The sequence below is a fragment of the Acidovorax sp. GW821-FHT10A04 genome, assembly GCF_059415825.1.
The window spans coordinates 218199-274490 of the sequence record NZ_JBWKNZ010000010.1; the positions used below are offsets into that span (position 1 = coordinate 218199).

Genomic DNA, 56292 nt, shown 5'->3' on the forward strand with positions numbered 1-56292 from the left:
CCCTGGCTGCGCACCATACCGTCCGTGGCCGCGATGTTGGTAGTGGCGATGGCCAGGCGCCCGCCGCCGGGCAGCATGGCGTCGCGCGCGTTGATGCACAGGTTGAGCAGCGAGTTCTCGAGTTGCGAGGGGTCCACGCGGGTGGTCCACAGGGCCTCGGCCGCCGTGCATTCGACCTGCACGTCCGGCCCGACCGAGCGGCGCACCAGCTCTTCGAGCCCGGCCACCAGGCGGTTCAGGTCGGTGGCCTTGGGGTCCAGTGTCTGGCGCCGGGCAAAGGCCAGGAGTCGCTGGGTCAGCGCCGCTGCGCGCTTGACCGAGTCCTGGCCCATGGCGATGTAGCGCTCTGCCTGGTCGAGCTTGCCCTGGCGCATGCGCACCTTGAGCACCTGCAGGCTGGCACTCACCGCGCCCAGCAGGTTGTTGAAGTCGTGGGCTATGCCGCCCGTGAGCTGGCCCACCGCCTCCATCTTCTGTGACTGGCGCAGTGCCTCTTCCACGGCCATCAGCTCGCCCGTGCGCGCCGCCACGGCGGCTTCGAGATTCTCGTTCACATCGCGCAGCCGTGCTTCGCTGAGTGCCAGGGCGTTGGCACTGCGCACGCGTTCGGAAACCGACCGGATGCGCTCGGCGAACTCGTGCACGAAGTCGACTTCCTCCAGTGTCCACTGGCGCGTGCCGCCGTAGTGCAGCAAGAGGATGGCCACGAGCTGGCCCTGCTCGATCAGCGGCACGCTCAGCAGGGCTCCCACCCCCTGGGTATCTAGCGTTCCCCGGGGGTAGCGGGCGGGGTCGGCTGCGCTGTCGGCCACCACCAGGGGGTCACCGCGCCGCAGCACATCGGAGAAGGAGGCGAGGTCCTTCACGCGCCAGGTGCCAGCCAGCGTGGCCAGGCCATGGCCGCTCCAGTCCTGGTCGATGGTGCACAGCTCGCCCGTGGCGTCGATGCTGCCGTAGCAGGCCCGGTCCACGCGCAGTGCTTCGCCCAGCAGGCGCGCGCCTTCGGCGGCGATGGCCGGCAGCTCGCCCACCTCGCGCAGCCGCTCGGGCAGGCGCGCCAGCAGGTTGCGCCAATGCTCGGCGCGCCGGCGCTGGGTGACGTCGCGCACCACGGCCAGCGAGCCCAGGGGCCGGCCCAGCGGGCCGAGCAGGGGCGAGACCACGGCCTCGACGTCGATCAGCCGGCCATCGTTCACGCGGTGCACGGTGCCCAACGTGGCCAGGGGGGCGCCGGGGGCGCTCACAGCGGCGTCCTCCCCGCCGCTGCCGGGCATCTCGGTGAAGATGAACTGCCGGGGCTGGCCCAGCACGTCGGAGGACTGCACGCCGTAGAGCCGCTCCGCGGCGGTGTTGACGTACATCACCAGCCCGTCCTGGTCGAAGGCGAAGACGGCGTCCTCCATCTGGCCCAGCACGTCCTGGCGCAACTGGTCAGTGGCCGCGTGCGCACTCTCCAGGGTATAGATGGCGTTGTTCACCACAAGCGCATCGACGTCGCCGGTGTGGATGGCGTGCAGCGTTTCCTCCAGCTCCTGCAGCCGCAACCGGAGGGTGGCGTTCTCGGCGGTGAGGTCGCCCTCGCTGCCCAGGCTCGGTTCGAATGCGTCCGCCGTCATGCGGCCCCCGGCGATGGCAGCAGGCCGAAGGCCTTGCGCAAGCGGCCCAGGTCCGACAGGTCACCGATAAAGCGGCGCTGCGGCAGCGGCGCCAGGCGCAGCAGGGTGGGCGACACGATGATCTGGTCGGCCCGCGCCGCATCCACGTTCTCGGCGATGTTCAACACCGTGAGTTGGTGCGCGCCGGGATAGGCCTCCTGCAGGATACGGCGCGCGTTGGCGATGGCACGCAATGATATGGGCGAGGCCATGCTCACATACAGCCGGTAGTCGTTGAGGGGCGAAACCTCGGCTGGCTGATCGCGGTGCGCAACACGGCGGGTTTCGGTCATGGGGTTCAGACGAGGGGCTTCACGTCCAGCCCGACGAGCACGCGCTCCTCGTTCGACAGGTCACCGATGATCTTGCGGATCGGCTCGGGGAACTTGCGCACCAGCGTCGGCACGGCCAGGATCTGGTCGCCGGCCGCCAGCTGCGGGTTGACCAGCAGATCCACTACCTCGATGCTGTAGCGGCCCGCCAGGTGCGTCTCGCACAGGCGCTTGAGGTTCTCCAGCGCGGCGGCGGAGCGGGGCGTGGAGCCGGCCACGTACAGCCTGAGCTGCCATTCGGGCTTGGCGGAAGTGGCGGATGCCTTTTCGCGCAGGGGGGTGATTGTTGCCATGGAAGTCAGCCTTTGCGTGCGGCGGGTTTGCTGGCGGCGCTGCCGCTGGTGCCGCGCCTGGCCGCGATGCTGCGCGCGCGATCCTGCACGCCCTGGGCTTCCAGCTGCTCGCGCTCGATCTCGAACTCCACCTCGCCGGCGCGCTCCAGGGCTTGCGCATTCAGGGCCGCGATCTGCGCATCCAGTGTCTTGCGGCGGTTGGCCAGGTCGCGAAGGCGGCGCGCGTGGTCGCGCCCGCGCAGGTCGTTGGTGGCCAGCAGCTGCGCCTCGTGGGCGATGCGTGCCGTGCCGGTGAGCACCTGGTCGCCAAAGAGGTACACGTCCACCAGGTCTACGCCCTTGTCGGAAAAGACGAACTCGCGCACCTGGTTGGAGTGCGGCATGCCGCGCGACTTGAGCACCTGCAGCGTGCGCGTGCGCTCGCCGTTGACGGCCACGTTGGCCAGCAGCAGCCAGCTGTCCATCAGCGAGGACACGCCGACCTCCGAGGTGGCCAGGGGGGTGTTGGCCGCATCGGCCGTCAGGCTGGTGAACAGCGCCGTGGTGCCCTGGGTCTTGAGGAAGTCGATGAGCCGCATCAGCGTGATCTTGAGCCCGGCGTCATCGCCCTGCGAGGTCAGGTTGCTGATGGGATCCACGACAACCACGCTGGGCGCGAATTCGCGCACCAGGTCGTACATGTGCACCAGGTGCTGCTCCAGGCCCTGAAGGGTGGGGCGCGTGGATTCAATCCTGAGCAGGCCCTTGTCTACCCAACGGCGCAGGTTCAGTCCGATGGACTCCATGTTCCGCAGCAACTGGCTCTCGGATTCCTCGTAGGCGAACAGCACGGCTTTTTCGCCACGTGCGCAGGCGGCATTCGCGAAGCTGGCAGCAATGCTGCTCTTGCCCGTGCCGGGCGCGCCCGAGACCAGCAGGCTGCTGCCCCGATATACCCCTCGGCCACCCAGCATGTCGTCCAGGCCGGCGATGCCGGTGGAGACGCGCTCGCGCGAGGCTTGGTGGTTGAGCGCCAGCGAGGTGATGGGCAGCACCGACAGGCCGGTGCGGCCGATCAGGAAGGGGTACTCGTTGGTGCCATGGGCCGAGCCGCGGTACTTCACCACACGCAGGCGTCGGGTGGAGACCTGTTCTGCGATGCGGTGGTCCAGCAGGATCACGCAGTCGGCCACATACTCCTCCAGTCCATAGCGGGTGAAGGCGCTGTCGCCGCGCTCGGCGGTGATGATGGCCGTGACCCCCTTGTCCTTGAGCCAGCGGAACAGCCGGCGCAGTTCGCTGCGCAGGATGGCATGGTTGGGCACGCCCGCGAACAGGGCCTCCACGGTGTCGAGCACCACGCGCTTGGCACCGATCGAATCGATGGCATAGCCCAGGCGGATGAACAGGCCTTCGAGGTCGTACTCGCCGGTCTCCTCGATCTCGCTGCGCTCCACGCGCACGAAGTCCAGTGCCAGTTTCTTCTGCCGCTGCAGCTTTTCGAGGTCGAAGCCCAGAGAACGCATGTTCTCGGCCAGTTCGTCGGCCGACTCCTCGAACATCATGAACACGCCGGGCTCGCCGTATTCGGTAGCCCCCCGGACCAGGAATTCCGCGGCCAGCATGGTCTTGCCACAGCCCGCTGCGCCGCACACCAAGGTGGGGCGCCCGGCGGGCAGGCCGCCTTCGGTGATTTCATCGAGGCCGGAGATGCCGGTGGGCGACTTGGCAATGCCGGCGGGCGTTGTGGGCGGGGCTTTCTGCTTTTTACGGGTGGCGGCCATCGGTGCGCGATCAGGTGGAGATGGAATGAAGGGCTGGCGATGCTCCGGCCGTGACCGGACGTAAGCATCGTAGGAAATCCCTGACCGCCTCACTGTAGGACACGACCGGATTGCGCTGCGCGGTGGGCACCGGCCCTTGCGCAGAGACGGTTCACGCCGCAAAATTTGCCAAGTCGGTTGCCTGCGCAGCCAACGTACTTTTCAACCCGCCATCCCCGGAGGTTGCCATCTCCCACGCGCCCGGTCAGGACCAGCTGCAGAAAGTGCGCTGCTACACCCTCTATTACCCAGGGGGTAGGGTGTACGCGGGCGATACCGAGGGGCACCTGATCGCGCTGGCCCTGGTCAGCCACCGCAACGGGCGCTACAGCTACACGCTGGAGGGCAACGGCTTTGCAGCCGGTGGGCTGGACACGGCCCACGCCCTGCTGGAGGCCATCGCCAGCCAGCTCACGGCGGAGTACGTCGAGGCGCAGTTCCACCACAGCCCTGACCTGGCGAAGGCAGATGTCTTCGACCTCACGGCCGGGCCGCACCTGAACATCCGGCTGCCGGTCTCCTGAGCCGATTTCGGGCGCTTGGCCGGGAGGCGGAGCGGCTGCTGTCCTACAAGGCTGCCCTTAGGTGGGTGTTACTTTCCAAAGCACCTTCTGGAAAGGAAAACACCATGAGCGACGACAAGGATAAGACCGCACAGGACCGCCATTTCATCAACCTCAGCGAGCACTATGAAGTGCGCGACTGGAGCAACAGCCTGGGCGTGACCGAGGCGCAGTTGCGCGAGGCCGTGGCCGCCGTCGGCCCCTCGGCCGACAAGGTGCGCGAGTACCTGAGCCACGCCCGCTGAAGAGGGCAGCGCAATGGCCCGGGCAACGGAAGACGAAGGCAAGGCACCCACCTCCACGCGCACGATGTGGAAGGGGGCGATCAGCTTTGGTTTGGTGCACATACCCGTCGGCCTGTACTCGGCCACGGTGAGCTCGGGCATCGACTTCGACTGGCTCGACAAGCGCTCCATGGAGCCCGTGGGCTACAAGCGCGTGAACAAGGTCACGGGCAAGGAGATCGCCACGGCCGACATCGTCAAGGGCATCGAGTACGAGGACGGGCACTACGTGGTGCTCACGCCCGAGGAGATTGCCGCGGCCTACCCCAAGATCACGCAGACCATCGAGATCGAGACCTTTCTCGATGCCGACGAGATCCCCTTCGTCTACCTGGAGCGGCCCTATTACACGGCCCCGCTCAAGCGCGGCGAGAAGGTCTATGCGCTGCTGCGCGAGGCCCTGCGCCAGAGCAACAAGGTGGGCGTGGCCAAGGTGGTCATCCAGAGCAAGCAGCACCTGGCGGTGCTGATCCCCTGCGGCCGCGCGCTGATCCTGAACCTGCTGCGCTGGGGCGGCGAGATCCGCTCATTCGAGCAGCTCAACCTGCCGCCGCTGGATGCCAAGGCCGCCGGCATCAAGCCGGCCGAGATGGACATGGCGCTGCAGCTCATCGACGACATGACCCAGCCCTGGGACGCAGACGGTTTTCGCAACTCGTTCGCGCAGGAGATTCACAAGCTGGTGGAGACCAAGGTGGCCTCGGGCGAGACCGCCACGGTGGTCAAGGTCGACAGTGGCAAGGAAAGCGCCCCGGCCGGTGCCGATGTGCTGGACCTGACTGCACTGCTCAAGCGCAGCCTGGAGGGCAAGGGCGGCAAGGCCACGGCCAAAGACGCCAAGGGCAAGGCGGCATCCGTGACGCCGCTGCCCGCCGCGAAGAAAAAGGCGGCGGCCAAGCCCGCTGCCAAGAAAGCTCCAGCCAAGCAGGCAGCCGCCAAGAAAACGGTCGCCAAGAAGGCGCCTGCGCGCCGGGCGGCCTGAGCCATGGCGAAAGACCCGCACATGGCCGACTCGCTCGCTCTCTACAAGCAAAAGCGCAACTTCGCCATCACGCCCGAGCCGGCCGATGGCGGCGAGGCGGGCGGGCCGGCGCTGCAGTACGTGATCCAGAAGCACTGGGCCAGCCGCCTGCACTACGACCTGCGCCTGGAACTCGATGGCACCATGAAGAGCTGGGCCGTGCCCAAGGGCCCGAGCCTGGACCCGGCCGACAAGCGCATGGCCGTGCAGGTGGAGGACCACCCCATCTCGTACAACAGCTTCGAAGGCCAGATCCCTCCCAAACAGTACGGTGCCGGCAAGGTCATCGTCTGGGACCGGGGCTACTGGGTGCCCGTGGGCGATGCGGCCCAGGGCTACCGCAAGGGCAAGCTCAAGTTCGCGCTGCACGGCCACAAGCTCAAGGGCCACTGGACGCTGGTGCGCATGCATGGCAAGGGCAGTGAAAAACAAGCCCCCTGGCTGCTGATCAAGGAGCACGACGATTTCGAGCGGCCTGCCGCCGAGTTCAGCGTGGTCGAAGAAATGCCCGACAGCGTGACGTCGCTCGCGCCCCTGGCTCCGCCACGGCCTGCCGGCGTCGCGCGTGTCGAGGCGCCGCCGGCCCGCACCGCGAAGCTGGCCAAGGTGCCGCTGCCCGACACCCTGGCACCCCAGTTGGCCACCCTGGTGGACAAGCCCCCGGCCGACACCACGGACTGGCTCTGGGAACTCAAGTTCGACGGCTACCGCCTGCTTGCGCGGGTGCACAACCGCTCCGTGCGCCTGTTCACGCGCAACGGCAACGACTGGACGCACCGCATGCCCCAGCTGGTCAAGGCCATCGGTGAGTTGCCGCTGTCCTCGGGCTGGCTCGACGGCGAAGTGGTGGCCATGGACGAACACGGCACACCCGACTTCCAGGCGCTGCAAAACGCCTTCGATGCCAGCGTGGCCAAGGACCTGGTGTACTACCTGTTCGACCTGCCCTATGCCGACGGGCACGACCTACGCGGCCTGCCCGTGGTGGAGCGCCGCGAGCGGCTGCGCGCCCTGGTGGAGCAGGTGGCGACCGACCGCGTGCGCTTCAGCGAGAGCTTCGAGGCCCAGCCTTCGGACCTGGTGTCCTCGGCCTGCCACCTGGGCTTCGAGGGCGTTATCGGCAAGCGCAAGGCGGCGCCCTATGCCTCGCGGCGCAATGCCGACTGGATCAAGCTCAAGTGCAGCCACCGCCAGGAGTTCGTGGTGTGCGGCTACACCGATCCCCAGGGCTCGCGCACCGGCATCGGATCGCTGCTGCTCGGCGTGCATGGCGACGATGGCGCGCTGCGCTATGCGGGCAATGTGGGCACGGGCTTCAGCGAGCGCACCCTGCAGGAACTGGCTACCAGGCTTAGGGCGCTGCACAGCACCAAGATCCCCTTCCCCGAGGGCACGGCGGTTGGCAAGAAGGCCCACTGGGTCAAGCCGCGCCTGCTGGCCGAGGTGTCGTTTGCCGAGTGGACCAAGGAAGGGCGCATCCGCCATTCGGTGTTCCATGGCCTGCGCGCGGACAAGCCCGCCAAAGCCATCGTGCAGGAGAAACCCCAGGCCATGGCCGCCATCGAGAAAAAGAAGAAACCACCGGTCGTACGCAAGGCCACGGCCGCCGCGGCATCCCTCCCGGATGCGCTGCGCATCTCCCACCCCGACCGCGTGATCGATGCCACAACCGGTATCACCAAGATCGAGCTGGTGCGCTACTACGCCACCGTGGCGCCGCTGATGCTGGAACACTTGAAGGGCCGGCCCGTCTCGCTGGTGCGCGCGCCCGACGGCGTGGGCGGCGAGCTGTTCTTCCAGAAGCACCTGGACAAGGGGAGCATGGAAGGCGTGGCGCTGCTCGATCCGGCGCTCGACGCAGGCCATGCGCCGCTGCTCGAAGTGGCCCGGCCCGATGGCCTGCTGTCGGCCGCGCAGATGAACGTGCTGGAGTTCCATACCTGGAACGCGCGCAAGGACCGCATCGAGCGCCCCGACCGCATGACCTTCGACCTGGACCCGGGCGAGGGCGTGTCCTGGGAGCAGGTACAACAGGCGGCCCAGCTGGTGCAGGTGATGCTCAAGGAGCTGCACCTGCCGGCCTTCCTCAAGACCAGCGGCGGCAAGGGCCTGCACGTGGTGGTGCCCATCAAGCGGCTGCAGGGCTGGGACACGGTCAAGGGCTTCTCGCAGGCCGTGGTGCAGCACCTGGCCGAGACCATTCCCGCGCGCTTCGTTGCCAAGAGCGGCCCGCGCAACCGGGTGGGCAAGATCTTCGTGGACTACCTGCGCAACGGGCGTGGGGCCACCACCGTGAGCGCCTGGTCCGCGCGCTCGCGCGAGGGCATGGGCATCTCGGTGCCCGTGGCCTGGAAGGAACTGGACGCGCTCACCAGCGGCGCGCACTGGACGGTGCGCACCGTAGGCGAGCGCCTGCGCCAGGGCAATGCGCCCTGGCAGGGCTACGCGGCGGCCGCCGTCTCGTTGTCGGGCGCCATGCGCCTGCTGGGCTACAGCGCCAAGGACTGAACCGAATTCACCCCATTTCAGCTTTCTCATCAACCATAGAAAAAACCAAAATGATCAAGATCGGCATCGTGGATGACCACAAAATCGTTCGTGCAGGCCTGCGCCAGTTCCTGGCCGACCACGTGGACCTGCGGGTGGAAGGAGAAGCCGGCAACGGGCGCGAAGCCATCGACCTCATCCGCGAGCACGACATCGACGTGCTCGTGATGGACCTGGCCATGCCCGGGCAGAGCGGCCTCGATGCCATGTCCATGCTGCGTGCCAAGGCGCCGGACATGGGCATCCTCATCCTCAGTGGCTACCCCGAGGAGCACTACGCCATCAACCTGATCCGCCAGGGGGCGAGCGGCTACCTCAACAAGGAGTGCAAGCCCTCCGAGATCGTCGAGGCGATCCGCGTCATCGCGCTGGGCAAGCGCTACCTCACGCCCACCGTGGCCGAACTGCTGGCCCAGCAGCTCAACCGCCCCGGTGAGCGGCCCGCGCACGAACATCTGTCCGAGCGCGAGTTCCAGGTGTTCCTCAAGCTCGCCCAGGGCGCCAACGTCGGCGAGATCGCCGAAGACTTGTCGCTGAGCGTCAAGACCGTGAGCACCTACCGCACGCGCCTGATGGAAAAGCTGCACCTCGATTCCAACAGCGACCTGACCTACTACGCACTGAAGAACAACCTGATCCAGTGAGCGGCGGTCGGCGGGGCAGGGGCGTGGCGGCCCCAGCCGCCGCGCCGTCTGCGGGGCCTGCAAGCGCCTTCACGGTGGGGCGCTGCGGCCGGGAATCTTGCTGTCCACGGCCCGCGAGGCCTTGCGGTCGCGTTCGAGTTGCTCGTCCACGAGCTCCTGCTCCACATGGTCCGGTGTGTCCCCCTGTTCCTCTGGTTCGGGCTCCGGGCGGGTGGCGGCGGCTTGGCGTCGGAAATGGTCGGCAGCCGGGAATGGCCAGGAGGAAGGGGATTGGGTGGTATGCGTGGTCATGGCCTGCTCCTACTTGGCGGGTGATGTCCGCCGGATCGGTCCATTCTTTCAGCGCGTCACGGTACCCGGGGTAAGACAACGGCGATGATGCCGGCCAGGGTGTCGCCCGGTCCGGCGCTCGCGAGTTCCGCGCTCAAAGAGGTGATGAACGTCCTGCCCCGATGACCGGGGTTCTGCCACTTCTCCTACAGTGCAGCCTATTGGCCTGGGAACATGATGTGCTCTCGACACCCCTTGGAGGTCACCATGTTCCAGCCACTTCCCCCTGCGGCCAGCGCTGTGTCGTTCATCGGCGCAGGTCTGGCCATGGTCGCCTATGGCGCGTCTGCCGCCGTGGGGTTGGTGGAGGGGGACGAAGCCCCTGCCAAGGTACCTGCCGCAACGGCGGATGTTCCGCAGAGCGAACTCGGGAAATGCCTGGGAAACCGCTTCGAGGCCTACCTGTACCGGGGATGCTGACCACGCCATGGACGAACAACGCATTGCTGCACTGGTCGAGTTGGGCGCCTACCTGCAAGCCCGCAACTACGAATTCACAACGGTCACGCCCTTGACGCACCAGCGGGTACTGCGCAACCGGGGCGACCTGCCCGCGCGCGACCTTCGCGATGCCTTTGGCTGGAACCTGCCCTTCGATGGCGCGCTGCTGCCAGCGCTTTTATCGAAGAAACTGGTGTCAGCACAGCTCATCGCGGAGCTGGAGGGCGGCCTGCACCAAAGCGCGGTGCGGTACAGCAGCCTGGCCGGTGGGTTGTATGCCCACTCGGGGTTTCCCACGCTGCAGGAGGATGCGGTCTTCTTCGGCCCCGATACCTACCGGTTCGCGGCCCTCATCGGCTCCGAACTGGCCGCTCGCCCCCTGGAGGCCGCGAGCCGGTTGCTGGACATGGGCTGCGGCGGTGGGCCGGGTGGAATCGTGGCGGCGCGCGCGGCCGGAAACAGCGTTCAGGAGCTGGTGCTTGCGGACATCAATCCCCAGGCGCTGGTGCTGGCGCAGGCCAATGCCCGCCTCGCGCAGAGCACTTGCTGCACCTTCGCCCAGACAGATCTGTTCCAGGATGTGGTGGGCGATTTCGATTTGATCGTCTCCAACCCGCCCTATCTGGTCGATGCGGACAAGCGCACCTACCGGCACGGTGGTGGCGACTATGGCGAAGGGCTCTCGCAGCGCATCCTTGAACAGTCCATCGCCCACCTGCGCCCTGGTGGCCGGCTCATCCTGTACACCGGCTCCGCCGTGGTGCAGGGCGTGGACCCCTTTTCCGAGTGGGCTGCCGCCACGGCAGCACGCGCAGCTTGCCACTTCACGCGGCGCGAGATCGACCCCGATGTCTTTGGCGAGGAACTCGACCGGCCGGAGTACGCCCCGATGGACCGGATCGCCGCGATCGGGTTGGTGGTGCACAAGCCGGCAGCATGAGGATCCTGGGCATCGGGGCCAGCAACGACCTGGCCGCCATGTACGGCGGCATGCAGGCGCGGGGGCACGAGGTCAGGGTGTTCGTCCGTGATCCGGCCAGCCATGGCGTGTTCGCGGGCATGCTAACGCGCACGCACGACTGGAACAAGGAGCTCGGCTGGGTCCGGCAGGCCGGGCCCGAGGGACTGATCCTCTTCGAGACAGCGGACCAGGGGGAGGTGCAGGACGCCCTGCGGGCGCAAGGCTTCCAGGTCATCGGTGGCAGCGCCCTGGGCGACCGGCTGGAGGCCGAGCGCGAGTATGGCCAGTCCGTGCTCCGGCAGGCTGGCCTGCGCACTGCGGCAAGCCATTCGTTCACCTCCTACCGCCAGGCCGTGGACTTTCTCGCCGCCCGGCGCCAGCGCTTCGTGCTCAAGTTCAACGGCGCCGCCAGCCCGCGCACCAGGAACTACATTGCCCAGAAGGGCGACAGCAGCGACCTGGCCGCGCTGCTGGAGTTCTACACTGCGCACGAAGCACCCGTGCCCTCCCCGGATTTCGTGCTCATGGAATACATCGATGGCATCGAGATTGGCGTGGGCGGGTATTTCAACGGTGCCGAGTTTCTCGAGACGGCATGCATCGACTTCGAGCACAAGCGCTTCTTTCCCGGGGAACTGGGGGAGCTGACGGGCGAGATGGGCACGGTGGTCAGCTACGCTGGCAGCGGCAGGCTGCGTGAGCAGGTACTCAAGCCCCTGGAGGGCCTGCTGCGCGATGGCGGCTACTGCGGCTACATCAACGTGAACCTCATGGCCAACGCGGATGGGCTCTGGCCGCTGGAGTTCACCAGCCGCTTCGGCTACCCCGGCTACGCCATCTGCGAGCGCTTGCACCGGGAGCCCTGGGAGGCCATCTTCCTGAAGATGCTCCACCGCTCGGCCACTGGCTTTGAGACAACGCCGGATTTTGCCGTGGGCGTCGTGCTGACGGTTCCGCCGTTCCCCTACACCCACGGGTACGAGGAAATCTCCAAGGGCATTCCCGTGATCCTGGATGAGGGCCTGTCGACGGGTGAGCGCGCTGCCATCGCCTTTGCCGAGGTGGAGCTGCGCCAGGGCGCCCTCATCACCAGCGGTACCAGCGGTTACGTGGGCGTGGCCACCGGCTGCGCAGCCACCGTGGAGAACGCCCGCCTGCGCGCGCTGGAGCTGGCGCGCAAGGTCTACGTGCCCAACCTGCGCTACCGCAACGACATCGGTGCGCGGGTGTCGGACGAGCACATCGGCCTTCTGCGGCAGTGGGGCTTTCTGTAATTGCGCGAGGGCCGTAGGAGGCCGCTCACGAGGATGGGAGCTTTGTCCCGATAGTGGGAGGAGTAGCGATGGCCCACCCTCAAGACCATACCTACCCATAACACGCCATGTACCTCCATTTGCAGGAACGTCCCCGTTCCGAACCGACCATCGCCTGCCCCGTTTCCATGGCATCCGTCCCAGCCGCGCTCCATGCGCCTCTCTACGACCGTTTGGCTAACCACATTCCGACGCTGCAGGAACGCGGGCAAGCAGCCGACTTCCTGACCCGCACGTTGCAGGAAGTGGCGCTTGACGATGACGATCTACCCGAAAACCCCGACGATCTGACGGCCTGGATGGAGGCCAATATCCAGAAGGTCCATGGCCAGTACCAGGCATATCTGGACGAGCGCAAGGCCGGCGCGCCGCGCCGCTACTTCACGAACCGTGCGCATGCCCTGTACTTTCTGCGCAATGTCGCGCCCACCAAGCTGGTCGATGGCTCCTGGCTGTATGGCCTGTGCGCGCATGCGGACAATTCCCGGCTTTCCGACCTGCTCACCACCTACGTGGAGGAACTGGGTGACGGCCTGGCCGACAAAAACCACGTGAAGCTCTACCGCGCCTTGCTGGCCCAGTATGGACTGGACCCTGTGGACGACCTGCCCGATGCGCTGTACAAGCAAGGGCTGCTTCAAGTGGCCCTGGGCTGGAATGCGCAGGATTTCCTGCCCGAAATCGTGGGCTTCAACCTGGGGTATGAACAACTGCCCCTGCACCTGCTCATCACCGCCTACGAGCTCAATGAGCTGGGCATCGACCCCTACTACTTCACCCTGCACGTCACGGTCGACAACGCTGACACGGGGCATGCCAAGCGCGCCTGCGTGGCGGCGCTGGAAGCCGCACCGCGCATCGACGATGGCGGCGACTACTGGCGCCGGGTGCGTGCTGGCGCCAAGCTGGGCAACCTGGGCGTGGGCACGCTGGATGTGATCGACGGCTTCGACATCGACAGGGAGGTGCTGGCCATCCTGGCGCGCAAGGCGCCGTCAGGCCATGGCGCGCATTCCGACTTCTGCAAGGTGGCCGGCCGCAGCGTGAACGACTGGCTCTCCAGCGCCGACGACCTGCCGGAGTTTCTGGCTGCGCTGGAGCAGGCCCATTGGATCAAGCGCGACCAGCCGGTGACCGACAGCCGCTTCTGGCACCTGCTGCAGGGCGAGCGTGCCGAGATGTTCGGTGTGTTCTCGCCCTACGAATTGCAGGTGATCCACGACTGGATCCGTGGCACGGCAAGTGCCGATGGGGCGCCCTTCGAGACCGGCGCCACCCCGGCCACGGGCAAGCGGCAGATGAGCTTTCGCGTGGCCGAACGGCTCAAGGCCGCCAAGGGGGGGCGCTCCGAGCCTGCGCCAGCGGCCCTGGACACGGACCTCGAGATCTTCGAGCAGCGCTATCCCACGCTGGACGCCGTCGAGCGGCGGGATCTGCTGGTCCAGGCCATGTCGCCGGCGCTGCACTGGACGCCCGTGGGGCTCAAGGCCACACGGATGTTCCTGAACCGGGCGTGAGTTCCTGGCAAGTATCGCAAGGGGCTCGCCCGACATTGGGTGGACAGCGTAAGAACGCTCCGACCCCAACTGGGGGATAAATGGTGCATTGCACCGGCATTTGTGGCCGCACCATGGAGGCCATTCACATCGGAGCCTTCATGCACAGATCGACCTCGCCCATCCGCCGCCCTTCGTATGCGTTGCTTGCGCTGGAACCCGTGCGCGCCGCATTGGAGTTCGCGGGGCACCACGTGATGGGGGAAGCCGCCTTGCCCAGAGGCGAACGGCATGCGGTCGTGGTATTTCCGGGACTGGCCACCAACGCCACCGTGGTACGCCCATTGCATGCATTTTGCGAGCGCCTGGGTTACCGCGCCCTTGATTGGGGGCAGGGGCTCAACACCGGCCCCAAGGGCGAGATCAATGGCTGGCTTGACGCGCTGGCGCAACGCGTTCGGGAGCGCACCGCTGGCCACACCGCCCCCATCAGCCTGGTGGGCTGGAGTCTGGGTGGCATTTATGCGCGTGAGGTTGCCAAGCGGCTGCGCTCGCGCGTGCGGCAGGTGATCACCATCGGAACGCCCTTTGCGGGATCCGCGGAGCACACGAATGCCGGGCTGGTCTACCGCCTTTTGAACGGCAGCATGCCACCATCGCACCCGGCGTTGCTGGAAAGGTTGCGCCAGGCGCCCCCCGTTCCTGCCACGTCGATCTACAGCCGCAGCGATGGCGTGGTGGCATGGCAAGCATGCAGGGACATGAAGCGCACGGGGCGGTCCGAATCCATCGAGATCGAAGGCAGCCATTGCGGGATGCCCTGGAATCCGGCCGTGCTGAGGGTGGTGGCGGACCGCCTTGCCCAGCCGCTGCATGCATGGCGGCCCTATGCCCGCAGCGCGAAGCCCAGTCCCAAGTTCCGCGCGTCCGTGGTTCCCGGATGAAGCCCTCCGAGGCGGGACGCAGCCCGTTGCCTGCGGGCGATCCCCCTGCGGCCCCGCTGTTCGTAGGCACAGCAGGCTGGGGCCTGCCGCGCAGCAGCCAGCACCGTTTTGCCACGGCAGAGCCGCTCGCAACCCACCTGCAGCGCTACGCGCAGCACCTTTCGGCCGTCGAGATCAATTCGTCTTTCTACCGGCCGCACCAGCGCACCACCTACGAGCGCTGGGCCGCAGCCACGCCGCCTGCGTTCCGCTTTTGCGCCAAGCTGCCGCGCAGCATCACGCACACGGCGCGCCTGAAGGACACCGAACCCCTGCTGCAGGCCTTCCTGGGCCAGGCAGCGGGACTGGGTGATCGCCTGGGTTGCCTGCTGGTGCAGCTGCCGCCCAGCCTTGCGCTCGACCGGCCGGTGACCGATGCATTCTTTCGCAGCCTGCGCCACCTGCATGGCGAGGGCGGGGTTGCCGTCGAGCCGCGCCATGCCAGCTGGTTCACGCCCGAAGGCGATGCACTGCTGGCCCACTGGCGCGCGGCCCGGGTGCTGGCCGACCCGGTGCTTCATGACCCGGGGCGGGCGCCCGGCGGCTGGCCTGGCTTGGTGTACTGCCGGCTGCACGGATCGCCACGCGTGTACTACTCGGCCTACGACGGCGCACTCATCGGCGCCCTGGCCGCACGGCTGCAGGCCGCCACCCATGAAGCCGGCAGTGTGTGGTGCATCTTCGACAACACGGCCAGCGGCGCCGCGGCGGACAACGCCCTCGATCTGCACGGGGCGTTGGGGGCCTGAATCCGCGTGCGGCTAGATCATTTGGGTTATGGATTTCGGGAGGCGCTTGCCTCAGCATCCACACCGCGCTCTCGACACCCAGTGGATGGGGCGCGCGGATCGACAGGCTACCTGTTTGGCCGGCAGTCCACCGGCGCCACAAGAACAAGAGGAATGCAGATGGGATTTTTCAGCCGGCTGCTCAGGGTCCGCGAGCAGGTCCGATCCAGCCCGGAAGCGGCATGGAACGCAGATGACAACGCCAGCGAACTCGTGCTCGATGCCGAGTACGCCGACCACCTGGCGATGGAGATGGAGATCGATGCCGGCATTGCCCTGCACGAAACCTGGCGCGCCCGCCTGGAGGACATGGTCCACGGCCGCAGCACCGAGGTGATGCGCCCGGAACGGGTCTGCCAGGACCACCGCTGCCAGCTGGGCCGCTGGCTGCAGGGGGCCGGGCGCGAACGCCTGGGCCAGCACACTGCCTTTGGCATGCTGGTGGCGCGGCACAAGTACTTTCACCAGCAGGCAGCCGCGGTGGTCACCCTGTTCCAGGCAGGCGAGCTGCAGCAGTCGCAGAGGGTGCTCAAGACCAGTTGCCGGCACGCCTCCAACCAGGTGGTGCTGTTGCTCAAGGAGCTCAAGAACAACGCCACGCGCTGAAGGCCTGCCACGCTGCTGGATGGGCTTTGGGCGGGGCGATCCCCTCTTGAAAGGCAAAACTCCCCCAGGCTTGCGCCTGGCGGAGTCTGCACCGTGCATGCATTGCGGCTCTGAACGCAAGGCATGCACGGCAACTGCAATGTACCCAGCCTGGGCGGGCCGAAGAAGCCATCGGCCTGAATTCGGGCGCTTGTCTTACAAGGAGCGCCCATGCGCTCCCGCCAGCGGGTTTGCCGTGGCGGGCGCTGTGCAGCGTAGGACGGCGCACCCCGGGCATTGGGTCGGATGCTGACGGTCCGGGCAAACGTGGACTTCCACAATGGGCATTTCGTTGAGGAACTGCCCATGTCCACCCCCATACGTCCCCTCGCCGTCGTCACCGGGGCCTCCTCCGGCATCGGCTACCACCTGGCGCGCTGCTGTGCCGAGAACGGCTTCGACCTGGTGATCGCGGCCGACCAGGCGCTCGACCAGGCGGCCAGCGACCTGCGCATGCTCGGCGCCACGGTGCAGGTGGTGCAGGCCGAGCTGGCCAGCCGCCAGGGCGTGGACCAGTTGGTGGACGCCATCGCCGGGCGGCCGGTGGATGCACTGCTGGCTAATGCCGGGCATGGCCTGGGCAAGGGCTTCCTAGAGCAGGAGTTCGGCGACATCCAGCATGTGATCGACACCAACATCACCGGCACCCTGTACCTGCTGCATAAACTGGGTCACCCGATGCGCCGCCGCGGCCGGGGGCGCATCCTCATCACCGGGTCCATCGCGGGCTTTCTGCCGGGCAGCTTCCAGGCGGTTTACAACGGCAGCAAGGCCTTCGTCGATTCGTTCGCGGCGGCGCTGCGCAACGAACTCAAGGACTCGGGCGTTACCGTCACCTGCCTGATGCCGGGCGCCACCGACACGGAGTTCTTCGCGCGCGCCGACATGCTCGATACCCAGGTGGGCGCCGACGACGGCAAGGCCGACCCGGCCGATGTGGCCAGGGTGGGCTTTGCCGCCATGATGGACGGCGAGGCCGATGTCGTGCATGGCCTCAAGAACAAGCTGCAGGCCATCATGGCCAAGGTCACGCCCTCGCAGGTGCTGGCCGAGCAGCACCGCAAGCTGGCCGAGCCGGGGTCGGCGGTCAAGAACTGAATGCGGCCGACGGTCATGCGCTGGTTAGGATAGACAGCCCCTGTTGCCACCACGCCTGCACCGATGCCTGCCACTTCCCCCGACGATTTCTCCCCCTCCCAGCACGGCATGGTGCGCGTGCGCGGTGCCCGCGAGCACAACCTCAAGGACGTGGATGTGGACATTCCGCGCGATGCGCTGGTGGTGTTCACGGGGGTGTCGGGCTCGGGCAAGTCGTCCCTGGCCTTCGGCACGCTGTTCGCCGAGGCGCAGCGGCGCTACCTGGAGTCGGTGGCGCCCTATGCGCGCCGGCTCATCGTGCAGGCCGGCGTGCCCAAGGTGGACAGCATCGACGGCCTGCCGCCCGCGGTGGCGCTGCAGCAGCAGCGCGGCACGCCGAGCACGCGCTCGTCGGTGGGCAGCGTCACGGCGATATCGAGTCCGCTGCGCATGCTGTACTCGCGCGCCGGCCATTACCCCGACGGCCAGCCCATGCTGTATGCCGAGGATTTTTCGCCCAACACGCCGCAGGGGGCCTGCCCGCACTGCCATGGCCAGGGCCGGGTGTACGAGGTGACCGAGCAGTCCATGGTGCCCGACGACACGCTGACCATCCGCGAGCGCGCCGTGGCCGCGTGGCCGCTGGCCTGGCAGGGGCAGAACCTGCGCGACATCCTCACCACGCTGGGCCACGACGTGGACGTGCCCTGGCGCAAGCTGCCCAAAAAGCTGCGCGACTGGATCCTCTTCACCGACGAGCAGCCCACTGTGCCGGTGTATGCGGGCTTCAGCGTGGCCGAGGTCAAGGATGCCATCCGGCGCAAGCTCACCCCGAGCTACATGGGCACCTTCACCGGTGCCCGGCGCCATGTGCTGCACACCTTTGCCCACAGCCAGAGCGCGCTCATGAAGAAGCGCGTGGCCCAGTACATGGTGGGGACGCTGTGCCCGGTGTGCCGGGGCAAGCGGCTCAAGCCCGAGGCGCTGACCGTCACCTTCGCCGGGCACGACATCGGCAGCCTGTCGCAGCTGCCGCTCACCGCGCTGGCCGAGCTGCTGCGGCCGGCCGCCGATGGTCGGCTGGGCGAGGGCGACCCCGCCCCCGATGCGCCCGCGGGCCGCGCCCGGCGCAAGCGGCCTGCCGCCCATGCCGCCGCCCCCGACGTGCACCGCACGCCCTGGCTGTCCGAGGAAAAGGTGATCGCCGCCCAGCGCCTGGCCGGCGACCTGCGCAAGCGCGTGCTGGCACTGATCGAACTGGGCCTGGGCTATCTCTCGCTGGACCGCAGCACGCCCACGCTCTCACCGGGCGAGCTGCAGCGGCTGCGCCTGGCCTCGCAGCTCTCGTCGCAGCTGTTCGGCGTGGTCTATGTGCTCGACGAGCCCTCGGCCGGCCTGCACCCGGCAGACGGCGAGGCGCTGCTGGCGGCACTGCAGGGCCTCAAGGCGGCGGGCAACTCGCTCTTCGTGGTGGAGCACGACGTGGCCACCATGCGCCGCGCCGACTGGCTGGTGGACGTGGGGCCGGCCGCCGGCGAGCAGGGCGGCGAGGTGCTCTACAGCGGCCCGCCGGCGGGCCTGGCCCAGGTGCAGCGCTCGCAGACCCGGCACTACCTGTTCGGCGAGGCCGGTGCTGCCTTGCCTGCCCGCGCGCCCCGTACCGCCCAGGGCTGGCTGCGGCTCGAAGGCATCACGCGCAACAACCTGCAGGGGCTCGATGCCGCGTTTCCGCTGGCGTGCATGACGGCAGTGACCGGCGTGTCGGGCTCGGGCAAGTCCAGCCTGGTGAGCCAGGCCCTGCTGGAGCTGGTGTCGGCCCATCTGGGCCGGCCGCTTGCGGTCGACGAGGATGAGGGTGTGGCCGTGCCCGACGATGGCGAGGCCGCTGCGGGCGATGCCTCGCCCCTGGGGGGGCCTGTGGCCGGGCGCATTGCGGCCGGCGGCGAACACATACGGCGCCTGGTGCAGGTGGACCAGAAACCCATCGGCCGCACGCCGCGCTCCAACCTGGCCACCTACACGGGCCTGTTCGACGGGGTGCGCAAGCTGTTTGCCGCCACGCCGGCCGCGCGCAAGCGCCGGTACGACGCGGGGCGCTTTTCCTTCAACGTGGCCAAGGGCCGCTGCGCCACCTGCGAGGGCGAGGGCTTCGTCAGCGTGGAGCTGCTGTTCATGCCCAGCGTGTACGCGCCATGCCCTGCCTGCCACGGCGCGCGCTACAACACCGAGACGCTGGAAATCCGCTGGAACGGCCTGTCGATCGCCGAGGTGCTGGGCCTCACGGTGGATGCGGCCTGCGACGCCTTTGCCCAGGAGCCCCAGGTGCTGCGCCCGCTGGCGGTGCTGCGCGACATCGGCCTGGGTTACCTGCGCCTGGGCCAGCCCGCCACCGAGCTGAGCGGCGGCGAGGCCCAGCGCATCAAGCTCGCCACCGAGCTGCAGCGGCCCACGCAGCGCGGCGGCACCCTCTACGTGCTTGACGAGCCCACCACCGGGCTGCACCCGGCCGACGTGGACCGCCTGCTCGTGCAGCTCGATGGCCTGGTCGCCGCCGGCAACACGGTGGTGGTGGTCGAGCACGAGATGCGCGTTGTGGCTGCCTGCGATTGGGTGATGGACATCGGGCCCGGCGCGGGCGAGGAGGGCGGGCGCATCGTGGCACAGGGAACCCCGGCGCAGGTGGCGCAAAGCCAGGGCAGCCGCACGGCGCCCTACCTGGCCCGCAGCCTGGGCTGAAGGGCCGCAAGCCCGGTACCGACTGGGGAGTGCATTTTTGGTTGATACTTTGGGGGGCCTTGCCGCGGGCCCCAGGACCGGCGGGCTTGCGCCAGCTTTGAAACAACAACGGGCGCGCCTTGCCGGGCGCCACGACATGGGATACCGCAGTGGCTCGTGAAGACAACCAGTCCAAAGCCCAGGCCTCGGTGAAATGGCTGCGCCTGCTGGTCATCCTGAGCGTGGCCGTGCCGCTCTTCATCTACCTGGTGTTCGGTGCGGTGGGCTACGTGGATGCGCGCGGGGAGGCCGAGCTGCGCGTGAGCCGCTCGCTCAGGGTGGCGCACGAGCACGCCTCCAAGGTCATGGCCGCGTCCGAGGCGCTGCAGGACCGGGTGCTGGCCATGGTCAGCGGCCGCAGCCCGCAGGAGCTGCGCATCCATGCCGCGGACCTGCATGCGGCCCTGCTCGCCAGGGTCAAGGATCAGCCGCAGATCCAGTCCATCTGGATCATCGACTCGGAGGGCAAGCCCATCGCCAGCAGCCGGTTTGCGCAGCTGCCGGTCTTCGAGGTGTCGGACCGCGACTATTTCCAGTTCCACCGCCTGCGGCCGCCGGGCCAGCGCTACATTTCGGCGCCGCTGGTCACGCGCACCACCAAGGAGAAGATCGTCGACATCAGCATCGGCTACGAGGACCACAACGGCCACTTCGGCGGGGTCATCAACGTCAGCTTGCTGAGCGCCTATTTCCAGGATTTCTACAGCGACCTGGTGGCCGACGAACCCGGCCTGGCCGTGAACCTGTTCCGCGAGGATGGGGCCATCTACACCCGCTGGCCCCTGGTCGGCAGTGCCCCCGAGCGGCTGGCGCCGGACAGCCCGGTGATGCAGCGGCTGTTCAAGGGCGAGGCCTCGGCGCAGATGCGCGGCATCTCGTCGGTGGACCGGCAGGACCGGATCATTGCCTACCGCAAGGTCGGCGCCTACCCGCTGTACGTGGGCACGGGCATGAACCTGACCTCGCTGCGCAACGAGGTGCTGCGCCAGCTGGGGGCCCTGTTCGCGCTGGGCGCGCTGCCCGTGGCGGCGCTGTTCTTCGCGGCCCGCATGGCGCTGCGCAATGCCCGCACGGCCCTGTCGACCACGGAGAGCCTGGAAAAGGAGATCGCCACGCGCCGCCGCGCCGAGGAAGCCCTGCTGCAGGCGCAGAAACTCGAGGCCCTGGGCCGGCTCACGGGCGGGGTGGCGCACGACTTCAACAACGCGCTGATGGTCATCAGCAACAACCTGCACCTGCTCAAGCGCACCGTGCCCGATGTGGGCACCAAGCAGATCGACTCCATGGCGCGCGCCGTGAAGTCGGCCACCAACCTCACACGCCAGCTGCTGGCCTTCTCGCGCCGCCAGCCCCTGGTGGCCGAGCACGTGGTGCTGCAGGACAAGCTGCCGCCCACCAAGGACCTGATCGCCCCGGTGCTGGGCAGCCAGATCCAGCTGGACGTGCAGGTGGACCCTGCGACCGCCCCCGTGGTGCTCGACCTGGCGGAGCTGGAGCTGGCGCTGTTGAACCTCTCCATCAACGCGCGCGATGCCATGCCCAAGGGCGGCAGCCTGGTGATCCGCGCGCGCAACGCCAGCGAGAGCGAGGCCGGGCAGGGCATGCCCGCCATGGTGCTCATCGAGGTCACCGACACGGGCGGCGGCATACCACCGGAGCTGCTCAGCAAGGTGTTCGAGCCCTTCTTCACCACCAAGGCCGTGGGCGAGGGCACGGGCCTGGGCCTGAGCCAGGTGTACGGCATGTGCCAGCGCGTGGGCGGGCGCGCGGAGATCACCAGCACCCTGGGCACGGGGACCCGCATCCGCCTGTTCTTTCCGGGCGCCGGTCCGCAGGCGGCGCGCGAGGATGCAGCCGGCCCCGCACCGGCCCTGGCCCCGCTGGGCAAGAGCCTGCTGGTGGTGGAGGACAACGACGAGGTGGCGGCCTCGCTGGTGCCCATCCTCGAATCGCTGGGCTGCCGGGTGACGCGCGTGGACCGCGCCGCCAAGGCGCGCACGCTGCTGGAAGAGGGCGCACGGCCCGACCTGGTGCTCTCGGACGTGGTGATGCCCGGCGAGATCGACGGCGTGGGCCTGGCCCGGCACATCCGCCAGACCTGGCCCGCGCAGAAGCTGCTGCTGATGACGGGCTATGCCGAGCAGCTGGACCACATCCACCAGATGGGCTTCGACGTGCTGCCCAAGCCCTGCACACCGCAGATGCTGCACGTGGCCATTGCGCGCATCACGCAGTAGGGCCATCCCCTGCAGGCTCATGCATCCGTATCGTCCTCGCGGTTCTGGTCCAGGTAGTCGAGCAGGGCGCGTACCGCAGGCACCATGCCGCGCCGGCTGGTGAACACGGCCAGCACATCGGCACGCGGTGAGGCCCAGTGCGGCAGCACCTGTTCGAGCCGCCCCTCGCGGACATCGGCCTGGCAGATGCGCCGGGGCAGCAAGGCGACGCCCATGCCGGCGCGGGCCGCCTCGCGCAGCGCGAACATGTCGTCGGTCACCAGGCGCGGCACATGCTGCAGCTCCAGCGTGCGCCCGGCGCTGGCCAGGCTCCAGCCCACGCGCTCGCCCCGGCCGGGCCAGGACAGCGTGGGCAGGCGGGCGATGTCCTCGGGCTCGCGGGGGCGGGGCAGGGAGTCGAACAGGCGGCTGGCGGCCACCAGCACGTCGGTCGACTCGCCGAGCTTGCGCACCACTTGGTCCGAGTCGGGCAGGGGCGGGCGGCGCACGCGGATCACCACGTCCATGCGCTCCTCGATGGGGTCGACGCGGCGGTTGGTGGCCGTCACATGCAGGCGCACCAGCGGGCAGGCCTGCATGAAGCCCGGCAGGATGGGCGTGAGCCACACCTGCGCCAGCGTGATCGGGCAGCTGATGCGCACCTCGCCCTGCGGCGTGGCCGAGGCCTGGCGCGCCAGCTCGTGGGTGGATTCAGCCAGTTCCACCAGCTTGCGGCAGCGCTCGTAGACGCCCTGGCCCGCGCCGGTCAGCGTGATGCGCCGCGGCGAGCGCTGCAGCAGGCGCACGCCCATGCGCTCTTCCAGCGCGGCCATGCGCCGGCTCAGGCGCGACTTGGGCACGCCCAGGCGCCGCCCGGCCTCGCTGAAGCCGCCGTGCTCCACGATCTTGGCAAAGAACATCAGGTCGTTCAGGTCTTCCATGGCGTGTCTCCCGTGCCCATGATCTGCGCCATTGTCGTTCCATTGGAGGAACGATGCGTTGCACCAGACCCCGTTGTTTGGAACGAGGTGCGCGCCGATCATCGGTTTTCCATCGCTCGTGCAAGAAAACCATGACCCCCTTCAACCTCCTCCACCTGGATTCGAGCCTTACCGGCCCGGCCTCCGTCTCGCGCCTGTTGGGCCGTGAAACGGTGGACGCCTGGCGCGCGGCCGATCCCTCCGTGCGCGTCACCTACCGCGACCTGGCGGTGACCGTAGCGCCCCAGCTCACGCCCGAGACCGTGGCTGCGCTGCGCCTGCGCAGCGAACCCGCCAGCGCCCAGGGCCAGGCCGACCTGGCGCACATCAACACCCTGCTCGATGAGTTCCTGGCGGCCGATGCCATCGTGATCGGCGCGCCCATGTACAACTTCGGCGTACCGACCCAGCTCAAGGCCTGGATCGACGCGCTGGCGCAGGCCGGCCGCACCTTCGAGTACACGCCCCAGGGCCCGCGCGGCCTGGCCGGCGGCAAGCGCGTGGTCATCGCTTCGTCGCGCGGCAACATCTACAGCACCCCGCCGCAGATGCAGGACAAGGACTTCCAGGAGCGCTACCTGGTGGCGGCGCTGCAGTTCATGGGTATCACCCGCTTCGACGTGGTGCGTGCCGAGGGCGTGAACCGCGGGCCCGAGGTGCGTGAGGCCGCGCTGGCATCGGCCCGGGCCGCCATCGCCCAGCTCTTCGCCGCGCAAGAGGCGGTGGCACCATGAAGCTCGCCAGTTTCTCTATCGGTGGCCGCGCCAGCTATGGCGTGGTCGAGGGCGGCAGCACGCTGGCCGACCTGGGCGCCATCCCTGGCGCACCTCGGGACCTGATGGCCTTGCTCGCCCTGGGCCCGCCGGGGCTGGACTGGGCCCGCAGCACCGCCGCCAGCGCCCCCCGGCTGGAGCTGGCCGCCGTGCAGTTGCTCGCGCCCATCCCCGCGCCGCGCAAGTACCTGGGCCTGGGCGGCAACTACCCCTCGCACCTGGAAGAGGCGCGCAAGATCAACCTGGTGCGCAACCCCGGCCAGGCCTGGTTCAACAAGCAGGTCAGCTGCGTCAACGGCCCCTACGCGCCGGTGCACCTGCCGCGCGTCTCGCACGAGTTCGACTACGAAGGGGAGCTGGGCGTGGTGATCGGCCGGCGCTGCCGCCATGTGCGCCGCGAAGACGCCATGGACATGGTGGCCGGCTTCGTGGTGGCCAACGATTTGAGCGTGCGCGACTGGCAGATGCGATCGCCCACCCACACCCTGGGCAAGTCCTTCGACACGCACGGCCCCTTCGGCCCCTGGATCGTGACGCGCGACGAGCTGCCCGACCCGCATGCCCTGCGCCTGCGCACCTGGGTCAACGGCGAGCTGCGCCAGGACGGCAACACCCGCGAGATGACCTACCGCGTGGAAGACATGATCGTGGAGCTGACCACCGCCTTCACCCTGGAGCCGGGCGACGTGCTGACCACCGGCAGCCCCGCCGGCGTGGGTGGCCTGATGGACCCGCCGCGCTACCTGCAGGTGGGCGATGTGGTGCGCGTGGAGATCGAGGGCATCGGTGCCATCGAAAACCGTGTGATCGCAGAACCATAAAACCAAAAGCACAGGAGACAAACCCCATGCAAGCCCGCACCCTGCCCGATGCCGCCGCGCATCCCATCCGCCCCGCCAAGCTCGCCCACGTGGTGCTGCGCGTCACCGACCTGCCGCGCGCGCGCGCCTGGTACCTCACGGTGCTGCAGGGTTGGCCCGCGTTCGAGAACGCGATGCTGTGCTTTCTGACCTACGACGACGAGCACCACCGCATCGGCCTGATCGAACGGCCCGAACTCACGCAGGCCAACGATGGCGCGGGCGGGCTGGAGCACCTGGCCTTCACCTACCCGACGCTGGATGCCCTGCTGGCCACGTTTCGCCGGCTCAAGGCCGCAGGCATCCTGCCGTACTGGACCATCAACCACGGCCCCACGGTGTCGATGTACTACAAGGACCCCGATGGCAACCGGGTGGAGCTGCAGTACGACGTGTTCACGGCCAACGCGGACCTCGACGCGTTCTTCGCCTCGGGCGCCTACGAGGAGAACTTCATGGGCATCCTGTTCGATCCCGAGGCGCTGATCGCGCGCTACGAGGCCGGTGAGCCGCTGGCCGCGCTCACGGCACGCCCGCAGTTGCCGGCGGGCAAGACCCCCTGGGACATGCACATCCCCTGAAGTACCCGACTGCACAGCCACCCCATCAATAATCAATATTCGGAGACAAGACATGGATGATGCATTCGACCAACCCGCCGCCATCGATGGCCGCAGGGCCACCTTGGCGGCCTTGGGTGCCGCCGCACTGGCCACCATGCTGCCCGCCCGGGCGCAGGCCAAATGGCCCGACGGCCCGGTCCGCCTGGTCACGCCCACGCCGCCTGGCGTGGGCATCGACCCCATGGCCCGGCTGTACGCCGAGCACCTGGGCAAGCGCATCGGCGCCCCGGTGGTCGTGGAGAACCGGCCCGGCGCGGGCGGCATGCTGGGCACCGACGTGGTGGCCAAGGCCCCCGCCAACGGGCAGACCCTGCTGATGACGGTGGGCGCCACCTTCACCACCACGCCCTTCCTGTTCCCCAAGCTGCCCTACAACCCGCAGAAGGACCTGGTGCCCATCGCGCAGCTGTATGGCGGCGGCTCGTTCCTGCTGGCGCGCCCGGGCTTTGCGGCCGGCTCGCTCAAGGAGCTGATCGCGATGGCCAAGGCCAGGCCGCGCACGCTGAACTACGCCTCGCACGGCCCGGGAAGCACCTCGCACATGTTCACCGAGCAGATGCAGAACGTCGCAGGCATCGAGCTGCAGCATGTGCCCTACAAGGGCAGCTTCATCACCGACCTGCTGGCGGGCGTGGTGGACATCGGCTTCGAGCCACCGAGCTCGGCCATCCCGCACATGCGCGCCGGCAAGGTGCGGGTGCTGGCCTACACCGGGCCCGTGCGCAGCAAGATCGCACCCGAGGTGCCCACGCTGGCCGAGACCCTGCCTGGTCTCGAATTCAGCACCTGGGTGGGCGTGTGGGGGCCCGCCGGCCTGCCCGATGCCCTGGTGGCGCGGCTGCACGGCCTGTTCCGTTCGGTGACGGCCGAGCCGGCGCTGGCCCAGATGCTCTACGACACCAGCACCGAGCCCATCGCCACGCCGCAGGCGCAGATCGCCGCCGTGGTGGACCGCGAGGCCCGGGCCACGGTGCAGCTGATCAAGAGCAACAACATCCGGCTCGACTGAGCTCCATCCGTTTCACCATGACCGAACAGCCCACGCCCCTGTGGCAGCCCGATGCCGCATATGCGGCCACCACCCGCATCGCCCACTACATGGAATGGCTTGCCGAGCGCACGATCCACCCGCCCGGCCCCTACGAAGCGCTGTGGCGGTGGTCGGTGGACGACCTCACGGGCTTCTGGCAGTCCATCGTGGATTACTTCGGCGTGCGCCTGCAGGGCGACCGCTCGGTGGTGCTGGGCGCGCAGGCCATGCCCGGCGCGCAGTGGTTCCCGCATGCGCAACTGAACTACTGCGAGCAGGTGTTCGCGGCCGAAACGGCGGATTCGCCCGCCATCATCGCCTGCCGCGAGGATGGCCGCCAGGAGGTGCTCGAATGGGCCGACCTGCGCCGCCACGTGGCCCTGCTGGCCCAGGTGCTGCGCGAGGCAGGCGTGGGCCCGGGCGACCGCGTGGCCGCCTACCTGCCCAACTGGAGCGAGACGGTGGTGGCCTTTTTGGCCACCGCATCGCTGGGCGCCGTGTGGTCCAGTTGCGCGCCGGACATGGGCGCCGGCGTGGTGGCCGACCGCTTTCGCCAGATCGAGCCCAAGGTGCTGGTCGCCACCGACAGCTACCGCTACGGCGGGCGCCTATTCGACCGCCGCCGCGAGGTGCAGGCCCTGCTGGAGCAAATGCCGTCGGTGCAGCGCGTGCTGCATGTGCCGGGCCCGCACTGCGAGGCGGGCGCGCTCGCGCCCTGGCGCAACACGGTGCTGTGGGCTGATGCGCTGGCCGCCGTGTCCGCCAGCGCGCCGGGGCTTGCGTTCGAGCCCGTGCCCTTTGCCCACCCGCTGTGGGTCGTCTACTCCTCGGGCACCACGGGCCTGCCCAAGGCCATGGTGCACAGCCATGGCGGCATCACCCTCACGCACCTCAAGACCATGGCGTTGCAGCACGACCTGCGGCCGCACGACCGCATGCTGTTCCTGGGCAGCCCGGGCTGGATCGTCTGGAACCTGCTGGTCGGCGGCCTGCTGGCGGAGGGGACCATCGTGCTGTTCGACGGCAACCCGCAGCACCAGGGGCCTGAGGGCCTGTGGCGGCTGCTCGATGGCCTTGCCGTGACCCACCTCGGCTGCGGTGCGGCCTACCTCACGGCGGTGATGAACGCCGGTACCCGGCCGCGCGACTTCGTGCGGCTGGAACGGCTGCGCGCCATCGTCTCCACTGGCTCGCCGCTGCCCGATACCGCCTACCACTGGGTCTACGCGGCGGTGAAGCCCGATGTCTGGCTGGCCTCGGTCAGCGGCGGTACCGACATCGCCTCGGGCTTCGTCGCCTGCTGCCCACTGCTGCCGGTGCATGCCGGCGAGATCCAGTGCCGCGAGCTGGGCGTGGCGGCGCAGGCCTTCGATGAACAGGGCAGGGCGGTGGTCGGCGAGGTGGGCGAACTCGTGGTCACGCGGCCCATGCCGTCGATGCCCGTGTATTTCTGGAACGACCCCGATGGCAGCCGCTACCGCGAGAGCTACTTCGAGACATACCCTGGCGTGTGGCGCCACGGCGACTGGATACGCTTCACCGAGCGCGGCAGCTCGGTGATCTATGGCCGCTCGGACGCCACCATCAACCGCCATGGCATCCGCATGGGCACGGCCGAGATCTACCGCGCGGTGGAGCTGCTGCCCTGGGTGCGCGACAGCCTGGTGGTGGACCTGGAGTACCTGGGCCGCCCGTCCTTTTTGCCGCTGTTCGTGGTGCTGGGCGAGGGCCAGGTGCTGAGCGATGCACAGCGTGACGCCATCCTGCAGCAGGTGCGCACCCTGGCCTCGCCGCGCCATGTGCCCGACGCCGTGCTGCAGGTCGGTGCCGTGCCGCGCACGCTCACCGGCAAGAAGATGGAGGTGCCCATGCGCAAGCTGCTGCTGGGCGCGCCGGTGGAGTCCGTGGCGCGCACGGATGCCATGGCCAACCCCGAGAGCCTGGCCTTCTTCGTGCGCTATGCGCAGGAGCTGGCAGCCGCCCAGGCCGTGCAAACGGGCTGAGCTGTGCATTGTCGGCATTGGCTGACATGCTGCTGTGCAGCAATTTTCGACAATGGCGGCTCCATCGTTAGCGGAGAGCCCATGCCGGATACCCGAGAGCCCAGGCGCCATGCCTTGCCGACGCAGGGTGCGCACCCTGCCGTGCCCGCATGGATGTGATGACCTGGTTCGACCCGACCTCATGGACCCACACCGGCGCAGTGGCCGTGGCCGCCGTGGTGGCCGCGGCCATCGTGCACCGCATCGCAGCCGTGGTGCTGCGGCGTGCCACGGCGCCAGCGCCGGTGCTGCGCGCGGTGTTCGAGGCCTGCGTTCCCGTGGTGCGCCTCCTGCTGCCATTGATCGCACTGCAGGTGGTGTGGCAGGCGGCCAGCGACGACCTGGGCCACATCGCCACCGTGCGGCACTTCAACGGCCTGGCGGTCATCGCCGGTACTTGCTGGCTGCTGATCGCGGCCATCGGCGGGCTGGCCGACGGGGTGATCGCCAAGCACCCGGCCGACGTGGAGGACAACCTCACGGCGCGGCGCATCGCCACGCAGGCGCGCGTGCTCTCGCGCACGGCCATGACGGCGGTGGTGATGGCCGGCCTGGCGATGATGCTCATGACCTTTCCGGGCGCGCGCCAGGTGGGCGCGAGCCTGCTGGCCTCGGCCGGCGTGGTGGGCATCGTTGCCGGCATCGCTGCGCGACCGGTGTTCAGCAACATGATCGCGGGCCTGCAGATCGCGCTGGCCCAGCCCTTTCGCATCGACGACGTGCTCATCATCGAGGGCGAATGGGGCCGGGTGGAAGAGATCACCGGCACCTACGTGGTGCTCAAGATCTGGGACGAACGGCGGCTCATCATCCCGCTGCAGTGGTTCATCGAGCACCCCTTCCAGAACTGGACGCGCACCAGCTCCGAGATCCTGGGCACGGTGTTCCTCCATGCCGACTATGCGCTGCCGCTCGACCCGCTGCGCGAGGAGTTGAAGCGCGTGCTCGCCACCGCGCCCGAGTGGGACAAGCGCGTGAGCGTGCTGCAGCTCACCGAGGCGACGGACCGCACCATCCAGATCCGCGTGCTGGTCTCGGCCCGCTCCTCGGGCCTGGCCTTCGACCTGCGCTGCCGCGTGCGCGAGGCCCTGGTCACCTTCATCCAGCGCGAATACCCCGATTGCCTGCCGCAGGTGCGGGTGCCGCAGCAGCCCACAGGCCCTGCGGCCGCCAGCCTGCAAATGCCACCGCAAGGGATGTAGGCAGGGTGTGTTTGTATCCGCGACCCGCAACGCTGCGCGCCACCCGCGGGCTATGAAACTGGCGCGGCCCAGGCCAGTGCTCCCGTGCAAGGGCCGCCCCACCGCACCGGGAGCGTCCCCCTCCCGACTCGCGCAGCGAGTCGAGAGAGGGGTGAAGGCGCGAAGCGACTCAGGGGGTGTTTCACTTCATCTGCGCGGTATCTCGTGGTTCACGATGAAGTCCTCAGGCACAGCGGGCCCCCAGACATAGAGCGAGTCCTCGGGCGGGTGGTCGGCCGCAGGCCACTGGGTGTGGGGCGCGACGTAGTCGATGTCGAACGAATACTCGGTAAAGCTGCCCCAGGGGTCGCGCACGTAGCGAAAGTAGTTGGAGCCCAGCACGTGGCGCCCCAGGCCCCAGCCATCGGGGTAGCCGGCGACGACCATCTGCTGCGCACCCATGCCCACGGCGTCCAGCGAGGGCACGCACCAGCTGCTGTGGTGCAGGCCCCCGGCGTGGGACTTGGCGAAGGCGATGAGGTGGTGGTCGCTGCCGTGCGGCGTGTGCAGGAAGGCGATGATGCCGGCCGATTCGTCCGAGACCTGCAGCCCGAGCACGCCGGTGTAGAAATCCAGGGCCTCGCGCACATCGGCCGTGAACAGCAGGATGTGCGACAGGTACAGCGGCCGCGTGGCCTGCGCCGTGCTGCGGCTCGGTGCACGGCCGAAGTTGGCGGGTGCGGGCGGCACATCGCGCGGGCCCGGCGCATCGGGTGACACCTTGGCCGCCACGCGCAGCTGGATGGGCAGGGCATCGGGGCCCTGCAGCCACAGGCCCGATGGGTCGGCGCCCTCGGGCGCGGCCACGGTGGGGATGCCGCGCTCACGCAGCAATGCGGCAAAGCGCGCCAGGTCCTGTGCATGGATGCCCAGGCTGAGCCATTCGAGCCGCTTGGGGCCGCCCTGGCCCTGCAGCACGCGCGCCCAGCGGTGCGGGTGGCCATGGGTGTAGAGCGCCAGCGCGCCGCCTTCGTCGCGCACATCCAGGCCGAAGCTGGTGTAGAAGTGGCGCGCCACGGCGAGGTCGGGCACGCTGAACAAGAACTCGTCGACCGAGTGGATGGCGGGGCGGTTCGGGGGCTGTGGATTCGTCACGGTGTGTCTCCTGTCATGGCCGGCATCCCGCTCACTCGGCGGTCACGCCGATTTCCTTGGCCAGACCCTGGTACAGCTGGATCTCCGCCGCATAGAAGCGCTCGAGCTCGCGCAGGCTGTTGCCGCTGGCCAGCTCCATGCCGCTGGTCGTCACATAGGTCTGGAAATCGCTGTCCTTCATCGCCACCGTGAGCGCCTTGTTCAGGCGCTCCACCACGTCGGCGGGGGTCTTGGTGGGCACGAGCAGTGCGATCCAGGTGCCGTAGACGAAGTCCGACAGCGCCTTGTCCGAGCCCGAGATCGTCGCCACGCGGGGCAACTGCGGGTGCACGGCGGCGGCCGAGTTGCCGATGGCCTTGAGCTTGCCCGACTGGATCATCGACAGCGTGGCGCCGCCCAGCGGCAGAAAGCTCAGGTCGATCTGCTCGCCCATGAGGTCCTGGCTGATGGGCGGCACGCCGCGGTAGGAGATCTGGGTGAGCTTGACGCCGTTCTTGCGCGCCCATTGCTCGCCCAGCAGGTGGATCATGGTGCCCGGGCCGATGTCGCCCAGGCTCAGGGGGGTGGGCGACTTCTTCGCCAGTGCGGCCAGCTCCTTGGGGCTGGACGCCGCCAGACCCGGCCGGGCCACCAGGATGTAGGGCAGGCGCGCCACCAGCGCGATGGTGCGGAAATCCTCGGGCTTGTAGCGTGCTGCCTTGATGGTGATGGGCGCGAGGATGGGCTCGGTCTGCGAGGCGATCAGCACCGGCACGGTGCTGGCCTGGCTGTTGAGCACCTTCTGCACGCCGATGGAGCCACCCGCGCCGGGCGCGTTTTCCACGATCACGGTCTGCTCCAGCTCCTTTTGCAAGAGCGGCTGCAGCTTGCGGGCCACGCCGTCGGTGGGGTTGCCGGCAGGCTGCGGCACGATGATGCTGACCGTGCGGCCAGCCAGCTGGGCCTGGGCGGGGGCGCAGGCCAGCAGCGTTGCGGCGGCGATGGCCAGGGGGGCAAGCAAGCGGTTCATGGGGTTGTCTCCTGTCGTTCTGGTGGCTGGGTGTGTGCTCAGGCGGCCACTGCGCCGGCCAGCACTTCGTCGGCAATGGGGTTGCGCAAGGTGCCGATGCCCTCGATGGACACCTCGCACACGTCGCCGTCGCGCATCAGCAGGCGCGGGTTGCGCGCCCAGCCGATGCCGGCCGGCGTGCCGGCCACGATCACGTCGCCCGGGGAAAGGGTGATGGCCTCGCTGATCACGTGCACCAGCGTGGCCACGTCGAACACCATGTCGGTGGTGTTGGCCGACTGCACGGTCTGGCCGTTCAGGCGCGTTTCCAGTTTCAGGCCGCGGGCGCCAGGCGGCAGTTCGTCGGCCGTGACCACGGCCGGGCCGAAGCCGCCCGTGGCGTCGAAGGTCTTGCCCACCGTCCACTGCGGGGTCTTGAACTGGTATTCGCGCACCGAGCCGTCGTTGAACACCGAGTAGCCGAACACATGGTCGAGCGCTTTGTCGAGCGGAATGTGGCGCCCGCCGGTGCCGATCACCACGGCCAGCTCGCCCTCGTAGTCCAGGCTGTCGCTGCAGGCCGGGCGCACGATGGGTGCGTCGTGCGCGCACAGGCTGGTGGTCAGGCGCAGGAACAGCGTGGGGTAGTCGGGCTGGGCGTAGGCGCTTTCCTTGGTGTGGTCGTGGTAGTTCAGGCCCACGCAGATGATCTTGTCGGGTGCCACCACGGGGGGCAGGAACTGCACTTCGGCCAGCGGCACGGGCGCGCCGGCACCGGCAACGAGTTCCTCGCGGCTCGCGCCTGCCGCCAGCTGGCGCACGAAATCGCCGACGTCGCGCGCCACGCCTTCGGGCAGGGGGCGCACCTGCTCGCCATCGAGCAGGCCGAGACGGCGGGAACCTTGGTGGGTGAATGTGCAGAGCTTCATGGGGATGGTCCTGGTTGTGTGAATGGCGGAAATATATATATTTCTATTAAAAGTATATGTTAGTGCAAACCCTATAATTTCCCAAACGCACCCGCCCACCCCGGCGGCACCCCCATGACCACAGTTACCGACACGCTTTCAACCGCGCCCACGACCCGCACCTCCTCGCTGGTGGCGCAACTGCGCATGGACATCATTGGCGGCGTGTTCGCGCCGGGCTCCAAGCTGCTCATCAAGGATCTGTGCACGCGCTACGGCGCCAGCCCGATTCCCATGCGCGAGGCGCTCTCGCGCCTGACCAGCAGCGGCTTCGTGCAGGCCGAGGACCAGCGTGGTTTCAAGGTCGCGAGTGCCTCCGCACAGGACCTGGCGGAGATCTCGGGGGCGCGGATGCTGGTGGAAACCGAAGCGCTGCGCCTGTCGGTGCTGCAGGGCGACGTGGCCTGGGAGTCGCGCGTGGTGGCCGCCCACCACCAGCTCAGCCGCCTGGCTGTGCGCGAGGCCACGGCGCCGGCAGCCCTGTCCGCCCAGTGGGACGAGGCGCACATGGCCTTCCACGATGCATTGCTGTCGGCCTGCGGCTCGCGCGTGCTGCTGGAGCTGGCCGCCAACCTGCGCGAGCGCTTCACGCGCTACCGCTACATCTCGGCCTTGGCCGCTGGTCGCTCGGGTGGGCCGCCCGCGGCCGCCGAACCCGCGCACCGCGATATCCCGGCCGAGCACTCGGCCATCGTCGAGGCTGCGCTGGCACGCGACGTGGCGCGCGCCACGGCCTTGCTGCAGCAGCATTTCCAGCAGACGACGGAGCTGGCGCTGGCCGCGAGCGGCATGCAGGGAACACCAGGGCAGCGCAAGGCCGCCGTCGGATAGGTCGCACGCCAAGGTGCGCGGCAGGCATGCCGCACTGGGGCCGGCGAGGCTCAGCCCTTCAGGTCCGTGCGCGCCACCAGCGACTCGCCGATCGCATAGAACTGCCCACCCGCCACATAGTGCAGGCTGCGCCACTCGGGGCCGGCGTTCTCGAAGTGCCAGTGCCCGCCCGAGAACACGCGGGTATCGGCCCAGGCGCCCACCACCTCGCCGATGAACAGGTCGTAGGCCTGCTGGTTGTGCGGTTCGGGGATGAGCCGGCAGGCCAGCCAGGCCGAGCAACCGGCCACGAAGGGCAGGTCATGGCCGTCGATGCCGAACAGCTCCACGCCGTGGTGCTGCAGCTTGGCCGGGTCCTGGTGCAGGCTGCTGTTGCCCACGTCGTGCGTGAGCTGCATCTGCGCGGCCGTGGGCACCTGGATCACGAAATGGCCGCTGCGCTCGACCAGGTCGCGCGTGCGCGTGGCCTTGTCGAGCACCACCGTGAGCTTGGGCGGCGCAAAGTCCAGCGCGCAGGCCCAGGCGGCGGACATCACGTTGTCCACCCCGCCATGGCGGGCCGAGACCAGCACCGTGGGGCCGTGGTTCAGGAGGCGGTAGGCCTTGGCCAGTTCGACCGGGGCCAGATGGCTGTTCATGGGATTCCTTGAAGGGGTTGCGGGTGCGCCGGCGCGGCGGATATCGCAGCGATGATAGGTGCGCTGCAATGCCCCTGGGCGGCGTGCTGCCGCCCTCAGCGCCGGTAGGCACCAGGCGGGCTGCCCGTCCAGTTCTTGAAGGCCCGCTGGAACGCCGAGCCGTCGTTGAACCCCAGCTCGGCGGCCAGTTCCGCCAGCGAGACGCTGCTGGTGTTGAGCCGCCAGATCGCGGTGTCGCGCCGCAACTCGTCCTTGAGCGCCTGGTAGGCGATGCCTTCGTTGGCCAGGCGCCGCTGCAGCGTGGTCGGCGCCATGTGCAGGGCCTGGGCCATGCCGCCCAGGTCGGGCCAGGCCGGCTGGGTGCGCAGCAGCTGGGCACGCACCCGTGCACCCACCGAATCCTCGGCGCTCCTCGGAACGATGATCTGCGAGTGCGCATCCGTCAGAAAGCTGCGCAGGGCCGCGCCGTCGCGGCGCACCGGCGCCTGCATCAGCGAGTCGTCGAACCACAGGGTGGATGCCCGACAGGCGAAGCGCAGCGGTGCCGGAAAGATCTTGGCGTAGCTGGCGGAATAGGCCGGCTGCTCGAACGCGAAATCGATGCGCGTGATGGGCAACTGGCCCCCCACCAGCCAGGCAAACAGGCGCCAGAGCACGCGCAGCAACAGCTCGTGCAGGAACGTGGGCCGTGCGGCCTGCGGGTTGGTGAAGCACAGGGCCAGGCCCACCTGTGCCCCCTCGCGCACCACGTCCACCACCACGTCGTCCTGCAGCAGGCGGATGGTGTGCGCCGCGCGGCGCACCGCAAGCTCCAGCGTGGGCGCGCTGATGGCCGCCCTCGCCACCAGGGACAGGCAGCCCCGCTTCATCGGGCGGGTGAGCAGCCCCAGGCACTCATCGTCCAGTTGGTCGATGAGCCGCTTGAACAGGCTGGTGTACTGCGCCGCCGTCACGCGCGCACCGGGTTGCCCGAGCAGCGGTGGCGCAATGCCTGCCTCCAGCAGCAGGGGTTCGCAGGGCTCGCCACGCGCGTGCATTCCGGACAGCATGCCCTGGACGAAGGTGATGGGAATCGTGACGGGAGGTCGAAGCATGGGCAGGAGGACGGCGGGGAAGGGCGCCGGGCGCCCCTTCTTGATCTTAGCGATGCGGTGCGCCGCCGGCCCCCGGGACAACACGCATGCAGGCGCTTGGGCGCCACGGCCCGGGCCTGCGCCGGACCTTGCGGCGCTGGAGAGTGGGGTCTTGTGCCATTCGATTGGCGTGATCGTGCCATCGCCACGGCAAGAGCGCGCTTCTAGCATCCGACCACGGTGCAACGGGGGGCATGCAAGACCCCCCGCACCATGCATGAACCAACGACAAGCCACACCCTGGAGACAAGCCATGAACCACCGAAAGACCCGATCGCGGCGCGCATCCGCCGCACTCATCAGCCCCTTGCTGCTGCTGTTGTCCGCATGCGGCAACGGCAGCGATGACACCACCGCGGCCGCAGGCCCTGCGATGACCCCGGCCCAGGCCTGCAGCGCCCTGCAGGGCCGGGCCGTGGACCGCGCCGCCATCGGCCTGGCGACCACGGGAGCAGTGGTCACGGGGGCGGCGCTCGTCCCCGCGGCGGCGCCCCTGGGCGAGTACTGCAAGGTCTCGGGCGAGATCCGCCCGGTCGACGGCCGGGCGCAGTCCATCGGATTTTCCATTGCCATGCCCTCGGAGTGGAACGGCAAGGCCGTGCACTTCGGCGGTGGCGGCCTGAACGGGGTGGTGCCCGATACCACCAGCGCCTTCGTCGATTCCTCGCCGCCGCTGGGCCGCGGCTACGCCGTGTTCGCCAGCGACAGCGGCCACCAGATGGCCGGCGGCGACCCCTTCGATGCGCAGTTCACGCTCAACGACGAGATGCTGCGCAACTACGGGGGCGATGCCGTGAAGAAGACGCGCGACGTGGCCGTGCAACTGCTGCGCGAACGCTATGGCAGCGTGCCCGCCAGGACCTATTTCATCGGCGGATCGAAGGGCGGGCACGAGGGCATGACGGCCATGCAGAAGTGGCCCGAGGACTATGACGGCATGGTCACCCTGTTCCCGGCCTACAGCGTGGTGCCGACCTTGCTGTCCTGGCAATTGCTCAATCGCGCACTGCACCTGGGTGGCGGTGCCGGCTTTCTGGCACCGGCCAAGTTGCAGACCCTGCAGCAGGCGGAACTGGCCGCGTGCGATGCGCTGGATGGCGTGGCGGACGGCATTGTGGGCCACACCGCTGCCTGCCAGTTCGTGCCGTCCAGCCTGCGCTGCGCGGGTGGCGCGGACCTGGGCGATGCCTGCCTGTCGGACGCGCAGGTGGCCACCGCGCAGATGCTGCGCAGCCGCGCCCGCTACCCCTATGCGCTCAAGAACGGCATCACCAGCCAGGCGGGGTTCGATGTCTCCACGGCCTACCTGTCCACCGGTGGCTTTGGTCGGTCGCCCGGCATTTCCAGCCCGCCCGCGGGTGCCAGCCTGGGATCCCTGTCGGGCTTTGCCGATGCCCTGGTGCGGCACCTCATCCTGCGCGACCCGCGCGCCAGCAGCCTGGCCTTCGACCCCCTGGATCCCGGCCCCTACGCGGCGCGCGTGCAGGAGATGTCCAGCCTGCTCGATGCCACCAGCACCGACATCCAGCCCTTCATGAAGAAGGCCAGGTGGATCCTGGTCCACGGGCAGTCGGACAGCATGATTCCCCTGGGCGGCTCGGTCGACTACTACCAGGCCCTGGTCGCCCGCTTCGGGCAGGCCCAGGTGGACGGCTTCATGCGCTTTTACACCATCCCGGGCTACGGCCATGCCGCCGGGCCGTTCAACGCCATGGGCATGACCACCCTGGATGCGCTGGACCGCTGGGCCGAGTCCGGCACGCCGCCCGGGCCCCAGACCGTGGCCGACGCCAATCCGCCGGGGCGCACGCGCCCGCTGTGCCTGTTCCCCACCTGGCCCAGATACCGGGGCACGGGCGACGTGCATGCCGCCGCCAGCTTCGACTGCGCGGCGCAGGGACGCGACTGAGGCGTTTTGCCATCAGAACGGTGCGATGTGCCCTCGCGCACGAGGGGCCCGATTCGTACCATGAACCATCCACAGACAAGCCGGCAAAAAGAGCCGGCACCACGGAGACAAACCCCATGTACCTCACACAATCGCTGCACCGGGCCATGCAGCAGCACCCCGAGCGCATTGCGCTGCGCTGCGGCAGCCGCCAGCGCACTTTCCTCGAGCTGGGCGAGCGCGTGGCGCGCCTGGCGCATGCCCTGCAGAAGCTGGGCATGCAGCCAGGTGACCGGGTCGCCATGCTGTCGCTGAACTCGGACCGCTACCTGGAGTACCAGATGGCCGTGCCCTGGGGCGGCGGCGTGCTCAATCCCTGCAACACGCGCTGGTCGGCCGCCGAGATCGTCTACGCGCTCAACGATTCGGAGTCCACCATCCTGCTTGTGGACGACACGTTCCGCGCCATGGCCGAGGGGTTCCGTGCCCAGGCCACCACGGTGCGCGAAATGGTCTATTGCGGTGACGGCGAGGTGCCCGCGGGCATGCACGGGTACGAAGCGATCCTGGGCGCCGCAGAGCCCGCCCCCGATGCGCTGCGCCGCGGCGATGATCTGGCGGGCATCTTCTACACCGGCGGCACCACCGGCTTCCCCAAGGGCGTGATGCTCAGCCATGCCAACCTGTGCAGCGTGGGGCAGGCTGCGCGGTCCGAAGGCCTGGCCTCGCCGGGCGGCACCTACCTGCACGTGGCGCCCATGTTCCACCTGGCCGACATCGGCATGGGCATGCCGCACTGGATCGAGGGCAACACCCAGACCGTGCTGCCCTCGTTCCAGCCCGAGCAGGTGCTGGCCACGCTGGAGCGCGACCGCGTCACGCACGTGCTGCTCGTGCCCACCATGATCCAGATGCTGGTGGACCACCCGGCGATGCAGCTGCCGCGCGACCTGGGTGCGCTGCGCACCATCGTCTACGGTGCATCGCCGATATCCGAGGCAGTGCTCGAGCGTGCCATGGCCGCCCTGCCGGGCGTGGAGTTCGTGCAGGCCTATGGCATGACCGAGCTGTCGCCGATCGCCACCATCAACCCCGCGTGGTGCCACCAGGCCGAGGGGCGGGCGCGCGGCAAGCTGCGCTCCGCGGGCCGGGCCACCCATTGCGTGGAGGTGCGCATCGTCGACGCCGATGACCAGGAAGTGCCGCGCGGCACCGTCGGCGAGGTCGTGGTGCGCGGCCCCAACGTCATGCAGGGCTACTGGCGCCAGCCCGAGCTGACGGCCCAGGCCATCCGCAATGGCTGGATGCACACGGGCGACGGCGCCACCATGGACGAAGAGGGCTTCATCTTCATCGCCGACCGGCTCAAGGACATGGTCATCACCGGTGGCGAGAACGTCTACTCCATCGAGGTCGAGAACGCGCTGGCCCAGCACCCGGCCGTGCTGACCTGTGCGGTGATCGGCGTGCCCAGCGACGAGTGGGGCGAGTCGGTGCACGCCGTCGTGGTGCTCCGGCCGGGCCAGAGCGTGGCGGTGGCCGATCTCGTCGCGCACTGCAAGGCGCTGATCGCGGGCTACAAGTGCCCGCGCAGCATCGATTTTGCCGAGGCGCTGCCCCTGTCGGGCGCCGGCAAGGTGCTCAAGACCCAGCTGCGCGAGCCGTTCTGGAAGAACCGCCAGCGTGCGGTTGCATAGCGGCAGCTCCACAAACAACACACCACCAGGAAAGAAACCATGAGCCGTGATGTCTATGTCACCGGGGTCGGCATGATCCCCTTCACCAAGCCGGGGGCGAACGCGCCGTACCCGGCGATGGCCGCCGAGGCCACGCGCCGGGCCCTGGCCGATGCCGGCCTGGGGTACGAGCAGGTGCAGCAGGCCTATGTGGGCTACGTCTATGGCGATTCGACCGCCGGGCAGCGCGCCTTGTACGACGTGGGCATGACGGGCATCCCCATCGTCAACGTCAACAACAACTGCTCCACGGGCTCCACCGCGCTGTTCCTGGCGCGCCAGGCCGTGGCCAGCGGCGCGGCGGACTGCGTGCTGGCGCTGGGCTTCGAGCACATGAGTCCGGGCGCTTTGGGCGCCATGTTCAGCGACCGCCCCAGCCCCTTCGAGAACTTCGACAAGGCCACGGACGAGTTGGTCGACCAGCCGGGCATCCCGCTGGCGCTGCGCTACTTCGGTGGCGCGGGCCTGGCCCATATGCAGCAGTACGGTACCGAGTTGTCCACCTTCGCCGAGATCCGCGCCAAGGCCAGCCGCCATGCGGCCAACAACCCGCTGGCGCTGTTCCGCAACGTGGTCACGGCCGATGAGGTGCTGGCCACCCCGGTGATGTGGCCCGGCGTCATGACCCGGCTCATGGCCTGCCCGCCCACCTGCGGCGCGGCGGCCGCCATCGTCTGCTCGGATGCCTTCGCCCAGCGCCATGGCCTCAGCCGCACGGTGCGCATCCGTGCCCAGGCCATGACCACCGACCGGCCCGAGACCTTCGGGGCGCGCGACATGCGCGAGGTGGTGGGCTTCAGCATGGCGCGCGAGGCCGCGCGACAGGTGTACGAGGCGGCCGGCATCGGCCCTGCGGATGTGCAGGTGGTCGAGCTGCACGATTGCTTTGCCCACAACGAACTGCTGAGCTACGAGTCGCTCGGCCTGTGCCCCGAAGGCGGCGCCGAGAAGTTCGTGCGCGATGGCAACAACACCTATGGCGGCAAGGTCGTCACCAACCCGTCTGGCGGCCTCTTGAGCAAGGGGCACCCTCTGGGCGCCACCGGCCTGGCGCAGTGCACCGAACTGGTCCAGCAACTGCGCGGCACGGCCAGGAAGCGCCAGGTCGACGGCGCGCGGCTGGCGCTGCAGCACAACCTGGGCCTGGGTGGCGCCTGCGTCGTGACCCTCTATGAACGTGTGTGACCAAGGAGCCACGATGATCGACAAGAAGTGGATCGGCCACGAGCTGCAGGCCTCGGTCCTGCCCATCGAGCGTACCCGTCTGCGCTTCTTCGCCAAGGCCGTCGGCGAGACGGACCTGGTCTACACCGACACCCAGGCAGCGCGCGACGCGGGGTATGCGGACATCCCCGCCCCGCCGACCTTTCTGTTCGCGGCCGAGCTTGATTCGGGCATGACCGACCGCCTGCTGGCGGACCTCGGAATTCCGTTTTCCAAGCTGCTCCATGGCGAGCAGGGTTTCGAATACCACCGCCCGGCCTGCGCAGGCGACACGGTGACGGTGCGCTCGAAGATCACCGACGTCTACGACAAGAAGAACGGCGCGCTGGAGTTCGTCGTCAAGACCTCGCGCGCCACCAACCAGCAGGGCGAGCTCGTCGCCGAAATGCGCACCGTGCTGGTGTGCCGCCACTGACTGCCCCCATGACCACCCCCACCATCACCTTCGATGCCATCGAGGTGGGCAGCGAGCTGCCCGCGCTGGAGATCGCCCCCGTGGACCGCACCACGCTGTGCCTGTTCGCCGGCGCCTCGGGCGACCACAACGCCATCCACATCGACACCGACTTCGCCCGCAAGTCCGGCATGCCGGACGTGTTTGCCCAGGGCATGCTGGGTATGGCCTGGCTGGGCCGCCTGCTCACGCGCTGGGTACCGCAAAGCCAGTTGCGCCGCTTCGATGTGCGCTTTCAGGGCATCACGCACCTGGGCAACGCCATGCGCTGCACGGCGCGCGTGGTGGAAAAGCTCGAACGCAACGGGGAGCACTGCGTGCGCCTGGAGATCCAGAGCAGCAACCAGTTCGGACAAACCAAGATCGTTGGCGACGCGCTCATCGCGCTGCCATAAGTACCTGACAGGACAACCCAGAATGACACCCAAACTCGAAGGCAAGGTCGCCCTCATCACCGGCTCGGGCCGCGGCATCGGCCGCGCCATCGCGCTCAAGCTCGCATCCGAAGGTGCACGCATCGTCGTCAACGACCTGGACACCGAACCCGCGCAGGAGACGGTCGACGCCATCCGCCAGGCGGGCGGCACGGCCACGGCCTGTGTGGGCAACGTGACGGCGCCCGATTTTGCCGAGCGCTTCGTCGGCACGGCCGTGCAGGAGTACCAGGGCCTGGACATCCTCATCAACAACGCCGGCTACACCTGGGACAGCGTGGTGCAGAAGATGACCGACGAGCAGTGGTACGCCATGATCGACTGCCACCTCACGGCGCCGTTTCGCATCCTGCGTGCCGCGCAGCCCGTGATCCGCGCGCTCGGCAAGGCCGAGACCGAGGCCGGCCGGCGCGTGGTGCGCAAGGTGGTCAACATCTCGTCGGTGGCCGGGCTGTTCGGCAATGCCGGCCAGACCAACTACGCCACGGCCAAGGCCGGCATCCTGGGCATGACCCAGACCCTGGCCAAGGAGTGGGGGCGCATGAACGTCACCGTGAACTGCGTGGCCTACGGCTTCATCAAGACCCGGCTGACCAGCAGCGCGGCCGACCAGGCCACGGCACACATCGACGGGCGTGACATCAAGGTCGGCATCAACCCCGAGCTGATGGCCATGATGGAGCGCAGCATCCCGCTGGGCCGCGGCGGCACGCCCGAGGAGGCGGCGGGCGCCGTGTACCTGCTGTGCATCCCCGAGTCGGACTATGTCAGCGGCCAGACGCTCATGTGCAGCGGCGGCCTCACGGGGATCTGAGCCATGCTGCCGCAACTCTACCGCCACCGCTGGATGGACGACGAGATCGAGGCCTTTCGCGACCAGGTGCGCCGCTACATCGCTGGCGAGATGGTGCCGCACCTGGACGGCTGGCGCCGCCAAGGCTACATTCCGCGCGAGGTATGGCAGCCCTTTGGCGGCATGGGCTTTCTGCTGCCCGAGCTGGCCGGGGCCTACCAGGGCGCGGGGGCCTCGCTGGCCTACCAGCTGGTGGTGCAGGACGAACTGGCCCGGGCCGAGATGCCTGCGAACACGGCCGTGCATTCCATCGCCGCACACTACCTCATGGACTACGGCACCGAGGCGCAAAAGCAGCGCTGGCTGCCGCGCCTGGCCAGCGGCGAGCTGCTGGCCGGCATCGCGCTCACCGAGCCCGGCTGCGGCTCGGACCTGAAGGCACTGCGCACCCGTGCCCGGCGGGACGGGGATGACTACGTCATCGACGGCGCCAAGACCTTCATCACCAACGGCTTCACGGCCAACCTGCTGGTGGTGGCCGTGCGCACCGGCGAGGCCGGCAGCCGCGGTGTGTCGCTGGTGGTGCTGGAGACCGAGGACCTGCCGGGCTTTCGCGTCGGCCGCCGCCTGGAAAAGCTCGGCCAGCATGCATCCGATACGGCCGAGCTGTTCTTCGACGGCGTGCGCATCCCTGCCGACCAGTTGCTCGGCGCCAGGGAAGGCGGGGGCTTCATCCAGCTCATGAGCCAGCTGCCCTACGAGCGCATGCTGCTGTGCGTACCGGCTGCCGCCGTGATCGAGCGCGCGGTGGAGCTCACCGTGGAGTACACCAAGCAGCGAAAGGCCTTCGGGCAGAGCGTGTTCGACTTTCAGAACACGCGCTTCAAGCTGGCCGAATGTGCCACGCTGGCCCACGTGGCGCGCACTTTCGTCAATGACTGCACCCAGCGCATGCTGGACGGCACCCTGGACAACGAGGCTGCCTACATGGCCAAGCTGTGGTGCACCGAGCAGCAGGGCAGGGTGACCGACGAGTGCCTGCAGCTCTTCGGCGGTTACGGCTACATGGTCGAGTACCCGATTGCGCGCATGTACGCCGATGCGCGCATCCAGCGCATCTATGGCGGCACCAGCGAGATCATGAAGGACCTGATCGCGCGAAAGCTTGGCATGTCATGACAGGTTGTCGGGCCGCAATGGGGTCACCAGGGCTGCAGTCCGACAGAACAACGCGGCTTTATCCTACATTTCTTCACGTGGCAATAAATTAATTGCCAGAATTGGCGTACATTGCCAGCATGGGCTGCGTCCGCAGGTGGACTGACATGCCAACCGTGTACCACATCGTTGCTGCCGCCATGGACCCGCTTCTCGTCCGACTTTCCGACTCCGTCGTCCAGGCCAAGACGCTGGAAGAACTGACCCGCCCGCTGCTGGAGATGCTGGAGAAGGTCACGCGGCTCGAGTCCACCTACCTCACCACCATCGATTTCCAGCGCGCGCTGCAGCACGTGCTGTACTCGCGCAATACGCGCAAGATGGAGATCCCCGAAGGCCTGACCGTGCCCTGGGGCGACACCCTGTGCTACCGCGCCCTCAAGGAGGGCCGCATGTTCACGGCCGACGTGCAGGGCTGCTGGGGCGACTCGGAGGCCGCCGCCGCCCTGGGCATCCAGACCTATGTGAGCATGCCGGTGCGGCTGTCCGATGGCGCTATCTATGGCACGCTGTGCGCGGCCAGCGCCGAGCGCGCCGAGCTTCCGCCCGAGACCGAGAAGATGCTGCAGCTGTTCGCCGGCCTGATTGCCCAGCAGGTCGAGCGCGAGCAATTGCTGGAGGAGCTGCAGCGCAAGAACGAGCAGCTCACCGGCATGGCCTTGCTGGACCCGCTCACGGGTGTGCCCAACCGCCGCGCCCTGTTCGAGGAGCTGGAGCGGCTGCAGGCGCGCTCGCGGCGCTCGGGCAGCATGGTGATGGTGGCTTTTCTCGACCTCGACAGCTTCAAACAGGTCAACGACAGCCACGGCCACGAGGCCGGCGATGCCCTGCTGTGCACCATTGCCAACCAGCTGCGAGCTGCGATGCGCGAAAGCGACTTCCTGAGCCGTTTCGGCGGCGATGAGTTCGTGTTCGTCGGCCCGGGACCGCGGCGCGACCAGGACCCTGCCGAGGCCATCCGCAGCCTGCGCCAGCGCCTGCAGCAGGCCACGGTGTGCCGCATTCCGCTGGCCGGCAAGCGGACCCTGGAGTACCCGGGGGCCAGCGTCGGCGTGGTCTGCTCCGACCCCGGGCTGAACACGGCCGATGCGGCCATCCGCCATGCGGACGAGGCCATGTACCAGGCCAAGCACGAGCGCCGCAGCGCGCTGCAGCACTGATACGGATCTGCCTTCAACCGTCCAACGCGGTTGGTTCGCCTTGCCGTGCTACAGCACCGTCTGCGGCTCCCGCCTGGTGAAACGATCGAGGGTGAATCCGCAAGAGACCCGGCAGGGCCTTTCGGCTCAGCGGTCGTCCGCCGCGCAGTCGCCCACCGGGCGCACATTGGTCATGCACTGCGCGAAGGTGCGCGCCTTGGCCCACATCGCCGCATTGACCTCGTGGCCGGCGCCTGGCGCGACGTAGGTATAGAACGCTGCGGGCCTCTTGGTGCCGTCGGGAATGGCCGTCAGGATGCGGGCCCGGGCGCCGGACGCGCCGTAGCCCGAGCTGCCCAGCCCGACAGGCGGGAAAAGCTGGTCGGCGCTGCCCGAGACCGCTGCGACGCGGATGGCGGCGCCGTTGACCCGGAAATCGTTGGGCTGTTCGTAGGTCGTGCCGGTGGCGTTGCAGTCGTAGTCGCAGCCGCCGGCGAGCGCGATGGCGCCTTGCAGCCGGTGCTTGGTGGCCACCGTGAAGATGAGGTTGCTCGAGAACGAGGTGCCGGCCACGACGATGCGGCTGGTGTCGATGGGCAGGTTGCGCTCGGCGACGGCGGCCTTGATCGCCGCCAGGCCCAGCCCGAAGTCCGAACTGGCGATGTCGAAGGTCTCGTTCACGTTGGTGCGGACAATCAGCGGGCTGCTCCAGTTGTCGCACCCGCGGTACTCGAAGGTGGCCGCTGCCATGCCGGCGGCGCTGAACTGGTCCAGCCCGGCCGCGTCCTGCGCCACGGGTGCGGGCGGATTGCCGCTCGGTGCCCAGCCCGCCAGGCTGATCACCAGGGGCACCTTGGCCTGGGCCGTGGCACCGGCCGGGATCTTGAGGGTGATGGCCGCCTGGGGCAGGTTCGAGCAGGTGGCCACGACCCGGCCCTGCGCGGTGTACCAGTACTGGGTGTTCGGCTGGGGCGCATAGGCCAGCTGGAGCGTCTGGGCGTTGCCACCAGCGCCCGGGTTGCCCGCGGGTGGCGTGGCCGCCTCCAGCCCGAAGCGCCCGTCAGCGCCATAGCGCAGCACCACGTTGGTGTAGACGTCGGACCCCACCGTCAGGCTGGGGATGCGCAACGCGCCATCGTTCAGGCTCAGGGTGGCCTGGGCGCTCGCGAGCGGGCTGTAGGCGGTGACCACGGCGGTGACGGCAAGCAGGCAGACATGCTTCATGGGACGACTCCAATGGGAAGAACAGGAAGAGGAGGGTCGGCACGGATGCATGCCGCCGCTCACGCACTGGTTTCCTGGAGTGCCGGCTGGGGCGATGGGTCTAGTCCAGGTGCGCCAAGCTTAGTCCCCGGGCGACCGGGCAACAAGCCTTTTACCGCGCCGGGGTGTTAACTAGTTCTCGGTCCGGGCGGCGAAGTTCAGGCTTTCGGGGCCACCGGCAGGCGCGTTCCCTGCCATTCCCCGCTCGTGCACAGTTCGCGCACCACGTCCCCGATCAGCCGGAAGATCGCCCGCTTGGCATTGGTGGTGGGCAGGTGCACCGACAGGCACAGGCCGAGCGTGCGGTACATGGCGGGCGAGGCGATGCGGTGCGCACGCAGGCGGCCCTCGCTGACCTCGCGCTGGGCCAGGCCCAGCGGCATGATGGTAGGCCCCAGGCCGGCCTCCACCGCGGCCTTCAGGGTGTAGACGGAATTGATCTCTGCGGCCACGCGCGCGGCCGGGTGCCCTGCGCTGCCCAGGGCCGCATCCACCAGCCAGCGCGTGCAGTGGCCGTGCGTGTTGGCGGGCCACACCAGCGGGCGGGCCAGGGCCTGCGCCAGGCTCACCTCGCCCGGCGGCAGTGCCTGCGGGTCCTGGGGCGATTCGAGGAAAACGAATTCCTCTTCGACCAGGGGCGTGAAAGTCGTGTCCTCCGCGGGCATGGTGGGCGAGAAGATCGCCATGTCGACACGGCCGCGCAGCAGCTGGTCGACCATGTTGCCGGTGAGCTCCTCGTTGAGGTGCAGCACCACCTCGGGGTAGCGGCGTGCGGCCGCGCGCATCAGCGGCAGCGCGATCATCGGCGACACGCTCTGCGGCACGGCGGCCACGACGGTGCCGACGACAGAGTCGGCCGCCACGTGCACGGCGGCCTTGGCGTCCTGGACCTGCTTGGTGATGCCCTGGGCATACTCGTAGAACACCTTGCCGGCCTCGGTCATGGCCACGCCATTGCGCCCGCGCAGCAGCAGCTGGGTGCCCAGCTCGCCCTCGAGCTCGGTCATCTGCTTGCTCAGCGCCGACTGCGCCACATAGAGCTGCTGGGCCGCACGCGACAGGCTGCCGCAGTCCACAATGGCCACGAAATACTTGAACTGGCGCAATTCCATCGGCAAATCTCCGGCCGCCTCTCCGTGCAGGCCAGGGGCGGCAGGCCATTGTAGGGAGGGCGTGGCAGGCCGCCACGCCCCGGTGTCACTCCAGCGCGCAGTCGAAGCTGGCTGCCGCATTCACGTCGCCCGTGCCCTTGTAGCGCGGGTAGGCCGGGTGCTTGCACATCGGCCGCGCCATGGTGGTGGCACCCGCGGCGTCGGTCTTGCGCAGCAGCAGCTTCTGCTGCGAGGCGGGCACACCTTGCTCCACCCAGGTGGCCATGGCCTGCAGCAGGTCGACCTTGTCGGGGCCTGCGCCGCCAAAGCAGTGGCCCACGCCCGGCGCCAGGAACAGCTCGACCGCCTCGTCGGCCTTGCGCTGGCCCAGGCTGGAGACCACCTGGTCGTAGTAGCGGACGGTGTCGCGCGCGCTCACCGAGGTGTCGGTCGTGCCGTTCCACAGGATCAGCTTGGCGCCGCGCGCGTGCAGCGGGCCCAGGTTGGGGTCGGTCGCGCCGAACAGGCCGCCGACGATGGCCATGCGGTCCAGCCACTGGTCGGGGTTCCAGGTGGCGGTGTCGAAGGACGCATCGCGCGCGATGAAGGAGCGGATGAACCCGTCCGAGAACAGGCCCTGCGTCGATGCGCCGGCGAGGCTGGCCTGTGGCCAGATGTACTCGCCCCAGCCCTTGGCCGAGTTCTCGCCGCCGAACGGATAACCTGGGTGCGACCAGGCACCATTGCCGGTCGCCACCGGCGAGGTGACGGCCTGCACCGTGGCGATCTGCGCGTCCGACAGGCAGCTGTCGCCGGTGTCGGCGCCGCCCGTGCAGCGCAGTGCCTTGGCGTCGAACTGGCAGGCGGCGGGCCGGGCGATGATGCCGTCGTTCAGGCCGTCGAGCCCGTCGCACTGCGCCAGTACCGCATTGGCCAGCAGGGTCTGCTTGGCGGGGTTGAGCGCGCCGCCGGGGCCCTTGACCTGCCGGGCGATGCGGTTGAACTGCACGAACAGCCCCATCACGTTGCCGGCCGGCGCCCGCGCGACGATGCCGTCGAAGTCCTCGGGAAAGCGCTGGGCCTGCATGAGCGCATCGTGCCCGCCCATGGAGCAGCCTTCGAAGTAGCTGCGCGCGGGCGGCGTGCCGAAGAACTGAGCCATCACCTCCTTGCCGGGCGGCAGGGCGCGGTGCTCGGATTGCTGCGCGAAGTCGAGCAGCTTGGCGGCATCGAGCGCGAACTCGCCCTTGAAGTAGTTCAGGTCGCGCGGCGGCGGGTAGTCGTAGCCGCCGTTGGTGCCGATGGTCGCGTAGCGCTCGGTGAAGATGGATTCGCTGAACTGCGCCGCGGCGGCCGTGGGCATGGCGCCGTCGAAACCGCCGCCGCCCAGGAAGGCGAGCTTGCCGTTCCAGCCCGTGGTGGGCAACCGGGCCTCGAAGCGCAGGGCCGAGTCCTTGAAGCGGGCCGTCACCACGCAGTACTCGGGCTGGGGCGGCGCCGCGGCGGCCAGCTTGGCGTCGTCGATCACCACGCTGCCGTTGGCCAGGGTCTTGCCCTGCAGGGTGGCGCATTTCTCGGCCAGCGGCATGGCAGGCGCGCCGTCTCCGCCGCAGCCGGCCAGGGTGGCGAGTGCGGCCGCAGGCAGCAGCAGCCATTGCATCAGTTTCGTCATGGTGGATCTCCTCAGTGGGTGTGGCGGTCCGGCCCGGCCGCCGCGACGACCTTGCCGGGGTTGAAGATGTTGTGCGGGTCCAGCGCCTGCTTCACGGCGCGCATCAGCGCAACGCCCTGCGCGCCGTGCTCCTCGGCCAGGTAGTGCTGCTTGTGCAGGCCCACGCCGTGCTCGCCGGTGCAGGTGCCGCCATGGCGCAGCGCGCGCTGCACCAGGCGGTGGCTGAAGGCTTCGGCGGCGGCGTTCTCCTCGGCGCTGGCCGGGTCCACCAGCACCAGGCAGTGGAAATTGCCGTCCCCCACGTGGCCGAACACCGGCGCGATCAGGCCGTGCTCGGCCAGGTCGGCCTGGGTCTCTTCCATGCACTGCGCCAGCGCGGACAGGGGCACGCAGGCATCGGTGGTCAGGCTGCGGCTGCCGGGCTTGAGTTGCAGGCAGGCGAAGTAGGCATGGTGGCGCGGCGTCCACAGGCGCGAGCGCTCCTCGGGCAGGTGGGCCCACTCGAAGGCACCGCCGCCATGGCCGGCAGCGATCTCGCGCACGGTGTCCGACTGTTCGGCGATCTGCGCCTGGCTGCCGCAGAACTCCAGGAACAGCGTGGGGTGCTCGCTCAGCGTGGTGCGGCTGTGGGCGTTCACGGCGCGCAGGGTGAGCGCATCGAGCATCTCGGCGCGCGCCAGCGGCACGCCCATCTGGATCGACTCGATCACGCAGTCCACCGCGGCCCGCACGCTGGGGAAGTGCACCACCGCTGCGGCGCAGGCCTCGGGGTGCGGGTGCAGGCGCACCGTGGCCTCGGTGATCAAGCCCAGCGTGCCTTCCGACCCGCAGTACAGCTGCGTGAGGTTGTAGCCCGCCGCGCTCTTGCGTGCGCGTGAGGCGGTGCGCACCACCTCGCCGCTGGCGGTGACCACCGTCAGGCTCACCAGGTTGTCGCGCATGGTGCCGTAGCGCACGGTGTTGGTGCCGGATGCCGCGGTGGCCACCATGCCGCCGATGGAGGCGTCAGCCCCCGGGTCCACCGAAAAGAAGAAGCCGGTGCCCGCCAGCGCGGCATTGAGCTGCCCGCGCGTCACGCCCGCCTGCACCGTGGCCGTGAGATCGCCGGGGCGGATCGCGAGCACCTGGTTCATCTGCGAAAAGTCCACGCAGACGCCGCCCTCGACGGCCAGCAGGTGCCCCTCGACCGAGGAGCCCACGCCGAAGCCGATGATCGGCACGCGCTCCTGCGCGCAGGCCCGCACGACGAAGGCCACCTCCTCGCTGCTGTGCACGTAGACCACGGCGTCGGGCGGCTGCGGCAGGTAGGCCGACTCGTCCGTGCCGTGCTGCAGCAGGACGGCCTGGCTGGTGCAGCAGCGCTCACCGAAGCGCTGGCGCAGGCGCGCGATCAAGTCGGGGGAGGGCGCGCGGCGTTGCGTGCGCGCAGGGGGACTCAGTTCCGCAAGCATGGGAAGTCTCTTTCTGGACAAGGAGAGGGCGCTGCAGGCAGCGCCGGAAATTCAGCGGGTGGGCGAGGGCGCCTGGGGCCTGACGAACAGCACCAGCACTGCGCCCACCACCAGCAGGGCCGCCAGCATGTGCAGGCCCGCGTCGGTGCTCTGGGTCGCGTCCTTGATCACGCCGATCAGGTAGGGCGCGGAAAAGCCCGAGAGGTTGCCGAAGGAATTGATGAAGGCAATGCCCGCCGCAGCCGCCGCACCGCCCAGAAAGGCCGTGGGCATGCCCCAGAAGACGGGCAGGGTGGCCATGATGCCCATGGTGGCCAGCGTGATGCCAGCCATGGCCCACACGGCGTTGCCATGGAAGGCCACGCTCAGTACCAGTCCGAGCGCGCCGACCACGGCGGCGGTGGCGCTGTGCCAGCGGTATTCGAGCCGCCGGTCCGCACTGCGCGCCGCCAGGTACATGGCCACCACGCCGAAGGTCCAGGGGATGGCGCTGACCAGGCCGATATCCAGTGCGCCCTGGACGCCCATGGCCTTGATGATGCTGGGCAGCCAGAACGAGATGCCGTACAGCCCCGAGACGAAGGCGAAGTACACCAGCGCCAGCAGCCAGACGCGGGGATTGGACAGCACGGCCAGGATCTTCGGCTCGGGCTTGCCGGCATCCTCGGCCGCAATCTCGCGGGCGATCAGCGCGCGCTCGGCCGGGGTGAGCCAGCGCGCGTCCTTCACGCGGTCGTCGAGGTAGCGCCACACCACCAGGCCCAGCGCCACGGTGGGCAGACCCTGCAGCAAAAACAGCCACTGCCACCCGGCCCAGCCGTTGGTGCCGCCCATGCCCTGCAGGATCCAGCCCGAGATCGGGCCGCCCAGGATGCCCGCGAACGGGATGGCGGCCAGGAACAGCGAGGTCGCCTTGCCGCGGCGTGCTGCGGGGTACCAGTAGGTGAGGTACAGGATGATGCCGGGAAAGAAACCCGCCTCGGCAGCACCCAGCAGGAAGCGGACCACGTAGAACGAGGTGGGCGAGCTGACGAACATGGTGCCCGCCGACAGCAGGCCCCAGGTGACCATGATGCGCGCGATCCAGCGGCGCGCGCCCACGCGGTGCAGCACCACGTTGCTGGGCACCTCGAAGAGAAAGTAGCCCAGGAAGAAGATGCCCGCGCCCAGGCCGTAGACCGCCTCGCTGAACTGCAGGTCGCCCTGCATCTGCAGCTTGGCGAAGCCCACGTTCACGCGGTCCAGGTAGGCCACGATGTAGCACAGGAAGAGCAGCGGCAGCAGGCGCCAGCCGACCTTGCGGTAGGTTGCGTCGGCTGCATCCGCTGTGTCGTCGAAGCGGCCCTCGTACGGCGGCGTCATTGCGGGGGAACCCATGGCTGTCTCGCTTTCGTTGTTGGTGTGGCGAGATGGTTGCACCGGTGCCGGCCTGCACCGCCGGGGGTTACTACGCAAAATTCATATGGATTGGCGAGCTTCGTATCTCTGAAAGAGATGGTCGCAAGGGCATGCCGGCACAGGGTCAGGCGGCAAACAGGGCCCGGTTCTCACCGAACACATCGAGCAGGTGCTGCACCACGGCGCGGATCGGGGCCGCATGCCGGTCCTGCCCGCGGATCAGCACGAAGATCTCGCGCGCCGGCGGCAGCGGTGCCAGCGGGCAGGGCTGCAGCTCGGGCACCTGCCGGCCGATGTAGTGCGGCAGCAGCGCAATGCCGGCCCCGGCCCGCGCAGCGGTGGCCTGCAGCACCTGGTTCTCGGCCCGGAAGGCAAAGCGCGCGCGGGGGAACCGCTGCACCAGCCAGTTCGACTCCGGCATGCCCGCATGCTGCTCGTCGAAGCTGATGAACACCGGCGGCAGGCCCTGTTCGACGTCCGCGCAGTGCTGGCGTGTGCCATAGAAGCCGAAGGCCATCTTGCCCGCAGGCCTGGCGATCAGATCGCCGTCGCCGGGCCGGCCCAGGCGCACGGCAATGTCGGCTTGGCGCCGGCTCAGGCTGATGGAATGCAGATCCGTCGCCAGGTCGATGTCCAGCCCCGGATGGGCCACGGTGACCTTGGCCAGCTGCGCCGCCAGGAAGGCATGGGCCAGCGCCGGCGGTGCGTTGATGCGCACCAGCCCGCGCAGGTCCTCGCCTTCGCCATGCGCGGCCCGGGTCAGCGTCTGCGCCGCCGCTTCCATGCCGGTGGCCGCCTGCAATGCCACCTCGCCGGCCGGGGTCAGCACATAGCCGTCGGGGCGGCGCTCCACGAGCTTTTCGCCCATGCTGTGCTCCAGCGACTGGATGCGCCGGGCAATGGTCGCGTGGTTCACCTGCAGCGCCCGGGCCGCGGCCGACAGGCTGCGGTAGCGCCCCAACGCCAGGAAGACGCGCACGTCCTGCCAGTCGACCTCTGTGCGTTTTCTATCAGCCATTGCGCGAGGATAACGGCTACCGCTCCATCGGGTGCGTCCCTACTCTACGGAGAGCGTCGGATCTCCCTTCGCAGTCGCTATCGACACCACCCCAAGGAGCCATTCATGAGTGAGAAAAGAGTCGCCATCGTCACCGGCGCATCGCAAGGCATCGGCGCAGCCATCGCCGCCGCCTACCGCCAACACGGCTATGCCGTGGTCGCCACCTCGCGCAGTATCCAACCCTCCACGGACCCGGACGTGCTGGCCTTCGCGGGCGATGTGCGCGATCGATCGGCCGCCGAGCGCCTGGTGGCCGCCGCGCTGGAGCGCTTTGGCCGCATCGACACGCTGGTCAACAATGCCGGCATCTTCCTGGGCAAGCCGTTCACCGATTACACCGCCGAAGAGTTTGAGCGCGTGGTGGACGTGAACCTGGCCGGCTTCTTCCACACCACGCAGCTCGTGCTGCCGCACATGCTGCGCCAGGGCCGCGGCCACATCGTGCAGATCACCACCACGCTGGTGCACCAGGCGATTGCCGGCGCGCCCTCGGGCCTGGCCCTGCTGACCAAGGGCGGGCTGGACGCGGTGACCCGCGGCCTGGCCATCGAGTACGCGCAGACCGGCGTGCGCGTGAACGCGGTCGCCCCCGGCATCATCAAGACGCCCATGCACGACCCGGCGGCGCACGCCGTGCTGGCCGGCATGCACCCCATGGGGCGCATGGGCAAGGTCTCCGAGGTGGCCGATGCCGTGATGTACCTGGAGAACGCCGCCTTCGTCACGGGCGAGACCCTCAACGTCGACGGCGGCCAGCACGCCGGCCGCTGGTGAGAGAGGAGGCGACGACCATGCCCTACGTCAACATCAAGGTCACGCGCGAGGGCACGGCGCCCGGCGCCAGCGCCACCACCGCAGAACAGAAGCGCGCCCTCATCCAGGGCGTCTCCGACCTCCTGTACGAGGTCATGGGCAAGCCGCACGATTCCACCTTCGTGGTCATCGACGAGGTCGATCTCGACAACTGGGGCGTCGGCGGTCTGACCGTGCCCGAATGGCGCGCGCGGTCCAAGGCGCAGCCGGGCTGACTTTGCTTGGCTGACTCGGGGAAGGCGCAGGGCCCCGGAGGTCGCTGCCGGGGCCGGTGCATGCGGCCTGGGCAAAGCCGCGCAACCAAGAAAAAACCCCAAGCGGCGTGAGCCACTTGGGGTTGTATCTTTGGCGGAGAGGGCGGGATTCGAACCCGCGGTGGGGATTAGCCCACACACGCTTTCCAGGCGTGCGACTTAAACCGCTCATCCACCTCTCCGAAGCCTTCGATTATAGCCACAGGTTTGGGCTGTTTTGGGAAGTTGGGGCAGGGCGGGCCAAAAAAACGCTGCATTGCCCATGCGCTCCCTATCGGGTGGGTGCCGTCACACGGTGCGTTGTGTCGTCTGCACCATCTTCATGGCCGAGCCGATCAGGGCTGAGACCTCGGTCATGTTGCTGGGCACGATGAGGGTGGTGGTGGCATCGGCCGCCACCTTGCCGTAGGCTTCCACGGCCTTTTCGGCCACCTTGAGCTGCACGGCCTGCTCGCCGCCGGGCTGGCGGATCGCGGCGGCCACGCGCTCGATGGCCTGGGCGGTGGCTTCGGCCACGGCCATGATGGCTGCGGCCTCGCCCTGGGCGTTGTTGATCTGGGCCTGCTTTTCACCTTCGGAGCGCGCGATATAGGCTTCGCGCTCGCCGGTGGCGATGTTGATCTGCTCCTGGCGGCGGCCTTCGGAGGCGGCGATCAGCGCGCGCTTCTCGCGCTCGGCGGTGATCTGGGCCTGCATGGAACGCAGGATTTCGGCTGGGGGCGTCAGGTCCTTGATCTCATAGCGCAGCACCTTCACGCCCCAGTTCAGGGCCGCCTCGTCGATGGCCTGGACCACCTGGGCGTTGATGATGTCGCGCTCTTCAAAAGTCTTGTCCAGCTCGAGCTTGCCGATCACCGAGCGCAGCGAGGTCTGGGCCAGTTGCGTCACGGCCATGATGTAGTTGGACGAGCCATAGCTGGCGCGCATGGGGTCGGTCACCTGGAAGTACAGGATGCCGTCCACCTGCAGCTGGGTGTTGTCGCGCGTGATGCAGACCTGGCTGGGCACGTCGAGCGGGATTTCCTTCAGGCTGTGCTTGTAGGCCACTTTGTCGATGAAGGGAATGATCAGCTTGAGCCCCGGGGCCAGCGTGCTGTGGTACTTGCCCAGCCGCTCCACCACCCAGGCGTTCTGCTGGGGCACCTGCTTGAAGCTGCGGATGATGAACACCGCCACGATGACGATGATGACGAGCGCGATGTAGGTTTTGTCCATGGACGACTTTCAGTGTTCTTGCACGTACGTTGGGGGTTACATGGGATCGACCAGCAGGCGGTTGCCCACCAGCTCGGCGACCCGGTGCATGCCCGTGGAGGGCGTGACGCCCGGGCGATGGATGGCCGTCCACGTGGCACCGCGGTACTTCACGGTGGTGGTGCCGTCGGCATTCCAGCCCTCGATGAGGATGGTTTCACCGACGTCCAGGTTCACACTGCGGTCGGCGCGTGGCGAGGGGTCGCCCGGGCGCTTGCGCCGGACAAAGTGCCAGGCCACCACGGCCCCGCCGCCGACCAGCGCGGCGACGATGATCTGCAGGGCCGAGGACGCACCCATGTGGGCCGCCAGGGCTGCGGCCACCAGGCCCACCGCCATCATGAGCAGGTAGAACGTGCCCGTGAGCATTTCTGCCACCACCACGATCCCCGCCGCCAGCCACCAGATGGTGGATTCCTCCATACCGACTCCTCCTCATGTTGTTTGTTGTTCGGATCCTAAACAACCTGTGTGTCGGTTGTTCTTAATCCACCACATTCTGGGTCAAAAGACCCCCAGTTCAAAGGCCCGACAAGGTTATTCCTTACACTTCGCGCCTATTTCGTTTTTTGGCCGGCAGGGCACGGTTTCACGGAGGCTGCGCATGAAGTTTCGTTTTCCCATCATCATCATCGACGAGGACTATCGTTCCGAGAACACCTCGGGCCTGGGCATCCGCGCCCTGGCGCAGGCCATCGAGGCCGAGGGTTTCGAGGTGGTGGGCGTCACCAGCTACGGTGATCTGTCGCAGTTCGCGCAGCAGCAAAGCCGCGCCAGCGCGTTCATCCTGTCCATCGACGACGAGGAGTTCACCGTGGGCGAGGGGCTTGACCCCATCGTGCTGAGCCTGCGCAACTTCATCGGCGAGGTGCGTCGCAAGAACACCGAGGTGCCGATCTACGTGCACGGCGAGACCAAGACCAGCCGTCACCTGCCCAACGACATCCTGCGCGAGCTGCACGGCTTCATCCACATGTTCGAGGACACCCCCGAATTCGTGGCGCGCCACATCATCCGCGAGGCCAAGAGCTACCTGGAGAGCGTGCAGCCGCCGTTCTTCAAGGCACTGCTGGACTACGCCGAAGACGGCTCCTACAGCTGGCACTGTCCCGGCCACTCGGGCGGCGTGGCCTTCCTGAAAAGCCCCGTGGGCCAGATGTACCACCAGTTCTACGGCGAGAACATGCTGCGCGCCGACGTCTGCAACGCGGTCGAGGAACTCGGCCAACTGCTGGACCACAACGGCGCCATCGGCGAGAGCGAGCGCAACGCCGCGCGCATCTTCAATGCCGACCACTGCTTCTTCGTGACCAACGGCACCAGCACGTCGAACAAGATGGTCTGGCACCACACCGTGGCCCCGGGCGACGTGGTGGTGGTGGACCGCAACTGCCACAAGTCCATCCTGCACAGCATCATCATGACCGGGGCCATCCCGGTGTTCATGAAGCCCACGCGCAACCACTTCGGCATCATCGGCCCGATCCCGCAAAGCGAGTTCGAGCCCGAGGCCATCCAGGCCAAGATCCGCGCCAACCCGCTGCTCAAGGGCGTGGACGCCAAGAAGGTCAAGCCGCGCGTGCTGACGCTCACGCAATCGACGTACGACGGCGTGCTCTACAACACCGAGACCATCAAGGGCATGCTCGATGGCTACGTGGACAATCTGCACTTCGACGAGGCCTGGCTGCCGCACGCCGCCTTCCACCCGTTCTATGGCACCTATCACGCCATGGGCAAGAAGCGCACGCGCCCCAAGCACTCGGTGACCTATGCCACGCA

Annotated in this window: 52 protein-coding genes and 1 tRNA gene (2 of these 53 running past the window's edge); 33 read left to right on the plus strand and 20 right to left on the minus strand. The window is 68.5% G+C overall.

The features are described from left to right. The 4 genes in view from AC07PF_RS21375 to kaiC are tightly spaced (at most 5 nt apart) and all read right to left on the minus strand, a layout consistent with a single transcriptional unit that may run on beyond the window. A protein-coding gene (locus AC07PF_RS21375) for an ATP-binding protein (RefSeq protein ID WP_494613186.1) crosses the window boundary here: on the minus strand, positions 1-1616 show its 5' portion. The gene continues 685 nt to the left of window position 1, outside the view; only the first 1616 of its 2301 coding nucleotides appear in the window; its start codon is at positions 1614-1616; the stop codon falls past the left edge of the window. Continuing rightward, a complete protein-coding gene (locus AC07PF_RS21380) occupies positions 1613-1948 on the minus strand; it encodes a circadian clock KaiB family protein (protein ID WP_494613187.1) in 336 nt (111 codons plus the stop codon). The genes AC07PF_RS21375 and AC07PF_RS21380 overlap by 4 nt, the downstream gene beginning before the upstream one ends. Positions 1949-1953: 5 nt before the next feature. After that, positions 1954-2280, minus strand: coding sequence for a circadian clock KaiB family protein (locus tag AC07PF_RS21385; protein ID WP_007857158.1), 327 nt, complete (start codon positions 2278-2280; stop codon positions 1954-1956). Between the two features lie 5 nt (positions 2281-2285). Then, positions 2286-4043 carry a circadian clock protein KaiC gene (gene kaiC, locus AC07PF_RS21390; protein ID WP_494613188.1) on the minus strand — a complete coding sequence of 586 codons (1758 nt, stop codon included), beginning with the start codon at positions 4041-4043 and terminating at the stop codon, positions 2286-2288. Positions 4044-4306: 263 nt separating this feature from the next. Between kaiC and AC07PF_RS21395 the strand changes: the two genes are divergently transcribed. From AC07PF_RS21395 to AC07PF_RS21415, 5 genes are all read left to right on the plus strand, one after another. Beyond that, positions 4307-4606, plus strand: a complete 300-nt coding sequence (locus AC07PF_RS21395; protein ID WP_494613189.1) for a hypothetical protein — start codon at positions 4307-4309, stop codon at positions 4604-4606. 104 nt (positions 4607-4710) lie between these two features. Beyond that, the gene (locus AC07PF_RS21400; protein WP_007857155.1) at positions 4711-4890 is read left to right on the plus strand and encodes a DUF3606 domain-containing protein; all 180 of its coding nucleotides are present in this window, start codon (positions 4711-4713) and stop codon (positions 4888-4890) included. 13 nt (positions 4891-4903) lie between these two features. Then, on the plus strand, positions 4904-5911 hold the full coding sequence (ku, locus tag AC07PF_RS21405) for a non-homologous end joining protein Ku (RefSeq protein WP_494613190.1): 1008 nt from the start codon (positions 4904-4906) through the stop codon (positions 5909-5911). 3 nt (positions 5912-5914) lie between these two features. Then, the gene (gene ligD, locus AC07PF_RS21410) at positions 5915-8458 is read left to right on the plus strand and encodes a DNA ligase D (RefSeq protein WP_494613191.1); all 2544 of its coding nucleotides are present in this window, start codon (positions 5915-5917) and stop codon (positions 8456-8458) included. Positions 8459-8508: 50 nt separating this feature from the next. Then, entirely contained in the window at positions 8509-9141 is a 633-nt protein-coding gene (locus AC07PF_RS21415) for a response regulator (protein WP_007857152.1), read from the plus strand. 69 nt (positions 9142-9210) lie between these two features. Here the strand turns inward: AC07PF_RS21415 and AC07PF_RS21420 are convergent, their stop codons facing one another. After that, the gene (locus AC07PF_RS21420; protein ID WP_494613192.1) at positions 9211-9432 is read right to left on the minus strand and encodes a hypothetical protein; all 222 of its coding nucleotides are present in this window, start codon (positions 9430-9432) and stop codon (positions 9211-9213) included. Between the two features lie 246 nt (positions 9433-9678). Here AC07PF_RS21420 and AC07PF_RS21425 point away from each other — a divergent pair, with 246 nt between their 5' ends. The 10 genes from AC07PF_RS21425 to AC07PF_RS21470 all read left to right on the plus strand — a co-directional run bounded on the left by AC07PF_RS21425 (position 9679) and on the right by AC07PF_RS21470 (position 22187). Next, complete coding sequence (locus AC07PF_RS21425) at positions 9679-9891, plus strand: hypothetical protein (RefSeq protein ID WP_494613193.1); 213 nt, start codon at positions 9679-9681, stop codon at positions 9889-9891. A 7-nt stretch (positions 9892-9898) separates the two neighbouring features. Beyond that, positions 9899-10852 carry a methyltransferase gene (locus tag AC07PF_RS21430; protein ID WP_494613194.1) on the plus strand — a complete coding sequence of 318 codons (954 nt, stop codon included), beginning with the start codon at positions 9899-9901 and terminating at the stop codon, positions 10850-10852. Further along, positions 10849-12147, plus strand: coding sequence for a phosphoribosylamine--glycine ligase (locus tag AC07PF_RS21435; protein ID WP_494613195.1), 1299 nt, complete (start codon positions 10849-10851; stop codon positions 12145-12147). The genes AC07PF_RS21430 and AC07PF_RS21435 overlap by 4 nt, the downstream gene beginning before the upstream one ends. Positions 12148-12314: 167 nt before the next feature. Next, the gene (locus AC07PF_RS21440) at positions 12315-13703 is read left to right on the plus strand and encodes an iron-containing redox enzyme family protein (RefSeq protein WP_494613196.1); all 1389 of its coding nucleotides are present in this window, start codon (positions 12315-12317) and stop codon (positions 13701-13703) included. A gap of 113 nt (positions 13704-13816) precedes the next feature. Beyond that, positions 13817-14626 carry an alpha/beta fold hydrolase gene (locus tag AC07PF_RS21445; RefSeq protein ID WP_494613197.1) on the plus strand — a complete coding sequence of 270 codons (810 nt, stop codon included), beginning with the start codon at positions 13817-13819 and terminating at the stop codon, positions 14624-14626. Continuing rightward, positions 14623-15414, plus strand: a complete 792-nt coding sequence (locus AC07PF_RS21450; protein ID WP_494613198.1) for a DUF72 domain-containing protein — start codon at positions 14623-14625, stop codon at positions 15412-15414. Before AC07PF_RS21445 ends, AC07PF_RS21450 begins: the two co-directional genes overlap by 4 nt. Positions 15415-15573: 159 nt before the next feature. Then, positions 15574-16059, plus strand: coding sequence for a CZB domain-containing protein (locus tag AC07PF_RS21455; protein WP_494613199.1), 486 nt, complete (start codon positions 15574-15576; stop codon positions 16057-16059). Positions 16060-16404: 345 nt separating this feature from the next. Continuing rightward, complete coding sequence (locus tag AC07PF_RS21460) at positions 16405-17196, plus strand: SDR family NAD(P)-dependent oxidoreductase (protein WP_494613200.1); 792 nt, start codon at positions 16405-16407, stop codon at positions 17194-17196. A gap of 63 nt (positions 17197-17259) precedes the next feature. After that, positions 17260-19911, plus strand: a complete 2652-nt coding sequence (locus AC07PF_RS21465) for an excinuclease ABC subunit UvrA (RefSeq protein ID WP_494613201.1) — start codon at positions 17260-17262, stop codon at positions 19909-19911. Between the two features lie 149 nt (positions 19912-20060). Then, positions 20061-22187: a hybrid sensor histidine kinase/response regulator family protein gene (locus AC07PF_RS21470; RefSeq protein WP_494613202.1), complete on the plus strand. Its 2127-nt coding sequence runs from the start codon at positions 20061-20063 to the stop codon at positions 22185-22187. 17 nt (positions 22188-22204) lie between these two features. Here the strand turns inward: AC07PF_RS21470 and AC07PF_RS21475 are convergent, their stop codons facing one another. Continuing rightward, positions 22205-23107 carry a LysR family transcriptional regulator gene (locus AC07PF_RS21475; RefSeq protein ID WP_494613203.1) on the minus strand — a complete coding sequence of 301 codons (903 nt, stop codon included), beginning with the start codon at positions 23105-23107 and terminating at the stop codon, positions 22205-22207. A 131-nt stretch (positions 23108-23238) separates the two neighbouring features. On the opposite strand from AC07PF_RS21475, the gene AC07PF_RS21480 reads away from it, so the two are divergent. The 6 genes from AC07PF_RS21480 (at position 23239) to AC07PF_RS21505 (ending at position 29676) form a co-directional block, all read left to right on the plus strand. Next, entirely contained in the window at positions 23239-23880 is a 642-nt protein-coding gene (locus tag AC07PF_RS21480) for an FMN-dependent NADH-azoreductase (protein WP_494613204.1), read from the plus strand. Further along, positions 23877-24740 (plus strand): fumarylacetoacetate hydrolase family protein, encoded by an 864-nt coding sequence (locus AC07PF_RS21485; protein ID WP_494613205.1) that lies wholly within the window; start codon positions 23877-23879, stop codon positions 24738-24740. Before AC07PF_RS21480 ends, AC07PF_RS21485 begins: the two co-directional genes overlap by 4 nt. A 26-nt stretch (positions 24741-24766) precedes the next feature. Next, on the plus strand, positions 24767-25360 hold the full coding sequence (locus tag AC07PF_RS21490) for a VOC family protein (RefSeq protein ID WP_494613206.1): 594 nt from the start codon (positions 24767-24769) through the stop codon (positions 25358-25360). Between the two features lie 52 nt (positions 25361-25412). Then, positions 25413-26411, plus strand: a complete 999-nt coding sequence (locus tag AC07PF_RS21495; RefSeq protein ID WP_494613207.1) for a Bug family tripartite tricarboxylate transporter substrate binding protein — start codon at positions 25413-25415, stop codon at positions 26409-26411. Positions 26412-26428: 17 nt separating this feature from the next. Beyond that, positions 26429-28435, plus strand: coding sequence for an acetoacetate--CoA ligase (locus AC07PF_RS21500; RefSeq protein ID WP_494613208.1), 2007 nt, complete (start codon positions 26429-26431; stop codon positions 28433-28435). Between the two features lie 149 nt (positions 28436-28584). Beyond that, positions 28585-29676, plus strand: coding sequence for a mechanosensitive ion channel family protein (locus AC07PF_RS21505; protein ID WP_494613209.1), 1092 nt, complete (start codon positions 28585-28587; stop codon positions 29674-29676). Between the two features lie 186 nt (positions 29677-29862). On the opposite strand, the gene AC07PF_RS21510 is transcribed toward AC07PF_RS21505, so the two are convergent. From AC07PF_RS21510 to AC07PF_RS21520, 3 genes are read right to left on the minus strand one after another with little or no spacing between them, the layout of a single operon-like run. Next, on the minus strand, positions 29863-30810 hold the full coding sequence (locus AC07PF_RS21510) for a VOC family protein (RefSeq protein WP_494613210.1): 948 nt from the start codon (positions 30808-30810) through the stop codon (positions 29863-29865). Positions 30811-30841: 31 nt separating this feature from the next. After that, the gene (locus AC07PF_RS21515) at positions 30842-31819 is read right to left on the minus strand and encodes a tripartite tricarboxylate transporter substrate binding protein (RefSeq protein WP_494613211.1); all 978 of its coding nucleotides are present in this window, start codon (positions 31817-31819) and stop codon (positions 30842-30844) included. A 38-nt stretch (positions 31820-31857) separates the two neighbouring features. Then, positions 31858-32727: a fumarylacetoacetate hydrolase family protein gene (locus AC07PF_RS21520; RefSeq protein WP_494613212.1), complete on the minus strand. Its 870-nt coding sequence runs from the start codon at positions 32725-32727 to the stop codon at positions 31858-31860. Positions 32728-32841: 114 nt separating this feature from the next. Here AC07PF_RS21520 and AC07PF_RS21525 point away from each other — a divergent pair, with 114 nt between their 5' ends. After that, positions 32842-33597 (plus strand): GntR family transcriptional regulator, encoded by a 756-nt coding sequence (locus AC07PF_RS21525; protein ID WP_494613213.1) that lies wholly within the window; start codon positions 32842-32844, stop codon positions 33595-33597. A gap of 50 nt (positions 33598-33647) precedes the next feature. On the opposite strand, the gene AC07PF_RS21530 is transcribed toward AC07PF_RS21525, so the two are convergent. Continuing rightward, entirely contained in the window at positions 33648-34235 is a 588-nt protein-coding gene (locus tag AC07PF_RS21530; protein ID WP_494613214.1) for a flavin reductase family protein, read from the minus strand. A 95-nt stretch (positions 34236-34330) separates the two neighbouring features. Beyond that, complete coding sequence (locus AC07PF_RS21535; protein ID WP_494607301.1) at positions 34331-35329, minus strand: AraC family transcriptional regulator; 999 nt, start codon at positions 35327-35329, stop codon at positions 34331-34333. A 292-nt stretch (positions 35330-35621) separates the two neighbouring features. Here AC07PF_RS21535 and AC07PF_RS21540 point away from each other — a divergent pair, with 292 nt between their 5' ends. From AC07PF_RS21540 to AC07PF_RS21575, 8 genes are all read left to right on the plus strand, one after another. Continuing rightward, positions 35622-37277, plus strand: coding sequence for a tannase/feruloyl esterase family alpha/beta hydrolase (locus tag AC07PF_RS21540; RefSeq protein ID WP_494613215.1), 1656 nt, complete (start codon positions 35622-35624; stop codon positions 37275-37277). 116 nt (positions 37278-37393) lie between these two features. Further along, the gene (locus tag AC07PF_RS21545) at positions 37394-38953 is read left to right on the plus strand and encodes a long-chain-fatty-acid--CoA ligase (protein ID WP_494613216.1); all 1560 of its coding nucleotides are present in this window, start codon (positions 37394-37396) and stop codon (positions 38951-38953) included. Positions 38954-38992: 39 nt separating this feature from the next. Continuing rightward, positions 38993-40177 (plus strand): lipid-transfer protein, encoded by a 1185-nt coding sequence (locus AC07PF_RS21550; protein WP_494613217.1) that lies wholly within the window; start codon positions 38993-38995, stop codon positions 40175-40177. Positions 40178-40190: 13 nt separating this feature from the next. Beyond that, positions 40191-40631, plus strand: coding sequence for a MaoC family dehydratase N-terminal domain-containing protein (locus AC07PF_RS21555; protein ID WP_494613218.1), 441 nt, complete (start codon positions 40191-40193; stop codon positions 40629-40631). Positions 40632-40639: 8 nt separating this feature from the next. Continuing rightward, positions 40640-41065, plus strand: coding sequence for a MaoC family dehydratase (locus tag AC07PF_RS21560; protein WP_494613219.1), 426 nt, complete (start codon positions 40640-40642; stop codon positions 41063-41065). 22 nt (positions 41066-41087) lie between these two features. After that, a complete protein-coding gene (locus AC07PF_RS21565; RefSeq protein ID WP_494613220.1) occupies positions 41088-41918 on the plus strand; it encodes an SDR family NAD(P)-dependent oxidoreductase in 831 nt (276 codons plus the stop codon). Between the two features lie 3 nt (positions 41919-41921). Continuing rightward, entirely contained in the window at positions 41922-43076 is a 1155-nt protein-coding gene (locus AC07PF_RS21570) for an acyl-CoA dehydrogenase family protein (RefSeq protein WP_494613221.1), read from the plus strand. Between the two features lie 179 nt (positions 43077-43255). Then, a complete protein-coding gene (locus tag AC07PF_RS21575) occupies positions 43256-44275 on the plus strand; it encodes a sensor domain-containing diguanylate cyclase (RefSeq protein ID WP_494613230.1) in 1020 nt (339 codons plus the stop codon). A gap of 126 nt (positions 44276-44401) precedes the next feature. On the opposite strand, the gene AC07PF_RS21580 is transcribed toward AC07PF_RS21575, so the two are convergent. From AC07PF_RS21580 to AC07PF_RS21605, 6 genes are all read right to left on the minus strand, one after another. Continuing rightward, positions 44402-45478: a hypothetical protein gene (locus AC07PF_RS21580; protein ID WP_494613222.1), complete on the minus strand. Its 1077-nt coding sequence runs from the start codon at positions 45476-45478 to the stop codon at positions 44402-44404. 197 nt (positions 45479-45675) lie between these two features. Continuing rightward, the gene (locus tag AC07PF_RS21585) at positions 45676-46629 is read right to left on the minus strand and encodes a LysR substrate-binding domain-containing protein (RefSeq protein ID WP_494607284.1); all 954 of its coding nucleotides are present in this window, start codon (positions 46627-46629) and stop codon (positions 45676-45678) included. 85 nt (positions 46630-46714) lie between these two features. Then, positions 46715-48280, minus strand: a complete 1566-nt coding sequence (locus AC07PF_RS21590; protein ID WP_494613223.1) for a tannase/feruloyl esterase family alpha/beta hydrolase — start codon at positions 48278-48280, stop codon at positions 46715-46717. Positions 48281-48291: 11 nt separating this feature from the next. Beyond that, the gene (locus tag AC07PF_RS21595; protein WP_494613224.1) at positions 48292-49731 is read right to left on the minus strand and encodes an FAD-binding oxidoreductase; all 1440 of its coding nucleotides are present in this window, start codon (positions 49729-49731) and stop codon (positions 48292-48294) included. A 51-nt stretch (positions 49732-49782) separates the two neighbouring features. Then, entirely contained in the window at positions 49783-51108 is a 1326-nt protein-coding gene (locus AC07PF_RS21600; RefSeq protein ID WP_494613225.1) for an MFS transporter, read from the minus strand. Positions 51109-51253: 145 nt separating this feature from the next. Beyond that, on the minus strand, positions 51254-52147 hold the full coding sequence (locus AC07PF_RS21605; protein ID WP_494613226.1) for a LysR family transcriptional regulator: 894 nt from the start codon (positions 52145-52147) through the stop codon (positions 51254-51256). Positions 52148-52252: 105 nt separating this feature from the next. Between AC07PF_RS21605 and AC07PF_RS21610 the strand changes: the two genes are divergently transcribed. Both AC07PF_RS21610 and AC07PF_RS21615 read left to right on the plus strand, forming a co-directional pair. Continuing rightward, positions 52253-52963, plus strand: a complete 711-nt coding sequence (locus tag AC07PF_RS21610) for an SDR family NAD(P)-dependent oxidoreductase (protein WP_494613227.1) — start codon at positions 52253-52255, stop codon at positions 52961-52963. 17 nt (positions 52964-52980) lie between these two features. Next, positions 52981-53217: a tautomerase family protein gene (locus AC07PF_RS21615; RefSeq protein WP_494607274.1), complete on the plus strand. Its 237-nt coding sequence runs from the start codon at positions 52981-52983 to the stop codon at positions 53215-53217. Positions 53218-53348: 131 nt separating this feature from the next. Here AC07PF_RS21615 and AC07PF_RS21620 read toward each other — a convergent pair. The 3 genes from AC07PF_RS21620 to AC07PF_RS21630 form a co-directional block, all read right to left on the minus strand. Further along, a tRNA-Ser gene (locus AC07PF_RS21620) sits at positions 53349-53438 on the minus strand. 106 nt (positions 53439-53544) lie between these two features. Beyond that, positions 53545-54471, minus strand: coding sequence for an SPFH domain-containing protein (locus AC07PF_RS21625; protein WP_494613228.1), 927 nt, complete (start codon positions 54469-54471; stop codon positions 53545-53547). A 36-nt stretch (positions 54472-54507) separates the two neighbouring features. Next, positions 54508-54933 (minus strand): NfeD family protein, encoded by a 426-nt coding sequence (locus tag AC07PF_RS21630; RefSeq protein ID WP_494607271.1) that lies wholly within the window; start codon positions 54931-54933, stop codon positions 54508-54510. 181 nt (positions 54934-55114) lie between these two features. Between AC07PF_RS21630 and AC07PF_RS21635 the strand changes: the two genes are divergently transcribed. Further along, positions 55115-56292 carry the start of an arginine/lysine/ornithine decarboxylase gene (locus tag AC07PF_RS21635; RefSeq protein ID WP_007860580.1) on the plus strand. 1204 nt of this gene lie beyond the right edge of the window, so 1178 of the gene's 2382 nt are visible here — the first part of the coding sequence; it begins with the start codon at positions 55115-55117; its stop codon lies beyond the right edge, outside the window.

Coding starts and splice junctions, on each gene's coding strand:
- AC07PF_RS21380 (WP_494613187.1), bottom strand. CDS start 1,948: ATGACCGAAACCCGCCGTGTTGCGCACCGCGATCAGCCAGCCGAGGTT.
- AC07PF_RS21385 (WP_007857158.1), bottom strand. CDS start 2,280: ATGGCAACAATCACCCCCCTGCGCGAAAAGGCATCCGCCACTTCCGCC.
- kaiC (WP_494613188.1), bottom strand. CDS start 4,043: ATGGCCGCCACCCGTAAAAAGCAGAAAGCCCCGCCCACAACGCCCGCC.
- AC07PF_RS21400 (WP_007857155.1), top strand. CDS start 4,711: ATGAGCGACGACAAGGATAAGACCGCACAGGACCGCCATTTCATCAAC.
- ku (WP_494613190.1), top strand. CDS start 4,904: ATGGCCCGGGCAACGGAAGACGAAGGCAAGGCACCCACCTCCACGCGC.
- ligD (WP_494613191.1), top strand. CDS start 5,915: ATGGCGAAAGACCCGCACATGGCCGACTCGCTCGCTCTCTACAAGCAA.
- AC07PF_RS21415 (WP_007857152.1), top strand. CDS start 8,509: ATGATCAAGATCGGCATCGTGGATGACCACAAAATCGTTCGTGCAGGC.
- AC07PF_RS21420 (WP_494613192.1), bottom strand. CDS start 9,432: ATGACCACGCATACCACCCAATCCCCTTCCTCCTGGCCATTCCCGGCT.
- AC07PF_RS21425 (WP_494613193.1), top strand. CDS start 9,679: ATGTTCCAGCCACTTCCCCCTGCGGCCAGCGCTGTGTCGTTCATCGGC.
- AC07PF_RS21430 (WP_494613194.1), top strand. CDS start 9,899: ATGGACGAACAACGCATTGCTGCACTGGTCGAGTTGGGCGCCTACCTG.
- AC07PF_RS21435 (WP_494613195.1), top strand. CDS start 10,849: ATGAGGATCCTGGGCATCGGGGCCAGCAACGACCTGGCCGCCATGTAC.
- AC07PF_RS21440 (WP_494613196.1), top strand. CDS start 12,315: ATGGCATCCGTCCCAGCCGCGCTCCATGCGCCTCTCTACGACCGTTTG.
- AC07PF_RS21445 (WP_494613197.1), top strand. CDS start 13,817: ATGGAGGCCATTCACATCGGAGCCTTCATGCACAGATCGACCTCGCCC.
- AC07PF_RS21450 (WP_494613198.1), top strand. CDS start 14,623: ATGAAGCCCTCCGAGGCGGGACGCAGCCCGTTGCCTGCGGGCGATCCC.
- AC07PF_RS21455 (WP_494613199.1), top strand. CDS start 15,574: ATGGGATTTTTCAGCCGGCTGCTCAGGGTCCGCGAGCAGGTCCGATCC.
- AC07PF_RS21460 (WP_494613200.1), top strand. CDS start 16,405: ATGTCCACCCCCATACGTCCCCTCGCCGTCGTCACCGGGGCCTCCTCC.
- AC07PF_RS21465 (WP_494613201.1), top strand. CDS start 17,260: ATGCCTGCCACTTCCCCCGACGATTTCTCCCCCTCCCAGCACGGCATG.
- AC07PF_RS21475 (WP_494613203.1), bottom strand. CDS start 23,107: ATGGAAGACCTGAACGACCTGATGTTCTTTGCCAAGATCGTGGAGCAC.
- AC07PF_RS21480 (WP_494613204.1), top strand. CDS start 23,239: ATGACCCCCTTCAACCTCCTCCACCTGGATTCGAGCCTTACCGGCCCG.
- AC07PF_RS21485 (WP_494613205.1), top strand. CDS start 23,877: ATGAAGCTCGCCAGTTTCTCTATCGGTGGCCGCGCCAGCTATGGCGTG.
- AC07PF_RS21490 (WP_494613206.1), top strand. CDS start 24,767: ATGCAAGCCCGCACCCTGCCCGATGCCGCCGCGCATCCCATCCGCCCC.
- AC07PF_RS21495 (WP_494613207.1), top strand. CDS start 25,413: ATGGATGATGCATTCGACCAACCCGCCGCCATCGATGGCCGCAGGGCC.
- AC07PF_RS21500 (WP_494613208.1), top strand. CDS start 26,429: ATGACCGAACAGCCCACGCCCCTGTGGCAGCCCGATGCCGCATATGCG.
- AC07PF_RS21505 (WP_494613209.1), top strand. CDS start 28,585: ATGGATGTGATGACCTGGTTCGACCCGACCTCATGGACCCACACCGGC.
- AC07PF_RS21515 (WP_494613211.1), bottom strand. CDS start 31,819: ATGAACCGCTTGCTTGCCCCCCTGGCCATCGCCGCCGCAACGCTGCTG.
- AC07PF_RS21520 (WP_494613212.1), bottom strand. CDS start 32,727: ATGAAGCTCTGCACATTCACCCACCAAGGTTCCCGCCGTCTCGGCCTG.
- AC07PF_RS21525 (WP_494613213.1), top strand. CDS start 32,842: ATGACCACAGTTACCGACACGCTTTCAACCGCGCCCACGACCCGCACC.
- AC07PF_RS21530 (WP_494613214.1), bottom strand. CDS start 34,235: ATGAACAGCCATCTGGCCCCGGTCGAACTGGCCAAGGCCTACCGCCTC.
- AC07PF_RS21535 (WP_494607301.1), bottom strand. CDS start 35,329: ATGCTTCGACCTCCCGTCACGATTCCCATCACCTTCGTCCAGGGCATG.
- AC07PF_RS21540 (WP_494613215.1), top strand. CDS start 35,622: ATGAACCACCGAAAGACCCGATCGCGGCGCGCATCCGCCGCACTCATC.
- AC07PF_RS21545 (WP_494613216.1), top strand. CDS start 37,394: ATGTACCTCACACAATCGCTGCACCGGGCCATGCAGCAGCACCCCGAG.
- AC07PF_RS21550 (WP_494613217.1), top strand. CDS start 38,993: ATGAGCCGTGATGTCTATGTCACCGGGGTCGGCATGATCCCCTTCACC.
- AC07PF_RS21555 (WP_494613218.1), top strand. CDS start 40,191: ATGATCGACAAGAAGTGGATCGGCCACGAGCTGCAGGCCTCGGTCCTG.
- AC07PF_RS21560 (WP_494613219.1), top strand. CDS start 40,640: ATGACCACCCCCACCATCACCTTCGATGCCATCGAGGTGGGCAGCGAG.
- AC07PF_RS21565 (WP_494613220.1), top strand. CDS start 41,088: ATGACACCCAAACTCGAAGGCAAGGTCGCCCTCATCACCGGCTCGGGC.
- AC07PF_RS21570 (WP_494613221.1), top strand. CDS start 41,922: ATGCTGCCGCAACTCTACCGCCACCGCTGGATGGACGACGAGATCGAG.
- AC07PF_RS21575 (WP_494613230.1), top strand. CDS start 43,256: ATGGACCCGCTTCTCGTCCGACTTTCCGACTCCGTCGTCCAGGCCAAG.
- AC07PF_RS21580 (WP_494613222.1), bottom strand. CDS start 45,478: ATGAAGCATGTCTGCCTGCTTGCCGTCACCGCCGTGGTCACCGCCTAC.
- AC07PF_RS21585 (WP_494607284.1), bottom strand. CDS start 46,629: ATGGAATTGCGCCAGTTCAAGTATTTCGTGGCCATTGTGGACTGCGGC.
- AC07PF_RS21590 (WP_494613223.1), bottom strand. CDS start 48,280: ATGACGAAACTGATGCAATGGCTGCTGCTGCCTGCGGCCGCACTCGCC.
- AC07PF_RS21595 (WP_494613224.1), bottom strand. CDS start 49,731: ATGCTTGCGGAACTGAGTCCCCCTGCGCGCACGCAACGCCGCGCGCCC.
- AC07PF_RS21600 (WP_494613225.1), bottom strand. CDS start 51,108: ATGGGTTCCCCCGCAATGACGCCGCCGTACGAGGGCCGCTTCGACGAC.
- AC07PF_RS21605 (WP_494613226.1), bottom strand. CDS start 52,147: ATGGCTGATAGAAAACGCACAGAGGTCGACTGGCAGGACGTGCGCGTC.
- AC07PF_RS21610 (WP_494613227.1), top strand. CDS start 52,253: ATGAGTGAGAAAAGAGTCGCCATCGTCACCGGCGCATCGCAAGGCATC.
- AC07PF_RS21615 (WP_494607274.1), top strand. CDS start 52,981: ATGCCCTACGTCAACATCAAGGTCACGCGCGAGGGCACGGCGCCCGGC.
- AC07PF_RS21625 (WP_494613228.1), bottom strand. CDS start 54,471: ATGGACAAAACCTACATCGCGCTCGTCATCATCGTCATCGTGGCGGTG.
- AC07PF_RS21630 (WP_494607271.1), bottom strand. CDS start 54,933: ATGGAGGAATCCACCATCTGGTGGCTGGCGGCGGGGATCGTGGTGGTG.